We start from the raw sequence: 56,115 nt of genomic DNA on the forward strand, positions 1-56,115 counted from the left end.
AAAACGATCTCATGCCCTGCTGGTCAGAGCGTAGCTGACGCAGCTTTGATCGCAGGCATGTTGTTTGCGGGGCTCGGCGGTGCTATTCCCGCGGAAAACACGCTGGAGTGCGCCATGACCCACCCTATCCGCATTGCCCCGTCGATCCTGGCGGCCGATTTCTCCAAGCTCGGCCAGGAGGTTCGCGATGTCGTCGATGCCGGCGCGGACTGGATCCATCTCGATGTCATGGACGGTCATTTCGTGCCGAACATCACCTTCGGCCCGGATGTCATCAAGTCTCTGCGCCGCTACACCGATGCGACGTTCGACTGCCACCTGATGATTTCGCCGGCCGACCCGTTCCTCGAAGCTTTCGCCAAGGCCGGCTGCGATATCCTGACGGTGCACGCGGAAGCCGGTCCGCACCTGCACCGCTCGCTGCAGACGGTCAGGTCGCTCGGCAAGAAGGCCGGCGTGTCGCTCAATCCGGCAACGCCAGAAAGCGCGATCGAATACGTGCTCGATCAGCTTGACCTGATCCTCGTCATGACCGTCAATCCGGGCTTCGGTGGGCAGAAGTTCATCGACGCCACCGCGGAAAAGATCCGTCGCATCAAGGCGATGATCGGCGATCGACCGATCGAGATCGAAGTCGACGGCGGTATTGCGCCTGAAACGGCAGCCATTGCCACCGGCGCCGGCGCCAATGTTCTCGTTGCCGGCTCGGCGATCTTCAAGGGCGGCTCGGTCGAGGCCTATCGCTCGGCGATCGAAGCGATCCGTGCGCCGGCCGAGAAGGCTTATCGATGACGACACGCGCGGCAATTTCCGGCCTTTGTTGCCTGGCCGCGGCCGCCGCTGCATCGCCGGCGCTTGCTGGCGACTATGCCGCGCTGCAGCCGATCGGCTTTTCCGCCGATGGCAATGTCTTTGCCTTCGAGGAATATGGCGTTCAGGACGGCTCCGGCTTTCCCTATTCGACCATCTATGTGATCGACACGCGCAATGACAGCTTCCTGCCGGGTGCACCGGTGCGCGCTGTCAGTCGCGAAGATGGCAGCCCGCTGTCGAAGGCGCGCCATGAAGCCCGCCGTCGGGCTGCGCCACTGATCGATGCCTATCGCCTGGCCGATGCGCCCGGGTTGCTCGCAGCCTTCAACCCGATCACGGAAACCAATGCCAAGCCGCACTCGCTGAACTACGATGCCTTTGCAGCCGATGAAGCGTTCCGCGAGACCTATACGGTAACGCTCGAGGAAAAGACCTTCGAGCCGGACGGCATCTGCAAAGACTTCCTGAAGGAAGCCAAGGGTTTCCGTCTGTCGATGACGATGAAGGCGGGCGCACCGGCAAGCGACGTGCTTCAGGACGACAGCCGCATACCGGAAAGCCGCCGTTGCCCCACCGGCTACCAGGTCGGCGGTGCCATCACCCACCGCAACGACGACGGTTCGGAAACCCATGTGATCATGGTGCTTGTGAAGTCGCTCGGCTTTGAAGGCACGACGGACGGGCGCTGGATCGCGGTCCCGACGCGGATCGCGAAATGAACGAAGCGGCCGCCAGCGTCGAAGCGAAAGCAGGGCGTGCGGCGGTCGGTGCCCGGAAGCGGACCCGCCTTGCCCGGTCCGTGCCGAGCGTTCCGTTGCTGCTCCTTGGCGCACCCTTGTGGAGCGCGTCAATGACGCTATCGGCGTGGTTTGCGCTGTGGCTGCGGGAACGGGACGTGACCTTTCATCTGGCCGAACTTCTTTGGGTCTTCGGGGCCGGCGCTTTGCTCGCCTGGCCGCCGGCGCTGTTTCTCGCCCGCTTCGCGGCGATCGGACGCGGAGTAGAAACGCGTTTCGCCGCCTATCTCTTCTTCCTTTCGCTCGGCACGATCGGGATGACGGCATTGCTCTTTGCGCTCGACTACCGCGAGTTCTATGCGCAGTGGCACGCCCCGATCGGAACCACGACCTGGCTCTTCCAGTTCGCCTTTACGACGCTGATCGCCTTTTACCAGTTTCTCGTCATGGGCCTTCGCCTCTATTTGCCGATCGGCGGTGTTATACTGCTCGCCGTCTGCCTGTGGCTGGCAAGCGATCGCCGTGCGCAACGGCGTTGAGCTTCGCGGCTATCTTTGCTAGAGGCACGACCATCCCTCCACTGACGACGAAAGCTTAAGCCCATGATCCCCCGTTACTCCCGACCGGAAATGGTGGCCATCTGGTCGCCGGAAACGAAATTCCGCATCTGGTTCGAGATCGAGGCCCACGCCTGCGATGCGCTTGCCGAAATCGGCGTGATCCCGAAGGATGCTGCGCGCACGATCTGGGAAAAAGGCGGCGCTGCCACTTTCGACGTCGCTCGCATCGACGAGATCGAGGCCGTCACCAAGCACGACGTCATTGCCTTCCTGACGCATCTCGCCGAATTCGTCGGCCCGGACAGCCGCTTCATCCACCAGGGCATGACCTCGTCCGACGTTCTGGATACCTGCTTCAACGTGCAGCTGGTCCGCGCGACCGACCTGCTGCTGGCCGACCTCGACAAGCTGCTCGAAGCGCTGAAACGCCGCGCCTTTGAACACAAGGATACTGTGACGATCGGCCGTTCGCATGGCATCCATGCCGAGCCGACCACCTTCGGCGTCAAGCTGGCGCTCGCCTATGCCGAGTTCGACCGCTGCAAGCAGCGCCTGCTGGCCGCACGCGAAGAAGTCGCCACCTGCGCGATCTCCGGCGCCGTCGGCACTTTCGCCAACATCGACCCGCGCGTTGAAGAACACGTAGCCGAGGCGCTCGGGCTGAAGCCGGAACCGGTTTCGACCCAGGTCATCCCGCGCGACCGCCATGCCATGTACTTCGCCACCCTCGGCGTCATTGCCTCGTCGATCGAGCGCCTGGCGACGGAAGTCCGTCACCTGCAGCGCACCGAAGTGCTTGAAGCGGAGGAGTATTTCTCGCCGGGCCAGAAGGGCTCGTCGGCGATGCCGCACAAGCGGAACCCGGTTCTGACCGAAAACCTCACGGGTCTCGCCCGTATGGTTCGCGCCTTCTCGATCCCGGCCATGGAAAACGTTGCGCTTTGGCATGAGCGCGACATCTCGCACTCCTCGGTCGAGCGCATGATCGGCCCGGATGCGACGGTGACGCTCGACTTCGCGCTCGCTCGTCTGACCAGCGTCATCGACAAGCTGCTCGTCTACCCCGAGAACATGATCAACAACATGAACAAGTTCCGTGGGCTCGTGCATTCGCAGCGCGTGCTGCTGGCACTGACGCAGGCCGGCGTGTCGCGTGAGGACGCCTACCGCCTCGTGCAGCGCAACGCCATGAAGGTCTGGGAACAGGGCAAGGACTTCCTCGAAGAACTGCTCGCCGACGCGGAAGTTCGCGCGGCCCTTTCCGAGGAAGATATCCGCGAAAAGTTCGATCTCGGCTATCACACCAAGCACGTCGACACGATCTTCAAGCGCGTCTTCGGCTGAGGTTCCGCGCTGAGCGGACGGCCGTAGGCCTTTGGTTTTGTTGCCATGCCCGCATTTGGAGCACATCGCTCAAATGCGGGCATTTGCGTTAGCAGGAAATTCATGCATTGCGTGCAAAGCTCAGGGTCTGTCAATCCAGGTTCTGAGGATCACATGGCCTACAAGGACAGTGTCGAGCGGGCGACGCAGCGCACGCAAACGAAAATTACAGGTACGGTGACCGTCAAGTCCGGCTCCAGCAGCGGCATCGTCAAGGACCTTTCTGCCGAGGGCGTCTGCTTTCAGCTGCTCTTCGACATCGGCGCCAAGACGGGACAGGAAGTGACGATCAGAAGCGAGGAACTCGGCTTCCTGACCGGCATGGTGCGCTGGTATCGCGGCGACAAGATCGGCATCAAGCTCAACCTGTCGTCCAACACCGCGGCGCAGATCTCATCTTACTACAAGCATTTTCGCTAGGCCGGACTTCTCGGCGACACGCCACAAGCGCCGCAGGTCGATCGACATGCGGCGCTTTTTCTATGAGCGGTTACATTCGCCTTCGGCTGTCGGCGATCAGTGTGAACGCGCGCGCGGACCGGGCTCCACCATCTTGCGATAAAGGTGCCAGGTGGCGTGTCCGAAGATCGGCATGATGACGGCGAGGCCGACGAAGACCGGGATCGAGCCGATAACCAGACCGGCGGCGATAATGAAGCCCCAGACGGCGACGGGCACCGGGTTGACGAGCGTTGCGCGAATGGAGGTCTCGACCGCCGATACGGCGCCGACGTCCCGATCGATCAGCAACGGAAACGACACGACGGATGTCGCCAGAACGATGACGGCGAAGACGAAGCCGACAGCGTTGCCGACGAGGATCAGGTTCCAGCCCTGGTCAGTGCCGATGATACCGTTCCAGAAGGCTGCAATCGAATCCGGCGGTTCCGCCCCGAAGATCTGCACATAGAGCGCCTGTGCGACGAGCAGCCAGATGATGAAGACAACGAACAGCATGGCGGCGACGGCCATGATCGACGGCAGCGCCGGAGAGCGGTGCAGGCGAAGGGCGTGCGGCCAGGAGTAGTCCATGCCGAGTTCTCGCCGTCGGCTGATTTCATAAAGCCCGATCGCAGCGACTGGGCCGATCAGAGCGAAGCCGGAGACAAGAGGATAAAGCAGCGGCAGCATGTTGGCGCCAGCGCTCCAGGTGATCAGAACGACACCGGCGATCGGGTAGATCAGGCAAAGAAAGACGTAGTGCGATGGTTTCTCGCGAAAATCGTCAAAGCCCAAGCGTAAGGCGTCGAATACATCCGCGACGCCAATCTTTTTTATTCCGGGATGGGCGACACTCGCGTCCGCTCCCGACAGGACATGGAATGTTGTCATGGCTCACACTCCTCAACGAACCAGAGCGGCCACGGAACAAAGATGCGACGAACCAAGCCGCACCATCCGCGACCGTCCCTTCGATTATACAGAAAATGCGACCGCTGTCGCCTGCCGCCTCTCGCCACGTTAAGCGGCCTATTGGAACGCGAACATCGGGCTCGTCGGGCAGGCTCCCATGGGTGGCTTCGAGGCCCTGACGCAAGGGTAATGCTGAAGGTCTTGACTTCCGGGCCTTTCAGCGCCACATCGCGGCCACCATGAAAGTATCCGACGCTCATATCCTCATCGTTCCAGGCTACACCAACTCCGGACCGGAGCACTGGCAGACCCGCTGGGAGCGCAAGATGTCGACCGCACGCCGTGTCGAGCAGGCGGAGTGGGCAAAGCCTGTCCGCGAGGATTGGGTGGCGCGCATGATCGAAGAGGTCAATGCGGCGGAAAAGCCTGTGGTCATCGTCGCCCATTCGCTTGGCGTCGCAACCGCCGTGCACGCCCTACCCCATTTCACCAAGCCGATCGCCGGCGCCTTCCTGGTGGCACCTCCTGATGTTGCCAACCCGGCGATCCGTCCGAAGCATCTGATGACCTTCGGTCCTTACCCGCGCGATCCGCTTCCCTTCCCGTCGCTGATGGTCGCCAGCCGCAACGATCCGTTCGGTTCCTACGAGCATGCGGACGACATCGCCAACGCCTGGGGTTCGCTGCTCGTCGATGCCGGAGAGTCCGGCCACATCAACACCGAGTCCGGCCACGGGCCGTGGCCGGAGGGAACGATGGTGTTCGCCCAGTTCTTGAGCCGGCTTAAACCCTGACGCGCCCGATCAACCTGTCGACGCCTTATTAATCCGACGTTCATTGTCCGCGGTCATCATCGCCGGCACGACGCGACTCGTCTCATGATGGTGCCGAGCGCTGTCGAACCTTGATCTGCGCCGGCATTGACCGGATCGTTCCGCTTGGTTGCCCGGCCGCAGATACTGGACATGGGAAGTGGCCGTAAACGAACGTCTCACCAAAGGTGCGCAAGGCGCACCGGCGCATCCGGATGCTCTGACGCAGGCCACCCTGGAACGGTTGCCGGCAGGCGCTGTCGTTGTCGATGCGCACGGACGGATCCTGGCCGCTAACGTCTTTGCCGGCGAAGTGTTCGGCCGCAGGCTTGTACAATTGCGACACGCCTTTCTGAATGACTTCGTGGCGGAAGAGGACCGGTCGCGCGTGCCGCCGCGCGCCACATCGACGGTCGCCGAGACGATCCATTTCCTTGGTCCCGACCGCTCCGTGCCGATGCTCGTTGCCTGTTCGCCGGTACGGTTCGCGGATGAAGCCGCCTGGCTGCTGCTGATGTTGCCGGCCGATGACTTCGTCAACGAGATCGCCGGATTACGCAACGACGAGACCCGCTGGAAATATGCCCTCGACGGCGCGCTTGAGGGTGTCTGGGATCACGACTTCGAAACCGGAGACCTGTTTTACTCGGCCACCTGGAGGCGGCTTCGTGGGTTGTCCGAAGACGCCCAGGTGGATGGTACCCTTGAAAACTGGATCCAGAACGTTCACCCCGACGATCATGCGCATATGCGCGCCGCGATCGAGCGGCAGGATTCCGGCGAGGCGATCTTCAACACTTTCGAGTATCGAGAGCGTCACGCCGACGGTCACTGGATCTGGATCGAAAGCCGCGGCGCCTCGGTTGCCTACTGGCCGGATGGCAGGCCGAGCCGCATCATCGGGACGGATACCGACATCACCGCCCGCAAGGAGGCCGAGGCCCGGCTCGAGGAGGTCTCCCGCCGACTGAGGCTGGCGCTCGGCGTCTCGAAGATCGGCGTGTTTGACTTCAATCTCGATGCACTGCGCGACGACTGGGACGAGCGCATGTTCGAGATTTATGGTCTCGACCCCGCCGATGGCGCACCAAGCTCTGAGACCTGGGAAAACTCCCTTCACCCCGACGATCGCGATGCCGTGGTCCTCAGAACCAACGAAGGCATCGCCTCGGGTAAACCCTACAGCAATGCTTTCCGTATCGTGCGCCCGGACGGTTCTGTCCGCCACATCCGCTCCAATGCCGCGACCTATGTCGATCATCTCGGAACTCGCAAGCTCATCGGCGCCAACTGGGACGTTACCGAGGACATCGCGCTGCAGGAAGAACTGCGCCAGGCGAAAGCCTCGGCCGAAGCGCGCAACCGTGAACTCGAGCAGGCGCGGATCAGGATCGAGTACAACGCGCTGCACGATTACCTGACCGACCTGCCCAACCGTCGCTACCTGGATCAGATGCTGACGGAGAATGTCGCAGTCAACGCGATCCTGCATATCGATCTCGACCGCTTCAAGCAGATTAACGATACGCTTGGACACCAGGCCGGAGACGCGATGTTGACGCATGCAGCCGCGATCCTGCGTGCCCACGCCCGCCACGACGATTTTATCGCCCGCATCGGCGGCGACGAGTTCGTCATCCTCTGCCGCCGGGACCGCGACCTGCCGCAGCTGACCGAGCTTGCCGAGCGCATCGTCCATGCCTTCCGCCGCCCCATTCCCTATGACGGTCAGCTCTGCCGCCTGGGCGCAAGCATCGGCATCGCCTTCAAGGGGGGCGAAGACATCGACGCCAAACAGCTGCTGATGAATGCCGACATCGCCCTCTATCGGGCAAAGAGCGTCGGGCGTGATCGCGTCGAGGTGTTCTCCGAGCTCATTCAAACCCAGATCCTCAACGCCAAGCGCATCGGCGACGATATTCGCCAGGCGATCGAGGAAGGGCAGTTCACCGTCTATTACCAGCCGCAGTTCCATGCGCGCTCGCTGGAGATATCCGGCGTCGAGGCGTTGGTGCGGTGGAACCACCCGGAGCGCGGCATCCTCACTCCCTTCCATTTCCTGAAGGTGGCCGAAGAGATCAACGTCCTGCCGGCGATCGACAGGAAGGTGGTCGAGCTCGCCTATCGCGACTTTCAGTCCTGGCAAAAGGAAGGGCTCGGCGTTCCCAAGATCTCGGTCAACATGTCGTCGCCGCGGCTGCGCGATCCAGGATTGATCGCCGATCTGCGCGACATGCGGATCCCGCAGGGCATCCTTTCCTTCGAGCTGCTCGAGTCCATCTTCCTCGATGACCCGGAAGACGAAATCGCCGGGACCATTTCAGCTCTCGGCGACCTCGGCATCGAAATCGAGATTGACGATTTCGGCACCGGGCATGCCTCGATCATCGGCCTGCTCAACCTCAATCCGGCCCGGCTCAAGATCGACCGGGCGCTCGTTGGACCGATGACCGAAGGTGCCAAGCAGGCAAAGCTGGTGCGGGCGATCGTCGACATCGGCCACTCGCTCAACATCGCTGTCGTCGGCGAAGGCGTGGAGACCTGGGAGCACGCGGCGATGCTGCGGGACCTCGGCTGCGACGTGCTGCAGGGCTATGCGCTTGCGCGGCCGATGGATCGGCTGGAGCTGGAGCAGCGTTTGCGTCGCGGCTGGAAGCCGGTGTTCGGCGGTCCGGACAAATAAAAACCGCCCGGCCAGACGGACGGGCGGCGCTTCAATGAATGCGGCAACAGCCTTTCGGCTTACTTGCTCTGGAGCTGCTGGACGGCTTCGCCGAGCAGTTCGAGCATCCGCACGCGGATCTGCTCTTCGGTCTGGGCAACGCCTGCCGCGTCGAAATCCGCCTTGATCTTGCGAACGACGTCTTCATGGCCGGCTTCTTCGAAATCGGCAGCCACCACTTCGCTGGCATAGGCGTCGGCGTCGGCCTTGCCGAGCAGGCCGGCGGCCCACAGACCGAGCAGCTTGTTGCGACGCGCTTCAGCCTTGAACCTAAGCTCTTCGTCCATCGCAAACTTTGCTTCGAAGGCCTTTTCGCGATCCTGCATCGACGTCATCAATCAATCTCCCTGAGAATTCCATGTCTGAAATCAGTTTATCGCCATAAATCAAAACGCGGGTCAAACTGCAATGTGAACTTTTCCGGTTTGATGACTTTCATGTTACCCTTTGTGCGGTTCCTCAGATCGCATTTGATCAAGGATCAGGACATCGCCGCTTCGTGAGGCGGCAGCAACCTTGGCGCACTTTGAGAAGGCGCGCGGCGCCCCATGCAAATCAGGGGAACGGGCAGATACGCCGATTGTGAAATCGGTTCTTTTCGGCTATGGACCCCGAGAGATGTTCCACGCGCGTCCCGAGAGCGCCAACAACTACAGAGACAAAATCCATGAATCGTCGCCGCCGTATCTACGAGGGCAAGGCCAAGATCCTCTATGAGGGTCCAGAGCCGGGCACGCTCATCCAGTTTTTCAAGGACGACGCGACCGCCTTCAACAAGAAAAAGCACGACGTCATTGACGGCAAGGGTGTGCTGAACAACCGGATTTCCGAGTACATCTTCACACACCTCAACAAGATCGGCATCCCCACGCACTTCATCCGCCGCCTCAACATGCGCGAGCAGTTGATCAAGGAAGTCGAGATCATCCCGCTTGAGATCGTCGTGCGCAACGTCGCCGCCGGCTCGCTGGCCAAGCGTCTCGGCATCGAGGAAGGCACGGTCCTTCCCCGCTCGATCATCGAGTTCTACTACAAGGCCGATGCGCTCGAAGACCCGATGGTCTCCGAAGAGCACATCACCGCGTTCGGCTGGGCAAGCCCGCAGGAACTCGACGACATCATGGCGCTCGCCATCCGCATCAACGACTTCCTCTCGGGCCTGTTCCTCGGCGTCGGCATCCAGCTCGTCGATTTCAAGATCGAGTGCGGCCGCCTGTTCGAAGGCGACATGATGCGCATCGTGCTTGCCGACGAGATCTCGCCGGACAGCTGCCGTCTCTGGGACATCGAGACGCGCGAGAAGCTCGACAAGGATCGTTTCCGCCGCGACCTCGGCGGCCTCGTCGAGGCCTACCAGGAAGTCGCCCGCCGTCTCGGCATCATGAATGAGAACGAACCCGTGCGCGGCACCGGTCCGGTTCTCGTGAAGTAACTTCGGGGAAAATCAAAGTGATAAAGGCACGTGTAACCGTGACGCTGAAGAACGGCGTTCTCGATCCGCAGGGCAAGGCAATCGAAGGTGCGCTCGGCGCACTCGGCTTCGACGGCATCGGCCAGGTTCGCCAGGGCAAGGTCTTCGACCTGCAGATCGAATCCGCAGACAAGGCCAAGGCCGAGGAAGATCTCAAGGCCATGTGCGAAAAGCTGCTCGCCAACACCGTGATCGAGAACTACAGCATCTCCTTCGCCTGATCCTGCAGGCGACGGAATCGTTCCGCGTCTTCGGGCGCGGAACCAGACGTTACGAAATGCCGGAGCAGCCGCTGGTCCCATCGGGAACGCGCTGCCATAGTCGCAGCAGATGCCAGGCTCTTCGGAGCGCGCCATCAAGATTGATCTCGCCGTATCGGAGACAGAGATATGAAGTCAGCCGTCGTCCAGCTTCCGGGCCTCAACCGCGACCGCGACATGATCGCGGCCCTCACCAAGATCTCCGGCAAGGCGCCTGTCACCGTCTGGCAGACCGAGACCGATATTCCGGATGTCGACCTGATCGTCATTCCAGGCGGTTTCTCCTATGGCGACTACCTTCGCTGCGGCGCGATCGCTGCGCGCATGCCGGTCATGCAGGCGATCAAGGCCAAGGCCGAAAAGGGCGTGAAGGTTCTCGGCGTCTGCAACGGCTTCCAGATCCTCGTCGAGGCCGGCCTCCTGCCCGGCGCGCTGATGCGCAATGCCTCGCTGAAATTCGTCTGCCGCGAGATCAAGCTCGAAGTTGTCAACGCCGACACCGACTTTACCCGCGCCTATTCCAAGGGCCAGGTCATCCGTTCGCCGGTCGCCCATCACGACGGCAACTACTTTGCCGATGCCGAGACGCTGAAGACGATCGAAGGCAATGGCCAGGTGGTCTTCCGTTACGCCGAAGGCACCAATCCGAATGGTTCGATGAACGATATCGCCGGCGTCATGAACGCTGCGGGCAACGTTCTCGGCATGATGCCGCATCCGGAAAACCTGATCGAAGCCGCCCATGGCGGTTCCGACGGCCGCGGCCTCTTTGCGTCTGCGCTCGAAGTAATCGCCGCTTAACCATCCGGCTGTAGAAGGCATCCGACCCATCCCCATTTGCGAGCGAGACCGTCGATGCCTTTATTTGCCCCTGCACGCCTGACCGGCCTTGCCTGCACGGCCTTCGGCCTAATGCTTCTGGCCTCGTGCCAATCGCCGAAGCCGCCGGCCCCGAGCCCGAACACGGCGGCGCTGCCGACCATGGAGCGCGTGGCGCTCGGCGCCAACAGCTGCTGGTTCAAGTCGGGCGATGCGGAATTCAAGTCTTATCGCCTGGCGCCCGAGCTCAATTCCTTCTCCGGCCGTCCGCGCATCTTGATCGTGCCGCGCAAGTCGCCGGAGGCACGCCCCCTCGCCGTCGTTCAGGCCGAGGGCAATCCGGCCCGCCTGCAGGCCTTCGGGCCGCTGATGAGCGAGCCGACGGGAACGCGCATGGCCGCAGACATCAAGCGCTGGGCCGCTGGCGGACAGGGCTGCAAATAGCCCCAAGCTGAACTTGTCGAATTGATTAAAGGGCCGGTTGACCTCAAGGTTGCCGGCCCTTTTGCATTTCGGACAGTCGTTCCGATCCGATCGGTTAACGCCAGAACGGGACAGTCGATTCCTGACGCGCGTCCTTTTCCGAAACGCCGATATCCTTGAGCTGCCACTCGCTCATCTCCTCGAGCGCCAACCGGCCGCGTCGCTTCGCCGCCAGCTCGCAATAGCGGGTCCAAAGCCGCTTCAGCAGACCCTCGCGTTCGTCCGAATAGTCGCCGCCCAGTAATGTGCCGGTGCAGCCCACGGACGTCGCTTCCGAGCGGGACAAACAAATTGTATCCATTGTACTCATTGACAACCCCAATGCAGCGATTGCTATCGTTGTCTTGGTGATAATTGACATATTTTCCGCTGTAATCTAAAGAATTGTCACTATGACAAATTGGCTCCCCGACATTCAGCAGGGTCACGGTCCGCTCTACGCACGGATCGCCGATCAAATCGAACTGGCAATTGGCAACGGGGCCTTGCCCGTCGGCGCCAAATTGCCACCGCAACGCAACCTCGCCTACGATATCGGGGTGACAATCGGCACGATCGGGCGCGCCTACAATATTGTCCGCGAGCGCGGGCTTGTGAGCGGCGAAGTCGGGCGCGGCACCTATGTGCTCGACCATCCCGAAAGCCGGCCGCCGGAGCAGGCGGACCCGCTGACGACGTCCCTTGCCGGCACCCGGCCCCTGGTCGCGCCCGTTGGCAAGCTCAGGTTCGACAGCACCGCCGCGCCGGATATCGGCCAGGGAACGGTGCTGAGCGAAGTGTTGAGCGAAATCAGTCACGAGCATCACGCCGATATTGCCAGCTACGCGCGGAACTTCCCGGATCACTGGTTCGAGGCAGGCTGCCAATGGCTGGCGCGCGGAGGGTTTCGTCCTAAGCCCGAAAACATCGTGCCGACGCTCGGCGCACATGCGGCCGTCGTTGCCGTGATCGCGGCGGTGACCGCCCCAGGCGACCGCATCGCCTTCGAGACGCTCACCTATTCGCAGGTCAGCCGCAGCGCCGGCCTGATTGGTCGCCGCACGACGCTGGTCGAATCCGACGCCTTCGGCATGATCCCCGACGACTTCGAGCGCGTCTGCGCGCAGCAGCATCCGAAGCTCGCCTTCCTGATGCCGAGCGCGCAGAACCCGACAGTGGCCGTCATGCCGCTCGCCCGCCGCCAGGCGATCGCCGATATCGCCCGCAAATACGGCGTCTGGCTGGTGGAGGATGATCTCTACGGCGCTATGACCGGCGATCAAACGCCGCTGCTCGCCGAGCTTGCGCCCGAACGTACCTTCCTCGTCGGCGGTCTTTCAAAGTCCGTTGCCGCAGGCGTTCGCGGTGGCTGGGTCGCCTGCCCTCCGCATTTCGGCCAGCGCATCCGCATCGCCCACAAGATGGTCAGCGGCGGCCTGCCGTTCATCCTGGCGGAACTCTGCGCCCGGCTGGTGCTCTCCGGCTCGGCTGCAGCCTTGCGCAGCCAGGGCATCGAGGAGGTTCGCGCCCGCGAAGCAATGGCGCGCGAGGTCTTTGAGGGTATCGAGTTCGCGTCCCATCCCTGCATTCCATTCCTCTGGATGAAGTTGCCTGACCCCTGGCTGTCAGGAACCTTCAAGCAGGCGGCTCTTCAGGAAGGCGTGCTCGTCGACGACGAGGACGAGTTCAAGGGCGGCCGTACCGATCGCGTCTTCCATCGGATCCGCATCGGCTTTTCCTCGCCACCGCAGCGCGCCGAGGTGAGAGCCGGATTCCAGACGCTGAAGCGGCTGCTCGACAGCGGCCGAGCCGGCTACGACAGTTTCGAGTGACTATCGAAATCGACGGGGTGACTTTCGCGCAAGCTTCCGCATCATACTGTTTTAGCAGTCTTGCGTAGATGATTCGCCCTCAAGGATTTCGCATGCCGCTATCGCTTCGCCCGGTTCCGTCCCGCCTGATTGCATCCCTTCTTTTCGTCACGACCACCTCAGTCATCGCCGCGCCGGCGGCGGCTCAAGATGGTGTCTTCGACGAAATGCGCTTCGGCGTGACGACATCGATCGCCAGCGGCGGCAAGCAGGAAGACGGCGTGTTTCCGTCGTTCACGCTCTACTTCGATCCGTTCAATGCGGACGGCGCCGCGGATCTCGGCGAAAAGCTGCTGCGTCCACGCGTCTATACCGGTGCTGCCGTGGCCACGTCGTCGAACGGCGTCAACCAGGCCTATGCCGGCCTGAGCTGGACCTTCGACATGACGCAACGCCTCTTCTTGGAGTTCGGCGCGGGCGGCACGGTTCACGACGGCGATCTCGACGATCCCAACGGTTCCGGTCCGCAACTCGGCTGCCGCGTCCTCTTCCGCGAATACGCCGCCGCGGGCGTGCGCCTCGACGAACACTGGAACGTCTCGGCGACCGTTGAACATGCGTCGCACGCCAATCTCTGCGACGGTCCCAACAACGGCCTGACACGCGCCGGCCTCGCCCTCGGCTACAAGTTCTGACGCAGGCCTGCGCAGTCGCGCTCAACAAAGCTTCATACGGGCATCAACCGCTGTTGATCGCCCGTATTTTTCTGTCGCGCCGCGCCGCAGCATAGGTTAAAGAAGCCGCAAAGCGCCCCCTGTTTCTGTTGCGGTTCGCACGCGCCATATTCCTCATTAGTGGATTGCGCGCCGCCCGAAGGATTTGACGGTCGACGATGACGATTTCCAACACCCGCCCCATCACCCCGGACCTCATCGCATCGCACGGGCTGAAGCCTGACGAATACGAGCGCATCCTCGGCCTGATCGGGCGCGAGCCGACCTTCACCGAGCTCGGCATCTTCTCGGCCATGTGGAACGAGCACTGCTCCTACAAGTCTTCCAAGAAGTGGCTGCGCACGCTGCCGACCAAGGGGCCGCGCGTCATCCAGGGCCCGGGCGAAAACGCCGGCGTGGTCGACATCGATGACGGCGACTGCGTCGTCTTCAAGATGGAAAGCCACAACCACCCGTCCTATATCGAGCCCTACCAGGGCGCGGCAACGGGCGTCGGCGGCATCCTGCGCGACGTCTTCACCATGGGTGCCCGTCCCGTCGCAGCGATGAACGCGCTGCGCTTCGGTTCGCCCGACCACCCGAAGACCCGCCACCTCGTTTCCGGCGTCGTTGCCGGTGTCGGCGGCTACGGCAACTCCTTTGGCGTTCCGACCGTCGGCGGCGAAGTCGAGTTTGATGCCCGCTATAACGGCAACATTCTGGTCAACGCCTTTGCCGCCGGCCTCGCCAAGAGCGATGCCATCTTCTACTCCAAGGCCGAAGGCGTCGGCCTTCCGGTCGTTTATCTCGGTGCGAAGACCGGCCGCGACGGCGTCGGTGGCGCGACCATGGCGTCCGCCGAGTTCGACGAGTCGATCGAAGAGAAGCGCCCGACCGTTCAGGTCGGCGACCCCTTCACCGAAAAGTGCCTGCTCGAAGCCTGCCTCGAGCTGATGACGACCGGCGCCGTCATCGCCATCCAGGACATGGGTGCAGCCGGCCTCACCTGCTCGGCCGTCGAAATGGGCGCCAAGGGCGACCTCGGCATCGAGCTCGACCTCGACACCGTTCCGGTGCGCGAAGAGCGCATGACCGCCTATGAAATGATGCTGTCGGAAAGCCAGGAGCGCATGCTCATGGTGCTCGAGCCCGCCAAGGAAGAGGTCGCCAAAGCGATCTTCGTCAAGTGGGGCCTCGATTTCGCAATCGTCGGCAAGACGACCGACGACCTGCGCTTCCGTATCCTGCACCAGGGCGAAGAGGTTGCGAACCTGCCGATCAAGGAACTGGGCGACGAAGCTCCGGAATATGATCGTCCCTGGACCCCGGCCAAGACCGCGGCACCGCTCGCAACCAACGACATTCCGGCAGCCGACGTCGCCGACTCGCTCGTCAAGCTCGTCGGTTCGGCCAACAATTCGTCGCGCCGCTGGGTTTACGAGCAGTACGACACGCTGATCCAGGGCAACTCGCTGCAGCTGCCGGGCGGCGACGCCGGTGTCGTGCGCGTCGAAGGTCATGCCTCCAAGGCGCTTGCCTTCTCCTCCGACGTGACGCCGCGCTACGTCGAAGCCGATCCTTACGAAGGCGGCAAGCAGGCGGTCGCCGAATGCTGGCGCAACCTGACGGCAACCGGATCGCTGCCGCTGGCAGCCACCGACAACCTCAATTTCGGCAACCCGGAACGCCCTGAGATCATGAGCCAGCTGGTTCATGCCATCAAGGGCATCGGAGAAGCCTGCACCGCACTCGACTTCCCGATCGTGTCGGGCAACGTCTCGCTCTACAACGAGACAAACGGCCAGGCGATCCTGCCGACCCCGACCATCGGCGGTGTCGGCCTGATCAAGGACTGGTCGAAGATGGCGCGCATCCGCTTTGCCGCTGAAGGCGAAACGATCCTCGTCGCCGGCGCGCCGGCCGGTCTCGGCTCGCACATCGCCCAGTCGGTCTATATGCGCGACGTTCACGGCCGCACCGATGGCCCGGCGCCCCATGTCGATCTGGTGCATGAGCGCAAGGTTGGCGACTTCGTCCGCGGCCTGATCGTCGACGGTCTTGTAACCGCCGTGCACGATTGCTCGTCGGGCGGCCTGGCACTTGCCGTTGCCGAAATGGCGATGGCTTCGGGCATCGGCGCCTCGGTCGACGCTGTTGCCGGCCATGATCCGATCGCGACCTTCTACGGCGAAGACCAGGGTCGCTACGTCGTGACGGTTGCCGCCGGCGCGCTCGACGCGGTTGCCGCTCGTGCCAAGGCTGCCGGCGTCTCGCTCCCCGTCATCGGCAAGACCGGCGGCGACGCCGTCAAGCTTGGCGACGCCAAGGCCGTCTCGGTTGCGGATCTCCGCGCCGCCCATGAAGGCTGGTTCCCGGACTTCATGCAGGGCGACCTCGCGCCTGAAAACTGAGAGATCGATGATGGGAGCCGCACTTTCTGCGGCTCCCGTCATCTCTGTTGCGTGCCTGCTTGCAGGCGCCGCCGAGGGCGATCATTTGATCGTGTCGGCGCTGGCAACTGCCCTCCCTCACCCAATTCAGCAATTGCGTTCCGCCCCTGAATCGTGGTTCCTTTGTTTCATGGACAACGTCGGCAGGCTGCTGACGTTGCAGAATAAAAAGGGAGTTGGCGTATCATGCCCATGACACCAGGCGACATCGAAGACATGATCAAGGCGGGGATTCCCGGAGCCAAGGTCACGATCCGCGATCTGGCCGGTGACGGCGACCACTATGCCGCCGAAGTCGTGGCCGAGGCGTTTCGTGGCAAAAGCCGCGTGCAACAGCACCAGATGGTCTACAACGCACTGAAGGGCAATATGGGCGGCGTGCTGCATGCCCTGGCACTTCAGACGAGCGCGCCGGAGTAAGCTGGCGTGGCTGACCTGATCAAGGAACTCGTCAGCGGCGTCGTTGACAGCGCGCTCAAGGAAATTCTGAGGAAGACCGGCGTCAAGCGCACGACCACCAAGCGGACGAAGCGCCGGACGCGGCCGGCGGCCTCTGGCGGCGGCATCCTCGCGGATATCCTTGAAGCCGCCATCCGCAAGCCGGCGAAGAAACAGGTCAGCCGGCGGAAAACCTCGGCGGCGCGCAGCAAGACGCGGCGCCGCACGGCTTGAGTGGTATTAAAACCACATCTTGAGGCCCATCAATATTTGTTGCGATTGGGTGGTGAAAATCACCAATATGCATGCTATCTAAGACCCAATCGATATCCGGCCCTTGAAGCCGGCGCAGGAAGGAAGACAGGATGAGCGGAATTCACGAATTCATCGACAACGAAGTCAAGACGAACGATGTGGTGCTCTTCATGAAGGGTACGCCGCAGTTCCCGCAGTGTGGCTTCTCCGGTCAGGTGGTCCAGATTCTCGACTACATCGGCGTCGACTACAAGGGCATCAACGTGCTCGCCGACGCGGACCTGCGCCAGGGCATCAAGGACTATTCCAACTGGCCGACGATCCCGCAGCTCTACGTCAAGGGCGAATTCGTCGGCGGTTGCGACATCGTGCGTGAGATGTTCCAGGCCGGCGAACTTCAGTCCCACCTTTCGGAGCAGGGTATCGCCGTCAAGGGCGCTGTCGCCTAACTCAAGGACGCCTTGTCCCGATCCATCGGAGAAGGCGGGCAACCGCCTTTTTTGATTCGGACGTCTCGTCCGGATCTCGATTTTCGTTGTCTTCCCAAAGGCTTTGCGCGCTTGGTTCGCGCAATGACCGTTTGAATGTTTGTGAAAGCAGGCTTCCTTCCTGAAACGTTTCCGGCGTTCTGCAGCGAGGCCTGGGGCCGCATTTTCGGCCTGTCATGAAGCAGTCGCGATCGTTCGGCATAAGCAGCAGCGGTTCCCGCTCCGGCCTCCCGGCACGGAAATGACCCGTCGCTGCCGATCGATTCTCCCGCCGCTTCCTGCAGGCCCGGTCCATGTGGTGCGGCTTCCCGGTCGCTCCCGCCTGACATCCCTGTGCCGACCGGCATTTAGCCAGCCGACATCCTTCTTTTTCCGGAGCGGTCCGGACCCAGACCTGTTTCGCTTGGCGCCCACCGCGCCGCTAGGACTTTTGAAATGACAAGCACGACCAACGACGATGCCCTGCCCGGCCTCACGAAATTCCAGTTCATCGCGCTGATGGCCACACTGATGGCGACGAACGCGATTTCGATCGACATCATGCTGCCGGGCCTCCAGGAAATCGGGGCCAGCCTGGGCGTGGCGTCGGAAAACGAGCGGCAATACATCATCACCGCCTACCTGCTCGGCATGGGCGTGGCGCAGCTGTTCTTCGGCCCACTGTCGGACCGGTTCGGGCGCAAGCCGCCGCTTCTGGCGGGCCTTGCCCTTTATGCCGTCTGTGCGGTGGCAATTGCCATGGTGCCGACCTTCGGCCTCATGCTCGCCCTTCGCTTCATGCAGGGCGCGGGTGCGGCTGCCACGCGCGTCATCACCATCTCGATCGTCCGCGACGTCTATGGCGGCCGGCAGATGGCCGAGGTGATGTCGCTGGTCATGATGGTGTTCATGATCGTGCCTGTGATCGCCCCGTCGATCGGCCAGCTCATCATCAGCTTTGCCGAATGGCATATGATCTTTGTCATCGTCGCGCTTTATGCGGTTATGAACATCGCGATCGTGCTGTCGAAGCTCGGCGAAACGCTTGATCCGGCCCACCGCCGCGCCTTCACGCCGTCGGTAATCCTCAGCGGTTTCCGCATCGTGCTGACCAACCGGCTGTCGCTGCTTTATACGCTCGCGACCTCGGTTATCCTTGGCGCGCTTTTCGGCTTCATCAACTCGGCGCAGCAGGTGCTGGTCGGTGTCTACGATCTGGGCGTGTGGTTTCCGCTTGTCTTTGCGGCTTTCGCGAGTATGATGGCGGTCGCTTCCTTTACCAACTCCCGCCTCGTCCGCCGCTTCGGCATGCGGCCGTTGTCCCATGCGGCCCTCTGCGGCTTTACGCTCGCAAGCTTCATCTGGATGTCGGCCTCGCTCTATGCGCCGCTGCCCTTCCCGGCCTTCGTGGTCCTCTATTGCGCCACGATGTTCCAGTTCGGGCTGATCGCGCCAAACTTCAACGCCATGGCCATGGAGCCGCTCGGCCATGTCGCCGGCACGGCGTCCTCGGTTCTCGGCTTCATGCAGACGATCGGCGGGAGCGTGATCGGAGCCTTCATCGGCCAGTCCTTCGACGGAACGGCCACCCCGCTTGCCACCGGCTACTTCACCGTCGCGGCCATCGGCCTCGTCTTCGTGCTCATCGCCGAACGCGGCAAGCTGTTCAAACCGCACCATCAGCCGGCCGGCTGATCTCTAAAGCGCCAACTGTCGCTGTCGCGTTCTAAACCGCCGGCCAGCCTTTTCCAAAGATTGAATTTACGGGTTTTCCCAATGTCCACCATCACCAATCAATCCGAACATGTCGACGGGGTCTCGGGGGCCGAGCGCCTCAACATGGGCATCGTCGAATTCATCATCACCATCGCCGTCATGACGGCGAGCGTCGCCATCGCCATCGACAGCATGCTGCCGGCTCTGCCGGCAATCGGCCAGTCGCTGAACGTCGCCAACACCAACGACAGCCAGCTGGTGATCGGCGTCTTCTTCCTCGGCTTCGGCATCTCGCAGATCTTCTTCGGCAGCCTGTCTGATGCCTTTGGCCGCCGCAAGGTGCTGCTCGGCGGCCTCGCCTTCTTCACCGTGTCGATGTTTGCCGCCGCCCTCACCCAGAGCTTCGAGACGCTGCTGATCCTGCGCTTCATCCAGGGCATCGGTGCTGCGGCCATCCGCATCACCACCATGGCGATCGTGCGCGACTGCTTCGGCGGCCGCGAAATGGCGCGCGTCATGTCCTATGTGATGATTGTCTTCATGATCGTGCCGATCGTCGCCCCCTCGATCGGCCAGCTCGTCATCCTCTATGCCAACTGGCACTGGATCTTCATCCTGATCGGCGTCATCGGCGCGATCCTCTTCGTCTGGGCCTTTTCCCGCATGAAGGAGTCCCTGCCGCGCGAAGAGCGCATGCCGCTCTCCGTCGGTGCGGTCGCGTCGGGTTTCAAGACCGTTCTCACCAACCGCATCACTTGCGGCTACATGATCGGCATGACGATGTTTACCGCCGTCATCTGCGCCTACATCGTCACGGTCCAGCAGATCTTCGGCGAGGTCTACGGCCTCGGTGACTGGCTGCCGATCGCCTTTGCAGGTACGGCCGGCGGGATTGCTGTCGCCAACTTCGCCAACGGCTTCTTCGTCCGCAGCTTCGGCATGCGCCGCATCTCGCATGTCTCGATGATCCTGTTTACGCTGATCTCGGTCGCGGGCTTCGTGATGTCGCTCTCCGGCACGCCGGCCTTCGTCGTCAGCTATCTGATGTTCTCGGTGCTCCTGATGTTCTTCGCCGTCATCGCGACGAACTTCACCGCGATCAGCCTGGAGCCGATGGGCCACCTTGCCGGCACCGCTACGGCGATCACCGGCTTCGTCTCGACGACCGGTGGCGCGCTCATCGGCGGCGCAGTCGGCCAGCTCTTCAATGGCACGCTGCAGCCGCTGTTCGGCGGCTTCGCCCTCTTCGGGGCCCTGACCATCCTGGCAACGCTCTGGGCCGAGAAAGGCAAGCTCTTCACCCATCCCGGCGACAAGGACGTCAGCATGGATCACGGCGGCGGCCATATGTAACCGGCCGCCGTAAGGCAAACAAAAAGCCCGCCCGGAGCAATCCGGGCGGGCTTTGTATTTTGGGCTGCTTCGAACGGCTTAGACCGTGAAGACCTCGCGGCGCAGCGTCTCCCAGCTCTCCTTGTCGGTGGCAAGCAGCAGGCCGCCATTGAGATGGGACGGCAGATAGGGCGAGCCGTCGAAGCGGGCGGCATAGGCGCCGGCTTCCTGCGAAATCAGCGTGCCGGCCAGGTGGTCCCACGGCATCAGCTTCTGGTACATCAGGAAGTGGATGTGACCGCCGGCAAGCATGCGATATTCATGCGCGGCGCAGCGGTAGCTGGTGGCAATGCGAACCTTGGCCATGTTGGCCATGACTTCGCGGCGTGCTTCCTGCTTGTAAAAACCGGTCGAGGCACCGCCGACCATGGCCTCGAGCGGCACGCCTGCGGTGACCGAGAGCCGCTCCTGCGATCCATTGGCGCGGCACATCCAGGCGCCCGAGCCCTTCTCGGCGATCACCCAGTCGTTGCCGAGCGGATCGTAGATGATGCCGGCAACCGTCTCGCCCTTGGCGACGACGCTTGCCATAACCCCGAAGAGCGGCACGCCGGCGGCGAAATTGAAGGTGCCGTCGATCGGGTCAACGACGACGGCGAGATCGGCATCGGCGAGCTTGTCGAGCAGCGCCGGGTCGGCTGCAACCGATTCTTCGCCGACGAAAAGTGCGCCCGGCGCGACGTCTTCGATGCGTGCCTTGATCAGCCGTTCGGCCGCCTCGTCGCCTTCGGTTACGAGGTCGATCGCTTCCGATTTCACCCTGACGTCGCCGGCTTCAAGATTGCGGAACCGCGGCAGGATCTCTTTGACCGCCGCTTCCTGCAGCAGATTGGCAAGGCCGGCTATGTCGACGGAATGGCTCATTCTTTGGGCTCCGGTGTGAGGGACTGGAAATCGAACAGCTTGGGATCGAGCAGGTGCGATGGGTTCACGTGGCCAAGCGCCCGCAGCATCGTGTCCTTGCGACCCGGCATGCGTCGCTCAATATCGGCCAGCATCGCCTTCATCGCATTGCGCTCGAGGCCGTCCTGCGAGCCGCAGAGGTCGCACGGGATGATCGGAAACTCCATGGCCGCCGCGAACTTGGCGAGATCGTCCTCGGCCGCATAGGCGAGTGGCCGAAGCAGCATCAGGTCGCCCTCGTCGTTCAAGAGCTTTGCCGGCATCGAAGCCAACCGGCCGCCGTGGAAGAAGTTCATGAAGAAGGTTTCGAGAATGTCCTCGCGGTGGTGGCCGAGCACCAGCGCGTCGCAGCCCTCTTCACGGGCGATGCGATAGAGGTTGCCGCGGCGCAGCCGCGAACAGAGCGAACAGTAGGTCGCCCCCGTCGGCACCTTCTCTTTCACGATCGAGTAGGTGTCGCGATACTCGATGCGATGCTTGACGCCGATCGATGCCAGGTATTCCGGCAGGATGTGCTTGGGGAAGTTCGGCTGGCCCTGGTCGAGGTTGCAGGCAATGAGCTCCACCGGCAGCAGCCCGCGCCATTGCAGGTCCATGAGCAGCGCCAGCAGGCTGTAGCTGTCCTTGCCGCCGGAAAGACCGATCAGCCAGCGCTTGGCGCCCTTCAGCATGCCGAAGTCGTCGAGCGCCTGGCGGGTCTGGCGAAGAAGGCGCTTGCGCAGCTTGTTAAACGAGACGGAGGACGGCATACGGCTGAACAACGGATGCGCGCCGGCGTCGATTTCGGTCTCAAAAATGGTTTCGGCCTGGTCTTGCGACGCGTTGAGCGAAAGGTCCATGGCGGGGATCCTGTGCGGCAGGCAGGCGCAACCGGCGCCCGGCTAATCTTGGGCCAGCACTTGCCCGCTCCAGCCGTCAAGATCAAGGGAAATCGGCCGCACAGTGCAGATCGCCCTTGTCGGAGGAGTTCAGGGACCGAAGACCGACCAGCCAGTGCGCGCCGCGAGCATTTCGAGCGCCAGCGATCCGAGCAGCGAATTGCCGTTTTCGTTGAGGCCAGGCGACCAGACGGCAACCGACGCCTTGCCAGGCGCCACCGCCAGAATGCCGCCGCCGACGCCGCTCTTTCCCGGCAGGCCGACGCGATAGGCAAAATCGCCTGAGCCGTCATAGTGGCCGCAGGTCAGCATCAGTGCGTTGATGCGCCGCGCCCGCTGGCGCGAGACGACGTTATGGCCGGTCAGCGGATTGCTGCCGCCGGCGGCCAGAAACAGCCCGGCTTTCGCAAGCTGGCTGCAGGTCATGGAAAGCGCGCAGTGATGGAAATAGACGCCGAGCACGTGGTCGACGGGGTGGTCGAGCTTGCCGAAGGAGCGCATGAAATTGGCAAGCGCGAAGTTCCGGTAACCGGTGGCCGTCTCCGAACGCGCGACCTCATGGTCGATGACGATCTGGTCGTCGTCGGCGAGATAGCGGACGAACTGCACGATCTCGCCGATCAGTTCCCGCGGCGTATGGCCGGCAAGGATCAGGTCGCTGATGGTGATGGCGCCGGCATTGATGAAGGGGTTGCGCGGCTTTCCGCCCTCTTGCTCGAGCTGGACGATCGAGTTGAAGGCGGAGCCTGAGGGCTCGCGGCCGACACGGTGCCAGATGTTCTCGCCGTGTTTGCCGAGCGCCAGCGTCAGCGTGAAGACCTTGGAGACGCTCTGGATCGAGAACGGCACCTCGGCATCGCCGACGCGATAGATCTGGCCGCCTGTGGTCACGATCGCCATGCCGAAATGCTTGGCGTCCACGCGCGCGAGCTGTGGAATGTAGTCGGCGACCTTGCCCTGGCCGAACCGCGGGCTCAGCTCCCGATGAATGTCGTCGATGATCGCCTGCAGATCCTGCGGCTTCTGCTCTTCGGGCATCGGGCTTCCCTCTTGGTCATCGCCTTCGGATCGAGGCGACGATAAGGCGCTTATTCGCTGGGATCCGCGGTAGCGCGGATGCTGCTCGGCACTGACAAAAAAGCCGCCCGTTTCCGGGCGGCTTTCGAAACGTCACAAGGCGAGAGCCTCGGATTAACGCGAATAGAATTCGACGACCAGGTGCGGTTCCATGACGACGGCGTAAGGCACGTCGGAGAGAACCGGTACGCGGACGAAGGTCGCGACCATCTTGTTGTGATCGGCTTCGATGTAGTCCGGAACGTCGCGTTCAGCGAGCGAAACCGATTCGAGAACGGTTACGAGCTGCTTGGACTTTTCCTTGACTTCGATGACGTCGCCCGGCTTGCAACGGTAGGAACCGATGTTGACGCGGACGCCGTTGACCTTGACGTGGCCGTGGTTGACGAACTGACGGGCAGCAAAGACCGTCGGAACGAACTTGGCGCGGTAGACGATCGCGTCGAGGCGCGATTCGAGCAGGCCGATCAGGTTTTCCGGGGTGTCACCCTTGCGGCGGTCAGCTTCGGCGAAGATCGCGCGGAACTGCTTCTCGCGGATGTCGCCGTAGTAGCCCTTGAGCTTCTGCTTGGCGCGCAGCTGTACACCGAAGTCCGAGAGCTTGGACTTGCGGCGCTGGCCGTGCTGGCCCGGGCCGTATTCGCGGCGGTTTACCGGGGACTTCGGACGGCCCCAGATGTTTTCGCCCATACGGCGGTCAATTTTGTACTTGGACGATTCGCGCTTGCTCATCGCATTTCCTTTCAAACAGTTACACCGGCCTGCTTCCAAACCGGATCAAGGAAACACGCCCTCCTCTGAACCCATTTTCGGGGCTCTGACAGGTTTCTCACGATCACGCAGACGGAGAAGCCACGGGACATGTCAAATGAAACACCGGACATTTCTGCCCGGCGTTGGGGCGGCTTTAGTGGGTCCGGCTGCTGTTGTCAAACGAAATCGTGACAAACAGCCGTTGATCAGGCCGGATCACTCGGTGGCGCTTGCTCCAACGAAATCAGCAGTTTCCTGAGGAGCGCCGCCAGCGCCGTGCGGTCTTCCTTGCTCAGCACCTCGAGGTAGCGCGACTCGCTCGCCATGTCGGCGCGAAAGGCGGTTTCCGCAAGGGCTATTCCCTTTTCCCTCAGCCCGACGACGCTGCTGCGGCCGTCGGACGCCGAGCGTTCCCGCTGGATCAATCCTGCCTTCTGCAGCCGGTCGAGCCGGTGCGTCAGTCCACCGGACGAAATCATCAGCAGCGTATAGAGATCCGTCGGCGTCAGCCGGTAAGGCGGGCCGGATCGCCGCAGCGTCGAGATCACGTCGAACTCGCCGCGGTCGATGCCGAAAGAGGCGAAGGTCTCCTCGATCGAAGGGCGCACCAGATTGGAAAGCCGGTAGGCGCGCCCGAGGATGGCCATAGGCTCGGTATTCAGGTCGGGCAGTTCGGCCGCCCACTGCGCTTGCAGACGGTCCACATGGTCCCTTCCCTCATTCTCGTTCTGCATCGTTCACCTCGGCATCGGTCAATATATCTTGACGAGAAGATAGTTTCGGATAATATCTTCTCGTGAAGATAATTCATTCCCGTTGGGAAGCCAACCCGGACGACGATGGAGGCCAGCATGTTTCATGTCATTCCCCTTACAGAACAGAAGCAGAGCCCAAACCGCACCATCCTGTTTGAAGGTGGGCAATTCGGCACGCCGATCTCGCTGTTCCTGATGGATGCCGAGCCTGGCCAGGGGCCTGCCCTTCACGTTCATCCCTATCCGGAAACATGGATCGTGCACTCGGGCGAAGCGGAGTTCACCGTCGGAGAGCAGAAGATCATGGGTAAGGCCGGCGATATCATCGTCGTCGATCCGGAGACGCCGCACCGCTTCGTCAATACCGGCACCGGCCGCCTGCAGATGACCTGCATCCACGCATCCGATCACGTTATCCAGGAATGGGTCTGACGCCACGACACCGTAACGCGCCAGCGCCGTCTGAGCGTGGTCGGAATAGCTGATGCCTTTACGCGAAAGGTCGAGGTTCACTCCGCCGCAGCGGCAGCCGCAGCCGTCACATCCGGCCCGTTGGCGTCGCCTGGAGCGGTCTCGCTGCCAAGGTCCGGGAACGCGACGATGCGCTTTCCGGCAAAATCCGCATGGATGACGATCAACCCATGCTCCTCGAAGTAGCCGAGCAGACGGCGGGCCCGCCTTGCGGAGTGCGTGCCATAGGCGCGCGCGATCATCGCGTCGGAAGGGCACGGCAGGCTGCGGACGGCCGCCTGCGCCATCATCAGGAACACGGCTTGCAAGTCCTCGGTAACGCGATCGGCAAGCTGCAAGGCCTGCGCCCAGGTTTCCGTTGCCGCCGTCTCCGCGTCGATGCCGGAGCGCGCGACGGCCATCTTGCGGCGGAAGGCGCTCAGCGACAGGGCTGCACCGGATGGCAGCCGGCGAATACGGCATCGCACCAGAAAATCCTGGAACAGTTCTGCATCGGGGCGGAAGGCTGCTTCCGGATTGCTGAGGATTTCGACAAAGACGCTGTCGAGCAGGCTCTCTTTTTCCTCGGCGGAAAGTTCCGGCTGCGCCTGCCTTGCCTCGACCGGCGCGGCAGGCTCGGGCCGCGGGCGGGAGAGCTCGGCCAGGATGTCGGTCGTCGGGCGCGGCGGCGCAACGGCGCGGCGCATGATCGGCCGCGTCAGCTCCTCCGGATCCGGCGTGAAGATCAGATCCTCGACGTCCTGCGGCGCCTCGGGCAGCGGCATCAGCTTCGGGCTCGTCGAGCGCGCCGAGGTCTCGACCGCGCCGATCGTCACCTTGAGCGGCCGGCGCGACAGCGCCGGGCCAAGCGCGACGAAGGAACCGCGCTTGAGGTCGCGGAACATTTCCGCCGTGCGCCGGTCCATACCGAGCAGATCGGCGGCGCGCAGCATATCGATGTCGAGGAAGGTGCGGCCCATCAGGAAGTTCGAGGCTTCCGCCGCCACGTTCTTGGCGAGCTTCGCCAGGCGCTGCGTGGCGATCACTCCGGCAAGGCCGCGTTTGCGGCCGCGGCACATCAGGTTGGTCATGGCGCCGAGCGAAATCTTGCGCACCTCTTCGGTGACGTCGCCGGCAACCGACGGCGCAAACATCTGCGCCTCGTCGACGACGACCAGCACCGGATACCAGAACTCGCGATCCGCATCGAACATGGCGTTCAGGAACACGCCGGCATTGCGCATCTGCTGCTCGATATCGAGACCTTCAAGCGAGAGCACGCAGGAAACACGATGCTGGCGAATGCGGTTCGCAATGCCGATCAGCTCGGCGTCGGTGCGTTCACCCTCGACCACGACATGGCCGAACTTGTCGGCGAGCGTGACGAAATCACCCTCGGGATCGATGATGCACTGCTGCACCCATGGCGCGGACTGTTCCAGCAGCCGGCGCAACAGATGCGACTTGCCCGAACCGGAATTGCCCTGCACCAAGAGACGGGTGGCCAGAAGCTCCTCGATATCGAGCGAGGCCGATGTCCCTTCGGACGTCGCTCCCATGTCGATGCCGACCTTCATTTCCACCTCGTCATGTTAAATCTTACGCAGGTCCGGATGCGATACCGTTGCGCACTGTGCCTGAATACTCTTGATTGATTCGCGATCACGCGGAGACCGCCTATCGGGCGACACCTAGCACGGATTTCCCGGAAATCCTGCCGTCGGCGCACATAACCCACAGGGAATACGCTTAGGAAAGTCTCCCCGGAAAAGAACCAGATGTAGAATCTGGTGGTCGCAATATAAAGTTGAATGTCGTACTTTTGCGAGAAGGCACGGACGCCCATATGCGATTTGGTCGAAGCTATTTGCCCGGGGCAGGAATGCAGCACCACGAAACAGCGCAGCAGATGGAACTGAACAATCTCGATCGCCGTATGCGCGATGCTTACAAGGACACGCAACGGGTCGCCTCGAAAGACGACGCCGAACGCGCCAGCCGCATGCGCTTTCGCGCCGCCTGCGTGCTAGCTGTTCTGATCGGCCTGTTGCTGGCGATCTTCTTTTAAAGCGCCGTGCCGGCCATAGGAACGCATGAACGGGGCACTACCCGATCGCTTCGGCATGCCCTGCTCGCTTTTCCCCGATGGCATCAAGTGCCACCGTCAGGCCAAAGCCCTGCATCAGCCGCCGGGTGGCGAAATCCGGTTTGCCGGAGGTGAAGATCGCCGGGTCCTGGCCGTTCAGCGGCTCGAAGCCGTTTGGCTGCGGCACGAGCGAACGCGCCCGTCTGGCAATCGCTTCCGCCGGATCCAGCCAATCGACCGGCCAGGGTGCCAGCCTGCGGAAGACGTTCGCCATGAAGGGATAGTGCGTGCAGGCAAGCACGACGATATCGGTCTTCCTGCCGTCCATCTCGACGAAACACGGTGCGATCTCGGCTAGTACCGTTTCGTCGTCCAGTTTCTCGCCGCGGATATAGGCCTCCGCCATCTTGGCGAGGTTTTCGGAGCCGACGAGCCGCACATGGCATTGGCTGGCGAAGGACTGGATGAGATCGCGCGTATAGGCCCGCTTGACGGTACCCGGGGTCGCCAGCACCGAAACGAGGCCGGAGCGTGTGCGCTCTGCCGCCGGCTTGATCGCGGGCACCGTGCCCACAAAGGTCATCTGAGGAAAGGCCGCGCGCAGATCGGCGCCGACCAGCGTGAAGGCGGTGTTGCAGGCGATCACGCAGATTTCCGGATCATGCTCGGAAAGCAGCCGGCCGAAGAGCGCGATCACGCGCTCTTTCAGCGCCGCCTCTTCCCAGCCGCCATAGGGAAAGCCGGCATCGTCGGCGACATAGATGAAATGCCGCTCGGGCATCAGCACCCTCGCCTCACGCAGCACGGTCAAGCCACCGATGCCGCTGTCGAAGACGAGGATGGGTTTCAGTTCACTCGCTGTCACCTTTGTCTCGCGCTTTCCTGCTGTGTTCGCCCGGAGCGCCGGAGCCGCGCGGGTTTTCCCGCGTGAACCGGTCGAGCGAAGAAATGACGCCGCGCAGCACCTGGATTTCGGATTCGGTAAAGGACGGCCTGGTCAGAACCGCGCGCAGGTTCTCGACCAATTTCGGCTTTTTGTCGGCGGAACGGAAGTAGTTGCGCGCCTCAAGCGCTTCCTCGACATGCTCGAACAGACCCTGCAGGTGTTCCTTGGTCGCCGGCCGCTGCTCGATCGCCTGGAACGAGGTCTGGTCCTCAGACTCCATGCCGGTCTTCAGCCACTCATAGGACATCAGAAGCACGGCCTGGGCGAGATTGAGCGAGGCGAAAGCGGGATTGACCGGAAAGGTCACGATCTCGTCGGCCAGGGCCACCTCTTCGTTGGTGAGGCCCGTGCGCTCGCGTCCGAACAGGATGCCGGTTTTCTCTCCGGTCTGGAAGCGCTGCCGGAGCGTGCGCGCCGCGACGATCGGCGAACGCACCGGCTTGTAGCCATCGCGGTCGCGGGCGGTCGTGGCATAGACGAAGTTGAGATCGGCGATCGCCTCTTCGACCGAACCATAGAGCTTGGCAGCGTCGATCACGTGGTCGGCACGGCTTGCGGCCGACCTCGCCTTTTCGCTCGGCCAGCCGTCGCGCGGATTGACGAGCCGAAGCTCCGCCAGGCCGAAATTCGCCATCGCGCGGGCGACCATACCGATGTTTTCGCCGAGCTGCGGATAGGCGAGAATGATCGCCGGTCCTTCCGCCAGAAGTTCGCGCTCGCTGTTCGTTCCTGCCATTTCCTTAGCCTTCGCCTTTCGTTCGGCGTTTCCCTTGCACAAATGCGGGCGAAATTAAAGTCCACTACAAATGAAGCCGGTTGAGAGACACGCCGATCATTTCCAGACCAAGCTCCGCATCGTCCTTCGAAATCGGCAGGTGGCGATCGACCGGCGCACCGATCCGGCCAACCTGGTAGAAATAGGCCGAGGCCTTGTCGCGCACCGTCTGGACGAGCGCGAGATTGGCGTCGATGTCCGCCTTGAAATCGGTTCCTTCCAGCGCCGCATCCGTGCCGACACGCCGCGCGAAAACCCGTGCCCAGTAGGTGCAGGCCATGAAGATCGCCAGCGTCTGGCGCACATGACCGGGACGCGTCACCAACTGCCAGGGAAGCCCGAGCGGCTTTGCGGCGGCGGCCAGGTCACGATAGGCGCGGTCGAGCGCCTGCGAGCGGGTAATGAGCACCAGACCCGATGCCCCGTCCCGCGCCGCCTGCAGCAGGCCCTTGAGTTCGTCGCACCAGGTTGCGACGGCGGCATCGAGCGTCGTGCGGGTGCGCGTCGGAAACACGACGAAGGCGACCGCCGCACCGGCGATCGAGCCGATCATGGTTTCCTCCAGGCGCAGTTGCAGCAGATGCGGGCTCAGCACGCCCATCAGGCTATAGACCAGCGACAGAACGACGGAGATGAAGAAGGTCATCGTCGCATAGGAGACGGCGAGGAAATAGAAGGCGAGAAAGACGCAAAGTGCGCTGAGCGGCAGCACCAGGTAGATATTGCCGGCTACCAGCGTGCCGACGATGATGCCGACCACAATGCCAAACAGGGTGCCGGCCGAGCGCTGCAGCGCCTTGACCGCCGTATCGCCGCGCGAGCGCGTGTTGGTGAAGACGAGAAACGCCGCAAGCACCGCCCAGAACCAACGTTCCCGCGACAGCATCAACCCGAACACCATGGCGATACCAGAAGCGAGCGTGATCTGGATCGCCGCCTTCAAGGCGGGATCGTTCAGCGACGGCCTCCAGCGGGCGGCAACGCCGCTCAAGTGCAGTGGCGGCTCTTCCAGATCGGCCGGCGTCAGCTTTGCAAGGCTTCGGGCGAGCCTTTGCCGGACGTTGCGCAGCCACAGCAGCGCCTTCACCGTTTCTTCGCGGCGCGGAGCGGCATCGCCGAGCCGCGCGATCTCCGCGTCGATCCGCCCGCCGTCGCGCGCCACCATCGCCTCCACCAGTGCCGGCGGCGGCATCGATTGGAAGCTGACGACCATCACGCTTTCGGCCGCAAGATGCAGGTCGAAGAGGTTGATGACGAGGTCGGAGGTCGTAAGGCCGGGCTGCGGTTCCGGCCGCCGGTTTTCCGTCGGAATGAAGCTTTCCGCCATCAAAACCGCTTCCTTCAGACGCTCTTCGGCCGCATGCAGCTGACGACGATCGGCCGGTGACAGAACGGGCTTGCGGGCGATCTCCGCCAGTTGCAGCAGCATCTGGTCGACGCGACGCTGCACGCTTGCGGTTGCGCGCAGGAGGTCGCGATAGCGATCATCCGGCAACAGCCGCGTGCGGACGAGATGCGCGACGGTGGCCGAGACCGCCGCCCCGAAGAACAGGGCCGGCAACTGGTCGAGCGTTGGCCTCAGATAGGCGCCAGTGAAATAGGACATGAAGGCGAACATGCCGACGGCAAAACCGCGGGGGCCGAAGGAGCGGCCATAGACCGCGAGAAAGATGATCAGCAGGAAGACGACGTCGGAAACGTAGCGGTGATTCTCGAGAACCGACGCAAGCCCGACCATCGAAACGCCGACGAGGACCGCGATGATGCGGGTGAGCCGCTGGCCGGCAATGGTGCGATCGCGCACCGCCAGTCCCCCTTCGATCGACAGCGACGCCGCAAGCCCGAAGGCGGCCGGCGGCAGCGGTGCGACGAGGTAATGAAATGCCATCAGCAGCAGGATGGAAACGACGATGGTCGCGGTGATGCGCGAGGCCTGCCGCAGGCGGGAGAAGGCCGGATCGTTGGCAAGAAGCCAATCGCGCATACGGGAACGAAGTGCCATCGGAAGCCTTTGCCTGTCCCGCGGCCGCCTGTGGACGCGCGCCGCCTTCGCCGGTTCTTCCTGCATAGCGGCAGATGCGATCTTTGCAAGGCCGGCGCGACGAAAGCAGGCGTCGAAAAGCGGTGGCGAAGAGCTGTCCGAGGTCCGTCTCCACCTCCATCCAAAGTTTCAGCCAAGCATGCTTTGCCTTGTCGGTTCTGAGTGCTATAGGGCACAGGATTTTTCAGAGAGGAAGGGACATCGCTCCCGCTGTCCCGCATAAGCTACGAGGCATATTCATGGCAAAGATCAAGGTCGCCAATCCGGTCGTCGAACTCGACGGCGATGAGATGACCCGCATCATCTGGCAGTTCATCAAGGACAAGCTGATCCATCCCTACCTCGACGTCGATCTGGAATATTACGACCTCAGCGTCGAAAACCGCGATGCTACTGAAGACCAGGTAACGATCGACGCTGCCAACGCCATCAAGAAGCACGGCGTCGGCGTCAAGTGCGCCACGATCACGCCGGATGAAGCCCGCGTCGAGGAGTTCAAGCTGAAGAAGATGTGGAAGTCGCCGAACGGCACGATCCGCAACATCCTCGGCGGCGTCATCTTCCGCGAGCCGATCATCTGCAAGAACGTTCCGCGCCTGGTTCCGGGCTGGACCAAGCCGATCATCGTCGGCCGTCACGCCTTCGGCGACCAGTACCGCGCCACCGACTTCAAGTTCCCGGGCAAGGGCAAGCTGACGATGAAGTTCGTCGGTGAAGACGGCAAGGAAATCGAATACGACGTCTTCGACGCACCGTCGGCCGGCGTTGCCATGGGTATGTACAACCTGGACGATTCGATCACCGAATTCGCGCGCGCGTCGTTCAACTACGGTATCCAGCGCAAGGTTCCGGTGTACCTGTCGACCAAGAACACCATCCTCAAGGTCTATGACGGTCGCTTCAAGGACATCTTCCAGCAGGTGTTCGACGCCGAATTCGCCGAGAAGTTCAAGGAACTGAAGATCTGGTACGAACACCGCCTGATCGACGACATGGTCGCTTCGGCCCTGAAGTGGTCCGGCGGCTACGTCTGGGCGTGCAAGAACTACGACGGCGACGTGCAGTCGGACATCGTCGCCCAGGGCTTCGGCTCGCTCGGCCTGATGACTTCGGTCCTGATGACGCCGGATGGCAAGACGGTCGAAGCCGAAGCCGCGCACGGCACGGTTACCCGCCACTACCGCCAGCACCAGAAGGGCGAAGAAACCTCGACCAACTCGATCGCCTCGATCTTTGCCTGGACCCGTGGTCTCGCTCATCGCGCCAAGCTCGACGGCAATTCCGAACTCGCAAAGTTCTCCGAAACGCTTGAGAAGGTCTGCGTCGACACCGTCGAAGCCGGCTTCATGACCAAGGACCTGGCGCTCCTCATCGGTCCCGATCAGCCGTGGCTCTCGACCACCGGCTTCCTCGACAAGATCGACGAGAACCTGCAGAAGGCCATGGCTGCCTGATAGGCTCCAGTCCCAGAGACAACGAAACCCGGCCTCGCGCCGGGTTTCTTTTTTGGACCAATGAAAATTCCGGAACGCGGATCGGCGCCGGACTGCAGCCGGTACTCGCACGACTTCAAGGCGAGCGCGGCCATGCTACCGGCAGCGACTGCTAGAACATGTCGCGGCTGCTGCTGCGCGGATCGTCGCTGACGATATGCGGGTCGTAGATCCCGCCTCTCGCGCTCCGGCGCCATGGCCGGGCCGGATCGACGGGGTCCCTGCCGATATCCGCCACGACGATCGATGGTCCATCCCCGCTGCATCGGACCGCCCATTGCCCGTCGGGCGAAACAATCCCTGAAGGAGCCGTCAGGCCGGGCTGCGCGAGAACCGCAAAACTCGCCCAATAGCGATTGATTGAAGCATGCCCCTGCACCTCGGCGGCAAAGGCAATGTCGTTCGCCAGAGCGCCGCCGGAGGTCGAAAACAGCACGCAATCGACGTTCAGCTGTTCGTATTCGCCGAAAATCTCGGGAAAGTGGCACTCGATGCCGAGCGCGCAGCCGAAGCGGACGCCGTCGACCTCGAACGTCAAAGGGATCGTTCCGGGCGTGTACATGAACGCGACCTTGGTGTTCGACAGCATGCGCTCATCGTAGCGTGTCGCGACTGCCCCCTTATCCGAGATCACATAGAGGCTGTTGTGCGGGCGATGCGGTTCGGTGAGCTTGTGAACGGATCCAAGGACCGTCCATAGCCCGAGGTCCCGCGCCAACGTCCGTATGGCATCAAGCTCTTTGCGCAGAACCGTCCACTCGAAACGGCGCCAATCGGACGGGCCTATTTCGCGCGGACCGATCGTCGACATGATGCGCTTGTTCGGAAAGCACGTCGCGCCCTCGGGGAAATGCAGCACCCGCGCCCCCGCCCGATGCGCCTCCCGCATCAGGTGTCGGATCCCTTCGCCGGCATGGTGAAGTGCCGCCGCATCGCGGGGATCGTCGAAATAGCCGGATTGCGCCACGGCCAGGCGCAGCAATCTTGGTTGCGCCACCAAGTCTTCCGCCGAAGCCTGGCGAAGATGCATGAGTGCAGTTGTATAGGATTCGCCGGTCTTGGCGGCACGGGCGCGAACACGCCGTTTGAAATTTCGGTTCTCAGTCATCACAGGGCCTTTCGCGTCTCGGGCAAGTTCCCCAGCAACCGGACCCGAAACGGTGGGACCGAGATTGCGACCCGAGACTGAAGCCCCTTTGCCTCCGTGAAAGGATCGTGCTGGGGACGATCTTTGGAGGTTCGGCGCAGGCCACGCCGAACCAAAAGGTGCCGCTCGGACACTGATTCGTCAATTGCGGGTGTGTGCTCGGGTGTCTGTCACTTCAAAGGCAGATAGATCTCGCTCAAGAGTTCGGTCGGCGCAACTTCGCGGGGATTGTTGAGATATTTCTCGAACATCAGGCTGTCGCGGATATCGCGGCCGGACTGCGGCAGCCATGTGCCGTAGAGCCATTGGTAGGCCTTCGGCATATCCGCGTAAGGGCCTTTGTGGCGAAGCACCGCATAGCGGCCGCCGTCGAGATGCTGCGGGATCAACGGCGCCTCCGCCGGCATCGGTCCGCGCGCGCTGACGCAGGCAAAGGAGCGCAGTTTTTCCGCTGGCACCAGTTCCGGATCGTCGAGGTAGATGCCGATCATCTCCATGTCCGGCCGGAACAATTGCCGTGAAAAGAGGGTGCCATAGAGCGTCTCGAACGCCTTGCCGATCTCCATATAGGAGCCGGTGTGGGCGACGCCGACGAGGTCGAAGGCTTCGACGTCCTTCAGGGTGACTTCATACATGTCTGGAATTCCTTCCGTTGAAGCGGTTTCAAAGGCGACATGGCTCCCCTCCTTGCGGTATCGCGCCGGCGGCAGCCCATAGGCGGCCTTGAAGGTGCGGTTGAAGGATTGCAGATTGGGATAGCCAGAGCGCTGCGCGATCGTTTCGACAGGAAGATCGGTCTGGGCGAGATCGGCCGCTGCCCGCTGCAGCCGCAGCCGCTTCACCGTTCCTGCCAGCGTCTCGCCGTGAACGGCCCGGTAGATCCGGTGCCAATGGTGCGGCGACAGACAGGCAATCTCGGAAAGGCGATCGAGGTCGAGATCGCCGTCGAGATGACCGTAGATGTAGTCGCTGACCCGGTGCAGACGCCGTTCATAGGTCGCCCACGCTACCCGCTCTTCCATGTCCAACCTTTCGCGCTTTGCTCACGGATGGGTAGACCATAGATCAATTTGACAAATCCTGCGGAGTTGCGGGCGTGCTTCGACTGAGATTTGTACGAGCCTTCCGCGATATAGGACCCCAGAACGGTGCCTTGGCCAGCAATCACGTTTCGGTTTGACCGTCCGAGGCGCCGAGGCTCTGTTCGTGTGGGCTGGTGATCCGGCGGGGTATGACACGCACGACCGGAGGGGGCTCGCGGGACCGCGAGCGTGAAGCTACACAAGCCCTGCCCGATGCAAACAAAAAGGGCGCCGCAACGGACGCCCCTTTTCCTATTCTGCTGCGGGTACCAATCAGCCGGCGAGTGCGACGGCCACCGCTTCGATCGCTTCGGCCGCCTTGTCGCCATCCGGACCGCCGGCCTGGGCCATGTCCGGACGGCCACCGCCGCCCTTTCCGCCGAGAGCGGCGGATGCGACGCGAACGAGGTCAACGGCGCTGAGCTTCGAGGTCAAGTCGTCGGTCACGGCAACGACCGCGCTTGCCTTGCCATCGCCGGAAACGCCGACGAAGGCAACGACGCCGGAGCCGAGGCTCTTCTTGCCGTCATCGGCCAGGCTCTTCAGATCCTTGGGCTCGACGCCCGAAACGACCTTGCCGAGGAAGCGAACGCCGGCGATTTCGCGGGCGGCATCGGCCGAACCCGCTTCGCCACCACCGAGTGCCAGCTTCTTCTTGGCCTCAGTCAGCTCGCGTTCCAGCTTGCGGCGCTCGTCGAGCAGCGCCTCGACGCGGCCGAGCACGTCGCCCGGCTGAACCTTCAGCGTGTTGGCGAGCGTCTTCACGCGCTCGTCCTGCTCGTTCAGATAAGCGCGTGCCGCTTCACCGGTCAGCGCCTCGAGGCGACGAACGCCGGCGCCGACGGCGCTTTCCGAGACGACGCGCACCAGGCCGATGTCACCGGTGGCAGACACGTGCGTGCCGCCGCAGAGTTCGACGGAGTAAGCGCGGTTGGCCTTGGAGCCGTGGATGCCGCGGCCCATCGAGACGACGCGAACCTCGTCGCCGTACTTCTCGCCGAAGAGCGCCATCGCACCTTCGGCAATCGCATCATCGACGCTCATCAGGCGCGTGGTCACCGGCGTGTTCTGGACGATGATCTCGTTGGCCATCTCTTCAACGACCTTCAGCTCCTCGGCCGTCATCGGCTTCGGATGAGAAACGTCGAAGCGCAGGCGTTCCGGCGCTACCAGCGAGCCCTTCTGGGCCACGTGGGTGCCAAGCACTTCGCGAAGCGCCTCATGCAGGAGGTGCGTTGCCGAATGGTTGGCGCGCAGGCGCGAGCGGCGGGCGTGATCGACGTCGAGCTGGGCGGCGTCGCCGGTCTTGACCGTGCCTTCGGCCACGGTCGCGAAGTGGACGAAGAGCCCCTCGCCGCGCTTCTGCGTGTCGGTGACGGTGAGCTTGCCGCTTTCCGTCGTGATCGTGCCGGTATCGCCCATCTGGCCGCCCGATTCGCCGTAGAACGGCGTCTGGTTGAGCACCACCTGGACGGTGTCGCCCTTGGCGGCGGTTGCTACGACAGCGCCATCGCGCACGATCGCCTGGATCACGCCCTCGGCGGTCTCGGTGTCATAGCCGAGGAAATCGGTCGCGCCGTGCTTTTCCTTGAGCTCGAACCAGATGGTCTCGGTCGCAGCTTCACCGGAACCGGCCCAGTTGGCGCGGGCTTCGGCCTTCTGGCGCTCCATGGCAACCGAGAAGGCGTCGGTATCGACGGTGATGCCCTTGGCGCGCAGCGCGTCCTGGGTCAGGTCGAGCGGGAAGCCGTAGGTGTCGTAGAGCTTGAAGGCGGTTTCACCGTTGAACTGGTCGCCTTCAGACAGATCGGCAGATGCGTCGGACAGCAGATTGAGACCGCGCTCCAGCGTCTTGCGGAAACGGGTTTCCTCAAGCTTCAGCGTCTCGGAGATCAGCGCTTCGGCGCGCACCAGTTCCGGATAGGCGCGGCCCATCTGGCCGACGAGTGCCGGCAAGAGCTTCCACATCAACGGATCCTGGGCGCCCAGCAGCTGCGCGTGACGCATCGCACGACGCATGATGCGGCGAAGCACGTAGCCGCGGCCTTCGTTCGACGGCAGCACGCCGTCGGCGATCAGGAAGGCGGACGAACGCAGGTGGTCGGCAATGACGCGATGGCTGGCGCGACGGTCGCCCTCAGCCTTTACGCCGGTCGCTTCTTCCGATGCGGCGATCAGCGCGCGGAAGAGGTCGATGTCGTAGTTGTCGTGTTCGCCCTGCAGCACGGCTGCGAGACGCTCGAGGCCCATGCCGGTGTCGATCGACGGACGCGGCAGGTTGACCCGCTCTTCCTTGGTGATCTGCTCGTACTGCATGAAGACGAGGTTCCAGATCTCGATGAAGCGGTCGCCGTCTTCGTCGGCCGAGCCCGGGGGTCCGCCCCAGATATGGTCGCCGTGGTCGTAGAAGATTTCCGAGCACGGACCGCAGGGACCGGTATCGCCCATGGCCCAGAAGTTGTCACTGGTCGGGATGCGGATGATGCGATCGTCGGAGAAACCGGCGATCTTCTTCCAGAGATCGAAGGCCTCGTCGTCGGTGTGGTAAACCGTGACCAGCAGGCGCTTGGCGTCGAGGCCATACTCCTTGGTGATCAGGTTCCAGGCGAGCTCGATCGCGTTCTCCTTGAAGTAATCGCCGAAGGAGAAGTTGCCGAGCATTTCGAAGAAGGTGTGGTGACGCGCGGTGTAGCCGACATTGTCGAGGTCGTTGTGCTTGCCGCCGGCGCGAACGCACTTCTGCGCCGTAACGGCCGTCGAATAGGGACGCTGCTCCAGGCCGGTGAAGACGTTCTTGAACTGCACCATGCCGGCATTGGTGAACATCAATGTCGGGTCGTTGCGCGGCACCAACGGGCTCGACGACACGACCTCGTGACCGTTCCTGCGGAAATAGTCGAGAAAGGTCGACCGGATTTCATTCACGCCGCTCATCTTGCGTCCTATTCTTAAGCACCGATTCCGGCCCGCGTCCGGCCCACGCCGCGCCACTAAGCCATTGTCCCTAAACCCTGCGGCCACCCGTGGTGACCGCACCCTCCAACGCGCTGGGTCGCCGGAACCAAAGGCTTTTATCGCTCACATATCCGACTGTCCAGACGCCAGCAAAAAACCGGCCGCCCACGGGACGACCGGTTTTCTGGTAACCTCAGTGGGCCGAGCGGCTTATGCTTCCGGCGGCTCGTCACCGTCGTCCGCTTCCGGACCGCCATTCTCGAGGAACCGATCAGCGATCAGGCCGGCGTTCTGGCGCAGCGCCGTCTCGATTTCGCGCGCGAGATCCGGATTGTCGCGCAGGAACGTCTTGGCGTTCTCGCGGCCCTGGCCGAGACGCTGGCTGTTGTAGGAGAACCAGGCGCCAGACTTTTCGACGATGCCGGCCTTGACGCCGAGGTCGACCAGTTCGCCGGTCTTCGATACGCCCTCGCCATACATGATGTCGAATTCGACCTGCTTGAAGGGAGGCGCCATCTTGTTCTTGACGACCTTGACGCGGGTCTGGTTGCCGACGACCTCTTCGCGCTCCTTGACCGAGCCGATGCGGCGGATGTCGAGGCGAACCGAGGCGTAGAACTTCAGCGCGTTGCCGCCGGTGGTGGTTTCCGGCGAACCGAACATCACGCCGATCTTCATGCGGATCTGGTTGATGAAGATGACCATGCAGTTCGACTTGGAGATCGACGCCGTCAGCTTGCGCAGCGCCTGGCTCATCAGGCGAGCCTGCATGCCCGGCAGGCTGTCGCCCATTTCGCCTTCGATTTCGGCGCGCGGCACGAGCGCGGCGACCGAGTCGACGACCAGCACGTCGATCGCGCCGGAACGCACCAGCGTATCGGTGATCTCAAGCGCCTGCTCTCCGGTGTCGGGCTGCGAGATCAGGAGGTTTTCGAGGTCGACGCCGAGCTTGCGGGCATAGACCGGATCGAGCGCGTGTTCGGCGTCGACGAAGGCGCAGATGCCGCCCTTCTTCTGTGCTTCGGCGACGGTCTGCAGCGCCAGCGTCGTCTTACCCGAGCTTTCCGGGCCGTAAATTTCAACAATGCGGCCCTTTGGCAGGCCGCCAATGCCGAGCGCGATGTCGAGGCTGAGAGAGCCGGTCGAAACCGTCTCGATCTCAATGATGCTGTCCTTCCCACCGAGCTTCATGATCGATCCCTTACCGAACGAACGTTCGATCTGGGAAAGTGCCGCTTCAAGTGCCTTGCTTTTATCCACCGATTTGTCCTCTACGAGCCGCAAAGAGTTTTGTGCCATTTGGTCCACCTTTAGGTTATTGAAGCTACCGAGGCAATGAAGCCGCCGCAGGAGTTTTTGTACATGTTTTGTTCCGTATTTGCAAGAGCGCGACAACACATTGAAAAACAATAGCTTTCAACGATACGTTCGATTCTTGTTCACGGAACGAAACCAGAGTTTTCGAATGTTGGCGCAAGCCCTTCGAACCTGCCCGGCAAGGCTCGGCCGATTCGCCTGCGCATGAGACTTTGAGCAGGTCGGGCGCGTGGCGCTTTGCGACGCGGCATTGCAGGATGCCAACAGATATTCGGCCGATCGGCCAAGCAGAGGAACATTCATGACGCAAGCTGACATCGCCGTTTTCGGTGGCGCGCATATCGACAGGCGCGGCCGTATATCGGGAACGACAGCGCCCGGGTCGAGCAATCCGGGAAGCTGGTTCGAAGAAGCGGGCGGCGGTGGTTTCAATGCCGCGCGCAACCTGGCGCGGCTTGGCCACAGCGTGCGCATGATCAGCACCCGCGGCGGTGATGCGGCCGGCGAGATGGTGACCGCAGCCGCGGCCGCGGCTGGCGTCATCGACAGTCCCCTGACCTTTCTTGACCGCCAGACGCCGAGCTATACGGCGATCCTCGAAAACGACGGCAATCTGGTGATTGCGCTCGCCGACATGGAACTCTACCGGCTGTTCTCGCCACGGCAGTTGCAGCGGCGGGCGCTCCGCGAGGTCATCGCCGCGAGCAAGCTGGTGCTGACCGACGCCAACCTGCCGGAAGAAACGATCGCCGCACTTGCCCAGTCGGCTGCCGGCAACGGCCGCCTCGTCGCCGGCATCGCTGTTTCGCCGGCCAAGGTCATCCGCTACCGGCCGTGCCTCTCGCATCTCTCGTTCCTGTTCATGAACGAATCCGAGGCGCGGGCGCTGACCGGCAAGGAGGCGGCCGAGGCGGAAGAATGGCCGGCCCTGTTGCGCGGTCTGGGCATCAACGGAGGCGTCGTGACCCGGGGCGGCCGTACGGTCGTTGCCTTCGAGGGCGACAGCGCCTGTGTCGTCGTGCCGCCGGCCCTGCCCGCCCTTGCCGACGTCACCGGCGCTGGCGACGCGCTCGCCTCCGGCTTCCTTTCCGCCCGCCTTGCCGGCCGCGATATCGCCGATTGCCTGCGGCACGGCATCGCAGCCGCCGGTTTGACGTTGCGTTCTCCCTTGGCCGCATCCGAAGAGATGTCCGCGGCCAATCTCGAACAGGCGCTGGCCCTTGTGCCCACGCCCCAAATGCTGTCATGACATTTGCCAGCAGAACTCCCAAGGAAAGACCATGACCAAACCCGCTTCCCCCTTCCTGCCGATGGAATATTCCGACGAGGTCGCAGCCGCCAAGGCGCGTGGCGCGCCGATCGTGGCGCTGGAATCGACCATCATCACCCATGGCATGCCCTACCCGGGCAACCTGAACATGGCCCGCAGCGTTGAAGCGATCATCCGCGAACAGGGTGCCGTGCCGGCGACCATCGCCGTCATTCATGGCGTACTGCATATCGGCCTTGACGATGCCAAGCTCGAAGAACTGGCCAAGACCCAGGGCGCGATGAAGGTCTCGCGCGCCGATCTCGCTTTCGCGATCGCCGAGCGCCGCACCGGCGCGACGACCGTCGCCGCGACGATGATCGCTGCTGCCCGCGCCGGCATCCGCGTCTTTGCGACCGGCGGCATCGGCGGCGTGCACCGTGGAGCGGAGCTCTCCTTTGACATCTCCGCCGACCTCGATGAACTCGCCCGCACCGGTGTCATCGTCGTCTGCGCCGGCGCGAAGGCGATCCTCGACATTCCGAAGACGCTCGAAGTGCTCGAGACCCGCGGCGTTCCGGTCGTCACCTATGACAGCGAAATCTTCCCGGCCTTCTGGTCACGCGACAGCGGCCTCAAGAGCCCGCTGATGCTGAACAGCCCGGCCGCGATCGCCAACTTCCAGACCATGCGCGAGCTGCTCGGCGTCGAAGGCGGCATGCTGGTTGCCAATCCGGTTCCGGAAGCTGCCGAGATCCCGCGCGAAGAGATGGAAATCTATATCGCCCGCGCGCTCGACAATGCCGAGAACGACGAGATCACCGGCAAGGCGGTCACGCCCTATCTGCTCAGCAACCTGTTCGAAATGACCGAGGGCCGCAGCCTCGAGACCAACATCGCGCTGGTCGAGAACAATGCCCGGCTTGCCGGCGAGATCGCCGTCGCGTTGAACGTGAAGTAATCCGGTAAGAAACGGCGAGAAATAGAGAAGCCCGGCCCGCAAGCGCCGGGCTTTTTGCATTGGCGAAGGCTGACGATGCGTTGGAAGTTTGATCAAGCACCTGATGTTGCCTGCGTTACCTGCCGTTCGGTGCTCGCGGGGCACCCGGTTCTCGTCGCAACACATCATGAAGACGATCATTCATGGGCGTTTACAGATGGCGCACCGATCGACATGGCGAAAGTGCTGGTGGTCGCGATGGCGGAGGTCGTCGAGCGCCACACCGACCTTGACGAGATCGCCGATCTTCCTCCCGGCTGGTCGGCAACGCGCGCCTCGGCCAATGGGCCTTGGTCAAGGCAGCAGAACGACTAGGGGCGGAAGCCTAACGTACCCAGCGCCGACCCCGGTCGATATCCCCTGGCGTTCAACTGCTCTAGGAATCGAGCATTTCGCGCACGGATACCGCCAGCTGCTTCAGCGAGAACGGTTTCGGCAGGAAGCCGAACTTGGCATCCGCCGGCAGGTTGCGGGCAAAGGCGTCTTCGGCATAGCCCGAGACGAAGATGAACTTCAGGTCCGGGTACTTCTTGCGCAGTTCGGTCAGGAGCGTCGGTCCGTCCATTTCCGGCATCACCACGTCGGATACGACGATATCGACGGCGCCGTTGAGCTCGTCCATGATGTCGAGCGCCTCGACGCCGGAGCCCGCTTCGTAGACGGTGTAGCCGCGCGTTTCCAGCATGCGCTTGCCGCCGCGGCGAACAGCCTCCTCGTCCTCGACGAGCAGCACGACTGCCGAATCTCCGGTGAGATCGGTCGGCTCCTCGGTCTTGACCACGGGAGCCGCTATCGTCTGCACCACCGGCGCAGCAACGGTTCCGGTGCCTGCCTGCGCGGGCTCCTCGGGCGCAACCGGCACCTCGATGTGGCGCGGCAAGAGGATGCGGAAGGTCGTGCCCTTGCCCACTTCCGATTCCGGATAGATGTAGCCGCCCGACTGCTTGACGATGCCATAGACCATCGACAGGCCGAGACCGGTGCCCTTGCCCACTTCCTTGGTCGTGAAAAACGGCTCGAAGATTTTGTCGAGGATTTCGGGCGCAATACCTGTTCCCTGGTCGGAAACTTCCACCATCACGAAGTCTTCGTCCGGCAGCTCACGGCGTCCGAAGGCCGAAACCTCAGCCGCCGGCAGATTGCGGGTGCGAAGTGTGATGATGCCGCCTTGGGGCATGGCGTCGCGAGCGTTGACCGCGAGGTTCAAAAGCACCTGTTCGAACTGGCCGAGATCGGTCCGGACCGGCCAGAGATCGCGGCCATAGTCGACCTCGACCTTGACGTTCGTTCCGGTCATGCGGTCGACCAGCATGCGCAGGTCGCCGATCACGTCGGTCATGTTGAGCACCGTCGGCCGCATCGTCTGCTTGCGCGAGAAAGCAAGCAGCTGCCGCACGAGAACAGCGGCACGGTTGGCGTTGCGCTTGATCTCCATCAGGTCGGCGAAGCTCGGGTCGGCCGGCCGGGCAGACAGAAGCAGGTGGTCGGACGACAGCAGGATCGCCGTCAGCACGTTGTTGAAGTCGTGCGCGATGCCGCCGGCAAGCGTGCCCACGGCGTTCATCTTCTGCGTCTGCGCCATCTGGTTTTCGAGCGCTTTCTGCTCGGTAATCTCCAGCGCATAGATGATCGCCGCTTCCTCCGGCGCCTGATCGGTCTGGTCGATCACGGCATTGACGTAGAAGCGGAAATGGCGCTCGCCATCGGTCGGGTGCAGCGCGTCGATCGGCGCGATGTCGCCCTGCCGGTCCTTGGCGGCCGCCAGCGCGTCGTGCAGGCGAAGCTTCTCGGTTTCGTGCACCACGGCATCGATCAGCGCGCCGCGCTCGACGTCGTCCTGCGAGACGAGACCGGAAAACAGCTTCAGGAACGGCGCGTTGGTGCGCAGGATCCGGCCATTGCCGTCGACCGAGGCGATCGCCATCGGCGTATTGTTGAAGAAGCGGGTAAAGCGCATCGCTGCGCTCGACGCCGACTGGTCGCTGTCCTCGCCGCCCTCGCGCGACATGACGATGGTGCGGCTTTCGCCGGGCGCGCCGTCGCGGGTCGAGGAGACACGGTGGATCATGCGCACCGGCAGGCTCTGGCCGTTCAACTTGCGCAGGTCGAGGTCGAGCATCTTGGTCTTCTTCAGACCCGGTTCGGCCTGCACCGCCTGGACGAGCGTCAGCCCCTCTCCAGCCACCAGATCGCCAATACTTATCGAGCCCGGCTGGAACTTGGTGAGATCGATGCCGAGCCAGTCGGCAAGCGTGGCGTTGATATAGAAGATCTCGCCCTTGCGACCGGCGGAGAAGAAGCCGGCGGGTGCGTGATCAAGATAATCAATCGCGTTCTGCAATTCCTTGAAGAAGCGCTCCTGGTCATCGCGTTCGGCGGTGATGTCGGCGATCTGCCAGAGATAGAGCGGATTGCGCTCGCTGTCTTCGAGCGGCAGCACGCGTGCCTTCAGCCGGAACCAATGGGCGCCGGAGCCGGTGGCCGCACCGGTCGCAAGCGGCTTCAGCAGGCGGAATTCCTCATGCCCCTGCTTGCCCTCGTGCAGGCCGTTGGTCAGCCGGTAGATTGCTTCCGTCGCCTCGCGATTGCGCGACAGGATCGTTTCGAGCGATTGGATGCCCGCAGCGTTCCTCGCGCCCGTGAGCGCGCCATAGGCGGCGTTGGCGTAGATGATCCGGCCCTTCCGGTCCGTGACGATCGTGCCGTCCTCATGCGCATCAAGAAAGGCGCGCGCCAGTTCGTCCGGGCGCGATTGCGGCATCACCTCGATGAAGCCGATGACCGAGGACACGAGAAAGAAGATGCCGACCATGGCGAGAACGCCGAGGATGCCGAGCACGATCTCGTTTTCCATCTGGTTCCGGAAGATCACGAAGGCGATGGCCGAGACGGTGAGGACGATCGCGAGCAGCACGATCCGCAGCACGGTTCCGGGCCTGACGCCACGGTCAACAACCGGCATCTGGTAGTCGCCTGACTGCCGCAATTTCGTCATCGGGTCCTCTTACGCGGCCGGCGCCGCGCGCGGCGCGGCCCAGCCCTTCCGGCCGGCATCCGCTCAAACCGCCGGGCAAAATCGGCCATAACCGACACGCCCTCGATCATTCGGACAAGAATCATCTTTAACAATCAGAGATAACAGCAAAAAGCACCTGTGCGGAAGCATTCGAGCCAATTCACAGGGAATGTCGGCGAAGTGCTTGTCCGAGCCCGAAAAAAGCCGTCAAATACTGCCACTCGAAAGGCAGAAGGAGTTCACCCTATGATGGAAACGATCATCGCGGACAACGGCAGCCGGTTCGTCGTCGCCGCTGCAGCGGTCGCGATTGGACTTTTGTGCCTCGTGGCCGTGCTCTGGATCATGCGCAACCGTCCTTCCTCGCCATTCATCCGTGGCGGCAAGAACCGCCAGCCGCGCCTGGCCGTGCTCGATGCTGCCGCTGTGGACACCCGGCGCCGTCTCGTGCTCGTGCGCCGCGACGATGTCGAGCACCTGATCATGATCGGCGGGCCGACGGATATCGTCATCGAAAGCCGGATCGTCGCCGGCGGCGACGAGCGCCCGGCCGTCAGCGAACGCTCTGCTGTCATCGAACGCAAGGTGACCGAACCAGTGGGTGAAAGCCGTCCGGCAGTCAGGGAACCCGTTCAGCAGCCCGCGCCGTCGATGCAGGCCGAACCCGTCGTCGCGACGCCAGTTCGCCCCATCACCCGGACAGAGGAACAGCCGGTCGCTCGCGTCGAGCCGGTGGCGCCCATGCGCGTTACGGCCGAACAGCGCCCGGTGGCAGCACCTGCCCTTGCTGCAGAGCAGCGCCCTCTCTCTCGCCCTGTCGCCCAGCCCGCACCCGAGAGCCCGTCTATCACCTCCGTCGCAGCACCCGCGGTCAACGTCGATGCAGCCATGAACCGCCCTGTGGCAATGGCGCAGACTGTACAGCCGCAACCCATTCAGATGCAGCCGGCCCAGCAGCTTCAGCGCCCCGCAGCGATCATCCAGTCGCAGCCTCAGCCCCAACCGCAGCCGGCTCCTGCGACCGCCCTTTCTGATTTCGAGCGCCTTCTCGACGCGGAGATCACCGGCGACCTGCAGCGCCTGGGTCCGGCAACATCGGTCACTCCGGAAAACCGTGCGCCGGCCCATTCCGGCCGTCAGGAGCCGACGCTTGGCGCGCCTGTCGCCGACGGCGGTCATAAGGAGCCGACAATCGAAGAAGAGATGAACCGCATGCTGGCCGACATCTCCGCCGGGCGGAAGCCCTGATTGCCGCATTGGCCTGACGGCGACGTCAGGCATCGCGACGGCAGCGAGATACTTGTCTGAGCCCAGGCATCGAAGCGAAGAGCCGCTTCGTTGCTTCGGAATAAATTCGGGACAACGGAAAAAGGCGCGGTTTGACCCGCGCCTTTTTTCAGACTGTTACGAAAGCCCGAAAGCTTATTCGTCCCGGTAGACCTTTTCCCGCCGCTCGTGGCGCTCCTGCGCCTCGATCGAGAGGGTCGCGATCGGACGGGCGTCCAGTCGCTTCAGGCCGATCGGCTCGCCTGTTTCTTCGCAGTAGCCGTAGGTACCTTCGTCGAGACGCTGCAACGCCGCATCGATCTTGGAGATCAGCTTGCGCTGGCGGTCCCTGGCTCTGAGCTCGATTGCCCGATCAGTTTCGGAAGAAGCCCTGTCTGCGAGATCCGGATGATTGGCGCTCTCCTCTGCCAAGTGATCCAGTGTCTCGCGTGCCTCGCGAAGGATGTCGTTTTTCCAAGCGTTCAACTTGGCCCGGAAGTACGCCCGGTGGTTGGCATTCATGAATTCATCGTCCTCGGAAAGGACGAAGGTACTAAGATCGATCTTCTCACTCAACGCGATTCTCCTGAAGAACATCTCATTGCGGCGGTGTATAGACCTATGGAAGCTGTGATTCAAGCCTCGCAACAGACACTCAACCGTATTTTAATGTTGCTAGCGTTTCAGGCTAACTGACGAATATTTCATCAAAATTACACATCGGATCTTGATTTCCAACTTGCGCCCACCGAAGCCGCCGCCTCTGCTCGCTGAAAAGTGACAATGACGTGTTTGCGCCATTTTACCGTCCATTCACGACCGCGGCAAAGCGCAGCACCGGCAGTCCCCGAAAAAATCACGGCGGCCAGCTTGATCTTTATGGTGCGTGCGGGGAAAGGTGACGGTCTGCCGGCCGACATGAAAGCCGGCAAAATTCTACCCTGTCGCTGCAACCGGCAGGCAACGCCGGAACCGATCGATGCAAGACAGCGCCCCCAAGGCTCTCCGCCTCTACCTCCTGCGGCACGCCCGTTCCGGCTGGGCCCTGCCGGGCCAGCGCGATTTCGATCGGTCGCTGGACGAGGTCGGCTACATCGATGCGGAGCGGCTTGCCCAGACCGCCGCAGACCAGGGCATCCGCCCCGACCGCATCCTCTGTTCGACGGCGGTGCGCTGCCGCGAAACGGCCGAGCCGTTCTTCCGCACGGTCAGCGAAGAGCTGGATATCCGCTACATCGATGCGCTCTACTCCGGTCCGACGAGCATCTATCTCGACCTCATCGATGCGCACCGGCATGTAAACGCGCTGATGCTCGTCGGCCACAATCCGATGATCGAACAATTGCTCTGCAACCTGGTGGGCGACGAGGCCGCCCGCGAGGCGCTTCCCGATGGATATCCGCCGGCTGGCCTGGCCATTCTGGATCTGCCGTCTGACGCTACCTCCGCCCGCCTGGTATCGCTGCTGTTGCCGACGCCATGAAGGCGCACCGTAAGAAGAATTGACACGTGCGCGTTGCGGCGCCGCAATTAGTGCCTATATCGCGGAGGCAGCCCGCAGCCGATCGTCGTTCGGCGGGCTTGACGATGCGAACGACCCCGGGAAACACGCCGCAAGAAAGACCAAGACTTGGCGCCTAACCTGACCAGCTTCAAAGACGACGCGCTGATCGCGCTCGATAACCTCACCGACCGCGCCTCCGGCCTCGTCAATCCCTCGATCCGGCTCGGCGTCACCGGCCTGTCCCGTTCGGGAAAGACCGTCTTCATCTCGTCCCTGGTGCACAATCTGCTGAACGGCGGGCGCCTGCCGGTGTTCGAGGCGGTGCGTTCGGGCCGGGTCTCGAAGGTCAGGCTCGAGCCGCAGCCCGACGATGCCGTGCCGCGTTTCCAGTATGAGGATCATATCGCAGCCCTGGTGCGCGATCGCATCTGGCCAGACTCCACGCGCGCCATCTCGCAGCTGCGCATCACCCTTGAATATGAGAGCGCCAGCGGCTGGAACCGGCTGTTCTCGCCGGGCCGGCTGTCGCTCGACATCGTCGACTATCCCGGCGAATGGCTGCTCGACCTGCCCCTGCTCGCGCAGGACTTCCGCGAGTTCAGCAACAATTCGGTGGCGCGCGCCCGTGCACCTGGCCGTGCGAAGTTGTCGGCCGAATGGCTGACGCTTGCGTCGTCGGCTGGCTCGACGGCGACAGCCGACGAAAGCAGCGCCCGCCGGCTCGCCGAGAGCTTCACCGGCTATCTCAGGGCCTGCAAGGCGGACGAACGCTCGCCCTCAACTCTGCCGCCTGGACGTTTCCTGATGCCGGGCGACCTCGAAGGTTCGCCGGCGCTCACCTTCTCGCCGCTTCCGGACCTACCCGAGGGCCGTGCACCAAAGGGTTCGCTCTGGGCGATGATGGAGCGGCGCTACGAAGCCTATAAGAAACATGTCGTCAGCCCGTTCTTTCGCGAGCATTTCGCGCGCCTGGACCGGCAGATCGTGCTCGTCGATGCCCTGCAGGCGATCAACAACGGCCCAGAGGCGCTGCTCGATCTCGAGCAGGCGCTGGCCGACGTGCTTGCCTGCTTCCGTCCGGGGACCAACAGCTGGCTTTCGTCCTTGCTGACGCGACGGATCGACAAGGTGCTGATCGCAGCAACCAAGGCGGATCACCTGCATCACGAAAGCCACGACCGGCTGGAGCACATCGCCGCGCGCCTCGTCGATCGCGCCGCCGAAAGCATCGGATTGAGCGGCGCCGGCCTCGAGGTCATGGCGCTCGCATCGGTCCGGGCCACCCGCGAAGCGACCGTCAACCACGACGGCCATGCGCTGCCGGTCATCGTCGGCACCCCGATTGCCGGCGAGAAGATCAACGGCGAAATCTTCGATGGAGAAAGGAAAACAGCGATATTTCCCGGTGACTTGCCGGAAGATCCTGAAGTTCTTTTCAAGACGATGGAGACCCGGTCCGGCGCGACGACCTATCTCGAAAGCGCTCATCCGCTTCCGGAACTCAGCTTTGTTCGCTTCCGCCCGCCACATCTTGAGGAAACCGGCGGTGGCTTGAAACTGTCGGTGCCGCATATCCGCCTCGACCGGGCCATGCAATTCCTGTTCGGAGACCGGCTCGCATGAGTGACGACAGCAACGGTCGCAGCCGCCGTCCCAGCGCCTTTTCAGTTGGCGAAGACAAGCCCGCCGAGGCCGGTCCGCAGCTGCGCGCGCGGCGCGCGCCCGCAAGTTTCGACGACAATGTGGTACTGACACCCGATGCGGAAGACCCGTTCCGCGAGACCACGCTTGCGGTGGAGGCCCTCGCCTTGCCCGAAGCAAGTCCTCGCAAGCGCCGCCTGTCAGTTGGCAAGATCGCGACCGGCGCCCTCGGCATCATCCTGTCACTGGCTGCCGGCCTCTGGGTCGACCGCCTGCTTCGCGATCTCTTCGCGCGTGCCGATTGGCTCGGTTACGCCGCGCTTGCCGTCGTCGCGATCGGACTGCTGGCGCTGCTGATCGTCGTTGGCCGCGAATTTTCGGGGCTAATGCAGCTCACGGCGATCCAGAAGCTGAAAGCGGAAACGGAAGCGGCGGCCGCTTCGGCCAGTGCTAAACCCGCGCGCGCGGCGCAGGCAAAGCTCGTCCACCTGCTGGCCAGCAATCCGCGGACGGCGCGCGGGCGCACACGGCTGAAGGAAAGCGAAGGCGAGATCATCGACGGTCCGCACGTGATCGAACTCACCGAGCGCGAGCTGCTCAGCCCACTCGACCGCGAGGCGCGGCGCCTCATTCTCGCGGCTTCCAAGCGCGTGTCGATCGTCACGGCGGTCAGCCCGCGGGCGCTCGTCGACCTCGGCTACGTCCTCTACGAATCTGCCCGCCTGATCCGCGCCATGGCCGAACTTTACGGCGGTCGCCCCGGCACGCTCGGCCTCTTGCGGCTGATGCGCGACGTGATCGCTCATCTGGCCGTCACCGGCTCGATCGCCGCCGGCGACAGCCTGATCCAGCAGGTGCTCGGCCACGGGCTGGCTTCGAAGCTCTCGGCGCGCCTGGGCGAAGGCGTCATCAATGGCCTGATGACCGCACGCATCGGCATCGCCGCGATGGACCTTTGCCGCCCGATGCCGTTTCGCGCGCTGAAGCGTCCCGGGATCGGTGATTTTCTCGCCGACCTCAGCCCCGGCGCCGGACGCGTGATTGGCGAAAGCGGCGAGAAATAGCGCGGTCACGCGAAACTAGATCCCCGCATACCAGTCGTAGCCGAGATCTTCCCAATAGCCGCCGCGCCCTCGACCGAAGGGCGAGATCGGCAACGACTTCGATCGCCTTGATGTACTTCGCCATCTTGTAACCCAGCTGGCGCTCGACCCGGACGCGCAGTGGAGCACCGTTGGCGACCGGCAGAGCCGCGCCGTTCAGGCCATAAGCGAGGATCGTTTGCGGGTGATGCGCATCGAGCATATCGATCGATTCGTAATAGGCGACCGAGCCGCCAAGGCCGAGCGGCATGCTGTCGAAGCAATGAAAGACCACGTAACGCGCCTCGGGCTTCACCCGGGCTTCATCGAGGACGCGAGTAAGGGCAACGCCGCTCCACTTGGCGATGCAGCTCCAGCCCTCGACACAGTCGTGTCGAGTGATCTGGGTGCGCGACGGCATGTTTCGCAGCTCTGCAAGCGTCAGGTGAAGCGGTCGCTCGACCAGGCCGGAAACGCGAAGCCGGTATCCGGAAAAGCCGTCCTGCTTCAGCGCGAGATAGGTCGCATCACCCGGGTCGGTGGAGCCGTTCGGTCGTTGCCCCTGCCGGATCTCGCTCTCGGCAAATTCCGGCGCCAGCCGCTCAGCCGGCACCAGCAGCCGCTGTGCTCGGTAAGTAAGGCTGTTGGCGGATGCGAGAAAGTCGCGCACGCGACTGCCGCCGCCAACGAAGCCGTCGAGTGCGTCGCACCCGGCAAGCGGCAACGACGAGACCGTAGCCCCCGCCGCCGCCAGGAAGCGCCGGCGACTGAGGAGGAACGTGCTCATGTTCTTCCTCCCCGGTCCATCGAACGCCTGATGCGATAACGCCCAGTAATCATCGACCGCATCTCGTTGATCGGACCGGCGGCAAAAACCATGGCGATGTGCACAGTGAAGAAGCCGACGAGCAGAAGCATCATGACGAAATGGATCGTGCGGGCCGACTGCCTGCCGCCAAAGAGTTGAACCAGCCAGGGCCAGCCGGCGTCCATGCCCGGCGACATCGTCAGCCCTGTCGCGATCATGAGAGGAAAAAAGACCAGGAGAACAATGCCGTAGGAGAGTTTCTGCAAGCTGTTGTAACGCCCGTGATGTTCGAAGCGAAACTGCAGATGCGCGATGAAGGTCGCGGGCAAGGCGCGGATGTCGGCCAAAGCGGGAAGAATGTCCCGCCGCAGGTGACCGTTGATCGCGCTTGCGACCAGCCAGATGGAATAGACGACGGCAAACATCCAGGCGAAGAAGAAGTGCACGACGCGGCCGGTGGCGAGGTCCTGGTAGGACGGCAAGGTCAACCAGGCCGGAAAAGCCCGATAGGCCCGCTCCTGTTCCGGCCCGCTGACGCCCAGGACACCAGTGGTGTCAACGCTCAGCCCCAAGACTGTCGTCAGGCCGCGAACCTCGCCGCTTCGTTCACGCACAGGCCCAATCGACAGGATGCTGTTGTCGAAGGCAAAACCCGACTGCTGCCCGACATAGAGTGCCGGGTGCGCGTTGAAGATCTGCAGGCCGCTGAGAAACAGAAATAACAGCGCGCCGGCCCATCCCCAATGGGCAAGCCGGGTTGTCAGCCGGTGCTGCGATATCACCAGGCTCTGCTGTGCGTCTGACGCGGTCGATTCGGAATCATGTCCTGCTGCAACCATGGGAAATCTCCCGTTTCCCATGGTTATACGTAGCGCGATTGGGGCAAGTTTCATGTCCCCGCACAATGCTCGCCGAAATCCGCCAACCCACTGTATTTCCTAAGCCAAAAATGCTGTGGTCAATCCGCTTTTCGGCCACAAAGAAGCCGCGCCGCGCACCGCGCAGAAACCGTCCGTTAACCATTTGCGCGCAAATGTGGCTTTCAGTTTCGGACGTTGACCCATCAAGGATCGTTTATGTTCTCGCGCCCTTCTTTGATCGCTCGCGGCGCTGCCGCCTTCGCGCTTGCAGCCACCGTCGGCCTTGCGACACCGGCTTTTTCCGGCGCCAAGGACAAGGTCTTTTTCGAGAAGGTCGCGGGCCAGTGGAAGGGCCCGGGCGAGATCGTCGCGGGCAAGTACAAGGGCACCAAGTTCACCTGCGATCTCTCGGGCGAACCGGTTGCGGGCGATGACACCGGCATCAAGCTCGACGGCTTCTGCCGCGTCGGCGTGTTCAAGCAGCCGATGTCGGCGCTGATCACACAGAAGGGCAACACCTATACCGGCAAGTTTCTCGACGGCGCCGAGGGCAAGGGCCTGGATATCATTTCCGGCAACGTCGCCAAGGACAAGGTCGTCGTCGGCATCAATCGCAAGAAGCTGAATGGCGCCATGATCGCCCGTCTGCAGGACGACCAGACGATGAACATCACCATTTCGGTCAAGGTCGAAGAAACGATGGTGCCGGTCATCGGCGTCAGCCTCAACCGCCAGATCGACGCGATCGCTGTCGGCTCGATCAAGTAACGTTCAACACCCGAATAAACGACGAAGCCCCGGCATCGACCGGGGCTTTGTCGTTTGTGGATTATGTTGCGGTCCTGTTCAGGCGCCTGCGCGCCACCAGCTCATGTCACCATCCGCAACCTCGATGCCTGCGACGTCAGCCTGCTGCAGCCAGTCGCCGACCGGACGGCCGCCAACAGCCATGTCGGCGGCGAAATCGGCAAGCGGCATCAGTACGAAACCGCGCTCGGTCATCCTCGGATGTGGCAACTCCAGCCGCCCGCCCGCTTGCGCCACGCCCTCGAAGGTCAGCACATCGATGTCGAGCGTGCGCGGCCCCCAGCGCTCGTCGCGAACCCTCTTCATCGACCGTTCGATATCAAGGCAGGCGTCGAGCAGGGCTTCGGGCTCGAGCGTCGTGTCGACCTTGGCGCAGGCATTGTAGAACCAGGCCTGGTCCGTCTTGCCCCAGGGCGGCGTGCGATAAAGGCGCGAGACGGCCTTGACCACGCAGTCGTCGCGGGCATCGAGCAGGCGAAGCGCTTCGGCCATCGCCTTGCGGGGATCGCCGAGATTGCCGCCAAGCCCGAGTGTCGCTGCCCGCCAGCTCACCTCAGACGACATGCTCGACCGTCACTTCGACATAATCGAGCACACCCGGAACCGGCGCATTTGGCTTACGGATCGACACCTTGGCGCGCTTGATCTGCGGGAAGCGCACGCAGAGCGTCTTGGCCACTTCCAGCGCCAGCGCCTCGATCAGATAGCGGCGGCGGCCGGTGACGATGCGCTCGATCTCCTGGAAGGCGATGCCGTAATGCACGGTGTCTTCGATCGAGTCGTCGACCAGCGCCGTTCCCTGTTCGACTTCGAGCTCGGCATCGACGAAGAAGCGCTGACCGAGAAGCTCCTCCTCATCGAAGACGCCGTGGCGCGCGAAGAAGGCGCAGTTCTTGAGGGTGATGATATAGGTCGCGCTCATGCTTCTCAGTCCCATCGGCTTTCTTGGATCGCCATGATTGCGCGGTCGAGCCGCTCAGCAGTCATGCGCGTGATTGGTAGTCACAGGTTCAGGCGGAATGCGGACGAGAAAATCTCACCTCGCTCTGGCGTGCAGCATAGCATCCGCCATCGCCAGTGCATCCTTGCTGTTTGCGACATCGTGTACGCGGAAAATTGAGGCGCCGGCAACGCGCAAAAGCGCCGTTGTCGCGGCCGTCGCCATGTCGCGATCGGCCGCTTCTCGGCCGCTGACCGCGCCGACGAAGCGCTTGCGCGACGTTCCGACCAGGAATGGCAGCTCGAAACGGTGCAACTCCGCGAAGCGCGCCATCAATTCCAGGTTCTCATCCGTGTCCTTGGCGAAGCCGAAGCCCGGATCGAGAATGATGCGATCCCGCTCCACGCCGGCAGCTGCCGCGATCTCGAGCGACCGGTCGAGAAAATGAAACTGATCGGCGATCACGTCTGCGAGTTTTTCACGGCCCCGGCCCGTATGCATGACGCAGATGCCAGCGCCGCTCTTGGCGGCGACAGCGGCAATGTCGGGTTCGCGCTGAAGGCCGTGCACATCGTTGACGATATGCGCGCCGGCGTCGACCGCAAACTGGGCGGTCGAGGCTCTGTAAGTGTCGACGGAAATCAGCGCATCGGTATCACGGGCAAGCGCTGCGATGACAGGCAGGATCCGCGCCTGTTCTTCCTCGGCGCTGACGGGCGCGGCATCGGGGCGTGTGGATTCACCGCCGATATCGAGGATCAAGGCGCCCTCCTCCAGGCAGCGCATCCCTTGCGCCACCGCCGCAACGGCATCGATAAAACGGCCGCCATCGGAAAAAGAATCCGGGGTAACATTGACGATCGCCATCAAAACGCCACGCGGCCCCAGTTCGAGGCTGCGTCCATGCGCCAGCTTCCAGCTAAATTTCTGAAATGGATTGTAAGTCATTTTCCCTCACCATCCGCATACGGCCGGGAGCCATCGTTTTGCTGTTGCGCCGGCGCTGGCTATGCCCCAAGCTTGATCGAAGTTCAACCGAAGAGAACCACGCATTGATGTCCCGAGTACGCGTCCCGTTCAAAGTCGCCCTTCTTGCTCTCCTGGTTGCCGCCCCGCTTGGCACGGCCTCGGGCGAAACCGTGGTGAACAAGAGCTTCTCCTATTTTTCGATCGGCGGCCGGACTGCGGAAGAACTGGACAAGGCACTCTCGGCCAGCGGCCCGATGATGAAATCGACCGGCGCACGGCATCCGGGCGCGACCCGCATCAAGTTCGGCGGCTCGATCACCTATGTCAGCCGCAACGGACGCTGCGCCGTCGGCTCGGCCCGCGTCACTCTCAACACGCGCATCATTCTGCCCAAATGGAAGTACCGCCGCCAGGCCGGACGTGACCTCGCCCTCGTGTGGGACACTCTGTCGAGTGACATCAAACGCCACGAGGAGCGCCACGCGGAAATCGCCCGCAATCACGCTCGGCGGATGGAGAAGATGTTCCTGGCGTTGAAGCCGCAGGACACGTGCGAAGAGATGCAGGAAAGCGTTGCCCGCGTCAGCGCAACCGCGATAGAGGCGCATGACAAGGATCAGGCTCGCTTCGACCGCACCGAAGCCGCCAACTTCGACAAGCGCATGATCCGTCTTCTGCAATACAGGCTGGAGACGCTGAAGAAAGCGCAACAGTAGATAGCAAAGCCGGAACCCAGAAGAAGAGCCTGACTATAGTCACGGCTCGGGCCATTTCAGCGGCAATACCCACAGTATTTTATTGGTGAAATATAACGATGGCTGCCGGCCGGCGACTCATCTATATTCAAACCAATGAGAGAGGGGCCGGGACAAAGACTAGCCCCACAAATTGAATAGGTTATGCGCGACGCGATTGCGGCGCGAAAAGCTTAGATGTTGCCTTTACTTTGAATTGCGCAACGTTGTTCACTTGAAAAGAAAAAGAAGAAATCGAACAGCGGAGCCGGAACGGGTTCTCCTGGCGTGTCTTGGTGCAGCAGATGTTCCCTCCCTCATCTGTATGCGATGCGCCCTCCTCGCCTCGCTTGTCCAACGACCGGCGAGGCGCTTTTTTTGTGCGGAGGCCTGAAGAAGGGGCGTGGGACGCAGGCGTTAGGCCTGGCGCTCCGGCACGTGCACGACGAGACCGTCGAGCGCATCGCTCATCTTGATCTGACAGGAAAGCCGCGACGTCGGCCGGACGTCGTAGGCAAAGTCCAGCATGTCTTCTTCCATGGCTTCCGGAGCGCCGACGGTCTGAGCCCAGGCATCGTCGACATAGACATGACAGGTCGCACAGGCGCAGGCTCCGCCGCATTCCGCTTCGATGCCGGGAACCGAATTGCGAACGGCGTTTTCCATGACCGTCGAGCCGTTCTCGACATCAAGTTCGTGGCGCGCGCCATCAAAGGCAACGATCGTAAGTTTTGTCATGTCTCTTTCCGGAATGAACTGGTGGATTGGCCGGGCGCAAGGCCTGTTGAGAAAAGAACCCCGCGGGCGCAAATTCAGGGAAAGTTCTTCCAACAAATCGGCCGGCCAGTCAACAACGGCCGTCATTCTGTGCGTCGCCGCAGATCGCGCCGGTAGCAATGGCTGCCGGCACGGCGCCCTCTATGCGAGGCGCGGGCATCGTGCGACAG

General features: G+C 62.8%; 55 protein-coding genes and 1 pseudogene (1 of these 56 cut by a window edge). 32 read left to right on the forward strand and 24 right to left on the reverse strand.

All coding sequences use genetic code 11. The annotated features are described in order from the left end of the window. The 6 genes from IB263_RS06920 to IB263_RS06945 all read left to right on the forward strand — a co-directional run. Positions 1-38: the end of a P1 family peptidase gene (locus tag IB263_RS06920; protein ID WP_192438071.1), read on the forward strand. It extends 970 nt beyond the left edge of the window; only the last 38 of its 1,008 coding nucleotides appear in the window; the start codon falls outside the window, past its left edge; the stop codon is at positions 36-38. Between the two features lie 76 nt (positions 39-114). Then, entirely contained in the window at positions 115-792 is a 678-nt protein-coding gene (gene rpe, locus IB263_RS06925) for a ribulose-phosphate 3-epimerase (RefSeq protein WP_034794395.1), read from the forward strand. Then, a complete protein-coding gene (locus tag IB263_RS06930; RefSeq protein ID WP_192438073.1) occupies positions 789-1,532 on the forward strand; it encodes a DUF2259 domain-containing protein in 744 nt (247 codons plus the stop codon). The genes rpe and IB263_RS06930 overlap by 4 nt, the downstream gene beginning before the upstream one ends. Further along, the gene (locus tag IB263_RS06935; protein ID WP_082572765.1) at positions 1,529-2,089 is read left to right on the forward strand and encodes a hypothetical protein; all 561 of its coding nucleotides are present in this window, start codon (positions 1,529-1,531) and stop codon (positions 2,087-2,089) included. Before IB263_RS06930 ends, IB263_RS06935 begins: the two co-directional genes overlap by 4 nt. Before the next feature lie 63 nt (positions 2,090-2,152). After that, positions 2,153-3,454, forward strand: coding sequence for an adenylosuccinate lyase (gene purB, locus IB263_RS06940; protein ID WP_060585098.1), 1,302 nt, complete (start codon positions 2,153-2,155; stop codon positions 3,452-3,454). A gap of 153 nt (positions 3,455-3,607) precedes the next feature. Further along, the gene (locus IB263_RS06945; protein WP_192438076.1) at positions 3,608-3,913 is read left to right on the forward strand and encodes a PilZ domain-containing protein; all 306 of its coding nucleotides are present in this window, start codon (positions 3,608-3,610) and stop codon (positions 3,911-3,913) included. 96 nt (positions 3,914-4,009) lie between these two features. Here IB263_RS06945 and IB263_RS06950 read toward each other — a convergent pair whose 3' ends face one another. After that, positions 4,010-4,825 (reverse strand): DUF2189 domain-containing protein, encoded by an 816-nt coding sequence (locus IB263_RS06950; RefSeq protein WP_034794419.1) that lies wholly within the window; start codon positions 4,823-4,825, stop codon positions 4,010-4,012. A gap of 260 nt (positions 4,826-5,085) precedes the next feature. Here IB263_RS06950 and IB263_RS06955 point away from each other — a divergent pair, with 260 nt between their 5' ends. Beyond that, positions 5,086-5,640: an alpha/beta hydrolase gene (locus IB263_RS06955; RefSeq protein WP_034794640.1), complete on the forward strand. Its 555-nt coding sequence runs from the start codon at positions 5,086-5,088 to the stop codon at positions 5,638-5,640. Between the two features lie 178 nt (positions 5,641-5,818). Continuing rightward, positions 5,819-8,341: an EAL domain-containing protein gene (locus IB263_RS06960; protein ID WP_192438078.1), complete on the forward strand. Its 2,523-nt coding sequence runs from the start codon at positions 5,819-5,821 to the stop codon at positions 8,339-8,341. A 59-nt stretch (positions 8,342-8,400) separates the two neighbouring features. On the opposite strand, the gene IB263_RS06965 is transcribed toward IB263_RS06960, so the two are convergent. Beyond that, the gene (locus tag IB263_RS06965; RefSeq protein ID WP_034794424.1) at positions 8,401-8,715 is read right to left on the reverse strand and encodes an ATPase inhibitor subunit zeta; all 315 of its coding nucleotides are present in this window, start codon (positions 8,713-8,715) and stop codon (positions 8,401-8,403) included. Positions 8,716-9,047: 332 nt separating this feature from the next. Here IB263_RS06965 and purC point away from each other — a divergent pair, with 332 nt between their 5' ends. From purC to IB263_RS06985, 4 genes are all read left to right on the forward strand, one after another. Further along, entirely contained in the window at positions 9,048-9,812 is a 765-nt protein-coding gene (gene purC / locus IB263_RS06970; RefSeq protein WP_034794646.1) for a phosphoribosylaminoimidazolesuccinocarboxamide synthase, read from the forward strand. A gap of 17 nt (positions 9,813-9,829) precedes the next feature. Continuing rightward, positions 9,830-10,072: a phosphoribosylformylglycinamidine synthase subunit PurS gene (gene purS, locus IB263_RS06975; protein ID WP_034794427.1), complete on the forward strand. Its 243-nt coding sequence runs from the start codon at positions 9,830-9,832 to the stop codon at positions 10,070-10,072. Between the two features lie 168 nt (positions 10,073-10,240). Continuing rightward, positions 10,241-10,912, forward strand: coding sequence for a phosphoribosylformylglycinamidine synthase subunit PurQ (gene purQ, locus IB263_RS06980; RefSeq protein ID WP_060600734.1), 672 nt, complete (start codon positions 10,241-10,243; stop codon positions 10,910-10,912). A gap of 54 nt (positions 10,913-10,966) precedes the next feature. Next, positions 10,967-11,374, forward strand: coding sequence for a hypothetical protein (locus tag IB263_RS06985; RefSeq protein WP_192438080.1), 408 nt, complete (start codon positions 10,967-10,969; stop codon positions 11,372-11,374). 94 nt (positions 11,375-11,468) lie between these two features. Here IB263_RS06985 and IB263_RS06990 read toward each other — a convergent pair whose 3' ends face one another. Continuing rightward, on the reverse strand, positions 11,469-11,675 hold the full coding sequence (locus IB263_RS06990) for a DUF1127 domain-containing protein (RefSeq protein WP_034794438.1): 207 nt from the start codon (positions 11,673-11,675) through the stop codon (positions 11,469-11,471). A 130-nt stretch (positions 11,676-11,805) separates the two neighbouring features. On the opposite strand from IB263_RS06990, the gene IB263_RS06995 reads away from it, so the two are divergent. The 8 genes from IB263_RS06995 (at position 11,806) to IB263_RS07035 (ending at position 20,595) form a co-directional block, all read left to right on the forward strand. Next, positions 11,806-13,224, forward strand: coding sequence for a PLP-dependent aminotransferase family protein (locus IB263_RS06995; RefSeq protein ID WP_192438082.1), 1,419 nt, complete (start codon positions 11,806-11,808; stop codon positions 13,222-13,224). Positions 13,225-13,316: 92 nt separating this feature from the next. Next, positions 13,317-13,898 (forward strand): acyloxyacyl hydrolase, encoded by a 582-nt coding sequence (locus IB263_RS07000; RefSeq protein ID WP_192438084.1) that lies wholly within the window; start codon positions 13,317-13,319, stop codon positions 13,896-13,898. Positions 13,899-14,095: 197 nt separating this feature from the next. Continuing rightward, the gene (gene purL / locus IB263_RS07010; RefSeq protein WP_192438086.1) at positions 14,096-16,327 is read left to right on the forward strand and encodes a phosphoribosylformylglycinamidine synthase subunit PurL; all 2,232 of its coding nucleotides are present in this window, start codon (positions 14,096-14,098) and stop codon (positions 16,325-16,327) included. Between the two features lie 225 nt (positions 16,328-16,552). Next, entirely contained in the window at positions 16,553-16,786 is a 234-nt protein-coding gene (locus tag IB263_RS07015) for a BolA family protein (RefSeq protein WP_034794447.1), read from the forward strand. 6 nt (positions 16,787-16,792) lie between these two features. Continuing rightward, a complete protein-coding gene (locus IB263_RS07020) occupies positions 16,793-17,038 on the forward strand; it encodes a hypothetical protein (RefSeq protein ID WP_060520740.1) in 246 nt (81 codons plus the stop codon). 131 nt (positions 17,039-17,169) lie between these two features. Continuing rightward, a complete protein-coding gene (gene grxD, locus IB263_RS07025; RefSeq protein ID WP_034794485.1) occupies positions 17,170-17,508 on the forward strand; it encodes a Grx4 family monothiol glutaredoxin in 339 nt (112 codons plus the stop codon). A 474-nt stretch (positions 17,509-17,982) separates the two neighbouring features. Beyond that, complete coding sequence (locus tag IB263_RS07030) at positions 17,983-19,221, forward strand: multidrug effflux MFS transporter (RefSeq protein WP_034794489.1); 1,239 nt, start codon at positions 17,983-17,985, stop codon at positions 19,219-19,221. A gap of 81 nt (positions 19,222-19,302) precedes the next feature. Beyond that, a complete protein-coding gene (locus IB263_RS07035; protein ID WP_034794494.1) occupies positions 19,303-20,595 on the forward strand; it encodes a multidrug effflux MFS transporter in 1,293 nt (430 codons plus the stop codon). A gap of 78 nt (positions 20,596-20,673) precedes the next feature. Here IB263_RS07035 and IB263_RS07040 read toward each other — a convergent pair whose 3' ends face one another. From IB263_RS07040 to IB263_RS07060, 5 genes are all read right to left on the reverse strand, one after another. Continuing rightward, positions 20,674-21,498, reverse strand: coding sequence for an inositol monophosphatase family protein (locus tag IB263_RS07040; protein ID WP_034794509.1), 825 nt, complete (start codon positions 21,496-21,498; stop codon positions 20,674-20,676). Beyond that, positions 21,495-22,376, reverse strand: coding sequence for a tRNA 2-thiocytidine(32) synthetase TtcA (gene ttcA / locus IB263_RS07045; protein ID WP_034794511.1), 882 nt, complete (start codon positions 22,374-22,376; stop codon positions 21,495-21,497). The genes IB263_RS07040 and ttcA overlap by 4 nt, the downstream gene beginning before the upstream one ends. Positions 22,377-22,505: 129 nt before the next feature. Next, positions 22,506-23,453, reverse strand: a complete 948-nt coding sequence (locus tag IB263_RS07050) for a glutaminase (RefSeq protein ID WP_034794526.1) — start codon at positions 23,451-23,453, stop codon at positions 22,506-22,508. A 153-nt stretch (positions 23,454-23,606) separates the two neighbouring features. Then, the gene (rpsD, locus tag IB263_RS07055; RefSeq protein ID WP_034794529.1) at positions 23,607-24,224 is read right to left on the reverse strand and encodes a 30S ribosomal protein S4; all 618 of its coding nucleotides are present in this window, start codon (positions 24,222-24,224) and stop codon (positions 23,607-23,609) included. A gap of 227 nt (positions 24,225-24,451) precedes the next feature. Beyond that, complete coding sequence (locus IB263_RS07060; RefSeq protein ID WP_192438089.1) at positions 24,452-24,979, reverse strand: MarR family winged helix-turn-helix transcriptional regulator; 528 nt, start codon at positions 24,977-24,979, stop codon at positions 24,452-24,454. A 117-nt stretch (positions 24,980-25,096) separates the two neighbouring features. Here IB263_RS07060 and IB263_RS07065 point away from each other — a divergent pair, with 117 nt between their 5' ends. Next, positions 25,097-25,432: a cupin domain-containing protein gene (locus tag IB263_RS07065; RefSeq protein WP_034794649.1), complete on the forward strand. Its 336-nt coding sequence runs from the start codon at positions 25,097-25,099 to the stop codon at positions 25,430-25,432. A 77-nt stretch (positions 25,433-25,509) separates the two neighbouring features. Here IB263_RS07065 and IB263_RS07070 read toward each other — a convergent pair whose 3' ends face one another. Beyond that, on the reverse strand, positions 25,510-27,027 hold the full coding sequence (locus IB263_RS07070; RefSeq protein ID WP_060520736.1) for an ATP-binding protein: 1,518 nt from the start codon (positions 27,025-27,027) through the stop codon (positions 25,510-25,512). 305 nt (positions 27,028-27,332) lie between these two features. On the opposite strand from IB263_RS07070, the gene IB263_RS07075 reads away from it, so the two are divergent. Further along, the gene (locus IB263_RS07075; protein WP_034794543.1) at positions 27,333-27,518 is read left to right on the forward strand and encodes a hypothetical protein; all 186 of its coding nucleotides are present in this window, start codon (positions 27,333-27,335) and stop codon (positions 27,516-27,518) included. A 37-nt stretch (positions 27,519-27,555) separates the two neighbouring features. Here IB263_RS07075 and murI read toward each other — a convergent pair whose 3' ends face one another. The 3 genes from murI to IB263_RS07090 form a co-directional block, all read right to left on the reverse strand. Continuing rightward, entirely contained in the window at positions 27,556-28,401 is an 846-nt protein-coding gene (murI, locus tag IB263_RS07080; protein ID WP_034794546.1) for a glutamate racemase, read from the reverse strand. After that, entirely contained in the window at positions 28,388-29,218 is an 831-nt protein-coding gene (locus tag IB263_RS07085) for an RNA methyltransferase (RefSeq protein ID WP_060520734.1), read from the reverse strand. The genes murI and IB263_RS07085 overlap by 14 nt, the downstream gene beginning before the upstream one ends. A 64-nt stretch (positions 29,219-29,282) precedes the next feature. Then, entirely contained in the window at positions 29,283-31,259 is a 1,977-nt protein-coding gene (locus IB263_RS07090; protein ID WP_060600756.1) for an FUSC family protein, read from the reverse strand. Positions 31,260-31,537: 278 nt separating this feature from the next. On the opposite strand from IB263_RS07090, the gene IB263_RS07095 reads away from it, so the two are divergent. After that, positions 31,538-32,752, forward strand: a complete 1,215-nt coding sequence (locus IB263_RS07095; RefSeq protein WP_090293862.1) for an NADP-dependent isocitrate dehydrogenase — start codon at positions 31,538-31,540, stop codon at positions 32,750-32,752. Positions 32,753-32,903: 151 nt separating this feature from the next. On the opposite strand, the gene IB263_RS07100 is transcribed toward IB263_RS07095, so the two are convergent. From IB263_RS07100 to recA, 4 genes are all read right to left on the reverse strand, one after another. Further along, the gene (locus IB263_RS07100; RefSeq protein WP_192438092.1) at positions 32,904-33,899 is read right to left on the reverse strand and encodes a carbon-nitrogen hydrolase family protein; all 996 of its coding nucleotides are present in this window, start codon (positions 33,897-33,899) and stop codon (positions 32,904-32,906) included. Positions 33,900-34,108: 209 nt separating this feature from the next. Next, positions 34,109-34,960 (reverse strand): GyrI-like domain-containing protein, encoded by an 852-nt coding sequence (locus IB263_RS07105; protein ID WP_060520732.1) that lies wholly within the window; start codon positions 34,958-34,960, stop codon positions 34,109-34,111. A gap of 333 nt (positions 34,961-35,293) precedes the next feature. Continuing rightward, entirely contained in the window at positions 35,294-37,954 is a 2,661-nt protein-coding gene (gene alaS, locus IB263_RS07110) for an alanine--tRNA ligase (protein WP_192438094.1), read from the reverse strand. Positions 37,955-38,185: 231 nt separating this feature from the next. Continuing rightward, positions 38,186-39,274: a recombinase RecA gene (gene recA, locus IB263_RS07115; RefSeq protein WP_043614579.1), complete on the reverse strand. Its 1,089-nt coding sequence runs from the start codon at positions 39,272-39,274 to the stop codon at positions 38,186-38,188. Positions 39,275-39,593: 319 nt separating this feature from the next. On the opposite strand from recA, the gene IB263_RS07120 reads away from it, so the two are divergent. From IB263_RS07120 to IB263_RS07130, 3 genes are all read left to right on the forward strand, one after another. Beyond that, the gene (locus IB263_RS07120; RefSeq protein ID WP_089044110.1) at positions 39,594-40,541 is read left to right on the forward strand and encodes a carbohydrate kinase family protein; all 948 of its coding nucleotides are present in this window, start codon (positions 39,594-39,596) and stop codon (positions 40,539-40,541) included. A 31-nt stretch (positions 40,542-40,572) separates the two neighbouring features. Beyond that, positions 40,573-41,502: a pseudouridine-5'-phosphate glycosidase gene (locus IB263_RS07125; RefSeq protein ID WP_034794581.1), complete on the forward strand. Its 930-nt coding sequence runs from the start codon at positions 40,573-40,575 to the stop codon at positions 41,500-41,502. 75 nt (positions 41,503-41,577) lie between these two features. Next, positions 41,578-41,856, forward strand: coding sequence for a hypothetical protein (locus IB263_RS07130; RefSeq protein ID WP_051659310.1), 279 nt, complete (start codon positions 41,578-41,580; stop codon positions 41,854-41,856). A 61-nt stretch (positions 41,857-41,917) separates the two neighbouring features. Here the strand turns inward: IB263_RS07130 and cckA are convergent, their stop codons facing one another. Beyond that, positions 41,918-44,536, reverse strand: a complete 2,619-nt coding sequence (gene cckA, locus IB263_RS07135) for a cell cycle histidine kinase CckA (RefSeq protein WP_090293870.1) — start codon at positions 44,534-44,536, stop codon at positions 41,918-41,920. 267 nt (positions 44,537-44,803) lie between these two features. On the opposite strand from cckA, the gene IB263_RS07140 reads away from it, so the two are divergent. Then, entirely contained in the window at positions 44,804-45,805 is a 1,002-nt protein-coding gene (locus tag IB263_RS07140) for a flagellar biosynthetic protein FliO (RefSeq protein ID WP_192438096.1), read from the forward strand. Between the two features lie 174 nt (positions 45,806-45,979). Here IB263_RS07140 and dksA read toward each other — a convergent pair whose 3' ends face one another. Next, complete coding sequence (gene dksA / locus IB263_RS07145) at positions 45,980-46,399, reverse strand: RNA polymerase-binding protein DksA (RefSeq protein WP_034794589.1); 420 nt, start codon at positions 46,397-46,399, stop codon at positions 45,980-45,982. 403 nt (positions 46,400-46,802) lie between these two features. Here dksA and IB263_RS07150 point away from each other — a divergent pair, with 403 nt between their 5' ends. The 3 genes from IB263_RS07150 (at position 46,803) to IB263_RS07160 (ending at position 50,032) form a co-directional block, all read left to right on the forward strand. Next, complete coding sequence (locus tag IB263_RS07150; protein ID WP_034794591.1) at positions 46,803-47,306, forward strand: histidine phosphatase family protein; 504 nt, start codon at positions 46,803-46,805, stop codon at positions 47,304-47,306. Positions 47,307-47,453: 147 nt separating this feature from the next. Then, positions 47,454-48,950 carry a YcjX family protein gene (locus IB263_RS07155; RefSeq protein ID WP_192438099.1) on the forward strand — a complete coding sequence of 499 codons (1,497 nt, stop codon included), beginning with the start codon at positions 47,454-47,456 and terminating at the stop codon, positions 48,948-48,950. After that, a complete protein-coding gene (locus IB263_RS07160; RefSeq protein WP_192438101.1) occupies positions 48,947-50,032 on the forward strand; it encodes a YcjF family protein in 1,086 nt (361 codons plus the stop codon). Before IB263_RS07155 ends, IB263_RS07160 begins: the two co-directional genes overlap by 4 nt. A 15-nt stretch (positions 50,033-50,047) precedes the next feature. Here the strand turns inward: IB263_RS07160 and IB263_RS07165 are convergent. Beyond that, a pseudogene (locus IB263_RS07165) lies at positions 50,048-50,837 on the reverse strand (molybdopterin-binding protein). Beyond that, positions 50,834-51,697: a cytochrome b/b6 domain-containing protein gene (locus IB263_RS07170; RefSeq protein WP_192438103.1), complete on the reverse strand. Its 864-nt coding sequence runs from the start codon at positions 51,695-51,697 to the stop codon at positions 50,834-50,836. Before IB263_RS07170 ends, IB263_RS07165 begins: the two are co-directional and overlap by 4 nt. Before the next feature lie 237 nt (positions 51,698-51,934). Between IB263_RS07170 and IB263_RS07175 the strand changes: the two genes are divergently transcribed. After that, entirely contained in the window at positions 51,935-52,486 is a 552-nt protein-coding gene (locus tag IB263_RS07175) for a hypothetical protein (protein WP_034794604.1), read from the forward strand. 78 nt (positions 52,487-52,564) lie between these two features. On the opposite strand, the gene folK is transcribed toward IB263_RS07175, so the two are convergent. From folK to folP, 3 genes are all read right to left on the reverse strand, one after another. Then, positions 52,565-53,089 (reverse strand): 2-amino-4-hydroxy-6-hydroxymethyldihydropteridine diphosphokinase, encoded by a 525-nt coding sequence (gene folK, locus IB263_RS07180; protein ID WP_112976759.1) that lies wholly within the window; start codon positions 53,087-53,089, stop codon positions 52,565-52,567. Continuing rightward, positions 53,079-53,447 (reverse strand): dihydroneopterin aldolase, encoded by a 369-nt coding sequence (gene folB, locus IB263_RS07185; RefSeq protein ID WP_034794609.1) that lies wholly within the window; start codon positions 53,445-53,447, stop codon positions 53,079-53,081. The genes folK and folB overlap by 11 nt, the downstream gene beginning before the upstream one ends. 114 nt (positions 53,448-53,561) lie before the next feature. Beyond that, a complete protein-coding gene (gene folP, locus IB263_RS07190; RefSeq protein WP_192438105.1) occupies positions 53,562-54,413 on the reverse strand; it encodes a dihydropteroate synthase in 852 nt (283 codons plus the stop codon). A 107-nt stretch (positions 54,414-54,520) separates the two neighbouring features. Between folP and IB263_RS07195 the strand changes: the two genes are divergently transcribed. Then, complete coding sequence (locus IB263_RS07195; protein WP_034794616.1) at positions 54,521-55,150, forward strand: DUF922 domain-containing Zn-dependent protease; 630 nt, start codon at positions 54,521-54,523, stop codon at positions 55,148-55,150. A gap of 435 nt (positions 55,151-55,585) precedes the next feature. On the opposite strand, the gene IB263_RS07200 is transcribed toward IB263_RS07195, so the two are convergent. Beyond that, the gene (locus IB263_RS07200; protein WP_034794619.1) at positions 55,586-55,906 is read right to left on the reverse strand and encodes a 2Fe-2S iron-sulfur cluster-binding protein; all 321 of its coding nucleotides are present in this window, start codon (positions 55,904-55,906) and stop codon (positions 55,586-55,588) included. Positions 55,907-56,115: the final 209 nt, after the last annotated feature.

Source organism: Ensifer sp. ENS03 (assembly GCF_014852035.1).
Taxonomy (GTDB): domain Bacteria; phylum Pseudomonadota; class Alphaproteobacteria; order Rhizobiales; family Rhizobiaceae; genus Ensifer; species Ensifer adhaerens.

Coding starts and splice junctions, on each gene's coding strand:
- rpe (WP_034794395.1), top strand. CDS start 115: ATGACCCACCCTATCCGCATTGCCCCGTCGATCCTGGCGGCCGATTTC.
- IB263_RS06930 (WP_192438073.1), top strand. CDS start 789: ATGACGACACGCGCGGCAATTTCCGGCCTTTGTTGCCTGGCCGCGGCC.
- IB263_RS06935 (WP_082572765.1), top strand. CDS start 1,529: ATGAACGAAGCGGCCGCCAGCGTCGAAGCGAAAGCAGGGCGTGCGGCG.
- purB (WP_060585098.1), top strand. CDS start 2,153: ATGATCCCCCGTTACTCCCGACCGGAAATGGTGGCCATCTGGTCGCCG.
- IB263_RS06945 (WP_192438076.1), top strand. CDS start 3,608: ATGGCCTACAAGGACAGTGTCGAGCGGGCGACGCAGCGCACGCAAACG.
- IB263_RS06950 (WP_034794419.1), bottom strand. CDS start 4,825: ATGACAACATTCCATGTCCTGTCGGGAGCGGACGCGAGTGTCGCCCAT.
- IB263_RS06955 (WP_034794640.1), top strand. CDS start 5,086: ATGAAAGTATCCGACGCTCATATCCTCATCGTTCCAGGCTACACCAAC.
- IB263_RS06965 (WP_034794424.1), bottom strand. CDS start 8,715: ATGACGTCGATGCAGGATCGCGAAAAGGCCTTCGAAGCAAAGTTTGCG.
- purC (WP_034794646.1), top strand. CDS start 9,048: ATGAATCGTCGCCGCCGTATCTACGAGGGCAAGGCCAAGATCCTCTAT.
- purQ (WP_060600734.1), top strand. CDS start 10,241: ATGAAGTCAGCCGTCGTCCAGCTTCCGGGCCTCAACCGCGACCGCGAC.
- IB263_RS06985 (WP_192438080.1), top strand. CDS start 10,967: ATGCCTTTATTTGCCCCTGCACGCCTGACCGGCCTTGCCTGCACGGCC.
- IB263_RS06995 (WP_192438082.1), top strand. CDS start 11,806: ATGACAAATTGGCTCCCCGACATTCAGCAGGGTCACGGTCCGCTCTAC.
- IB263_RS07000 (WP_192438084.1), top strand. CDS start 13,317: ATGCCGCTATCGCTTCGCCCGGTTCCGTCCCGCCTGATTGCATCCCTT.
- purL (WP_192438086.1), top strand. CDS start 14,096: ATGACGATTTCCAACACCCGCCCCATCACCCCGGACCTCATCGCATCG.
- IB263_RS07015 (WP_034794447.1), top strand. CDS start 16,553: ATGCCCATGACACCAGGCGACATCGAAGACATGATCAAGGCGGGGATT.
- grxD (WP_034794485.1), top strand. CDS start 17,170: ATGAGCGGAATTCACGAATTCATCGACAACGAAGTCAAGACGAACGAT.
- IB263_RS07030 (WP_034794489.1), top strand. CDS start 17,983: ATGACAAGCACGACCAACGACGATGCCCTGCCCGGCCTCACGAAATTC.
- IB263_RS07035 (WP_034794494.1), top strand. CDS start 19,303: ATGTCCACCATCACCAATCAATCCGAACATGTCGACGGGGTCTCGGGG.
- IB263_RS07040 (WP_034794509.1), bottom strand. CDS start 21,498: ATGAGCCATTCCGTCGACATAGCCGGCCTTGCCAATCTGCTGCAGGAA.
- ttcA (WP_034794511.1), bottom strand. CDS start 22,376: ATGGACCTTTCGCTCAACGCGTCGCAAGACCAGGCCGAAACCATTTTT.
- IB263_RS07050 (WP_034794526.1), bottom strand. CDS start 23,453: ATGCCCGAAGAGCAGAAGCCGCAGGATCTGCAGGCGATCATCGACGAC.
- rpsD (WP_034794529.1), bottom strand. CDS start 24,224: ATGAGCAAGCGCGAATCGTCCAAGTACAAAATTGACCGCCGTATGGGC.
- IB263_RS07060 (WP_192438089.1), bottom strand. CDS start 24,979: ATGCAGAACGAGAATGAGGGAAGGGACCATGTGGACCGTCTGCAAGCG.
- IB263_RS07065 (WP_034794649.1), top strand. CDS start 25,097: ATGTTTCATGTCATTCCCCTTACAGAACAGAAGCAGAGCCCAAACCGC.
- IB263_RS07070 (WP_060520736.1), bottom strand. CDS start 27,027: ATGAAGGTCGGCATCGACATGGGAGCGACGTCCGAAGGGACATCGGCC.
- IB263_RS07075 (WP_034794543.1), top strand. CDS start 27,333: ATGCAGCACCACGAAACAGCGCAGCAGATGGAACTGAACAATCTCGAT.
- IB263_RS07085 (WP_060520734.1), bottom strand. CDS start 29,218: ATGGCAGGAACGAACAGCGAGCGCGAACTTCTGGCGGAAGGACCGGCG.
- IB263_RS07090 (WP_060600756.1), bottom strand. CDS start 31,259: ATGGCACTTCGTTCCCGTATGCGCGATTGGCTTCTTGCCAACGATCCG.
- IB263_RS07095 (WP_090293862.1), top strand. CDS start 31,538: ATGGCAAAGATCAAGGTCGCCAATCCGGTCGTCGAACTCGACGGCGAT.
- IB263_RS07100 (WP_192438092.1), bottom strand. CDS start 33,899: ATGACTGAGAACCGAAATTTCAAACGGCGTGTTCGCGCCCGTGCCGCC.
- IB263_RS07105 (WP_060520732.1), bottom strand. CDS start 34,960: ATGGAAGAGCGGGTAGCGTGGGCGACCTATGAACGGCGTCTGCACCGG.
- alaS (WP_192438094.1), bottom strand. CDS start 37,954: ATGAGCGGCGTGAATGAAATCCGGTCGACCTTTCTCGACTATTTCCGC.
- recA (WP_043614579.1), bottom strand. CDS start 39,274: ATGGCACAAAACTCTTTGCGGCTCGTAGAGGACAAATCGGTGGATAAA.
- IB263_RS07120 (WP_089044110.1), top strand. CDS start 39,594: ATGACGCAAGCTGACATCGCCGTTTTCGGTGGCGCGCATATCGACAGG.
- IB263_RS07125 (WP_034794581.1), top strand. CDS start 40,573: ATGACCAAACCCGCTTCCCCCTTCCTGCCGATGGAATATTCCGACGAG.
- IB263_RS07130 (WP_051659310.1), top strand. CDS start 41,578: ATGCGTTGGAAGTTTGATCAAGCACCTGATGTTGCCTGCGTTACCTGC.
- cckA (WP_090293870.1), bottom strand. CDS start 44,536: ATGACGAAATTGCGGCAGTCAGGCGACTACCAGATGCCGGTTGTTGAC.
- IB263_RS07140 (WP_192438096.1), top strand. CDS start 44,804: ATGATGGAAACGATCATCGCGGACAACGGCAGCCGGTTCGTCGTCGCC.
- IB263_RS07150 (WP_034794591.1), top strand. CDS start 46,803: ATGCAAGACAGCGCCCCCAAGGCTCTCCGCCTCTACCTCCTGCGGCAC.
- IB263_RS07160 (WP_192438101.1), top strand. CDS start 48,947: ATGAGTGACGACAGCAACGGTCGCAGCCGCCGTCCCAGCGCCTTTTCA.
- IB263_RS07170 (WP_192438103.1), bottom strand. CDS start 51,697: ATGGTTGCAGCAGGACATGATTCCGAATCGACCGCGTCAGACGCACAG.
- IB263_RS07175 (WP_034794604.1), top strand. CDS start 51,935: ATGTTCTCGCGCCCTTCTTTGATCGCTCGCGGCGCTGCCGCCTTCGCG.
- folK (WP_112976759.1), bottom strand. CDS start 53,089: ATGTCGTCTGAGGTGAGCTGGCGGGCAGCGACACTCGGGCTTGGCGGC.
- folB (WP_034794609.1), bottom strand. CDS start 53,447: ATGAGCGCGACCTATATCATCACCCTCAAGAACTGCGCCTTCTTCGCG.
- folP (WP_192438105.1), bottom strand. CDS start 54,413: ATGACTTACAATCCATTTCAGAAATTTAGCTGGAAGCTGGCGCATGGA.
- IB263_RS07195 (WP_034794616.1), top strand. CDS start 54,521: ATGTCCCGAGTACGCGTCCCGTTCAAAGTCGCCCTTCTTGCTCTCCTG.
- IB263_RS07200 (WP_034794619.1), bottom strand. CDS start 55,906: ATGACAAAACTTACGATCGTTGCCTTTGATGGCGCGCGCCACGAACTT.